This is a genomic window from Flavobacterium galactosi, assembly GCF_048158585.1.
Taxonomy (GTDB): domain Bacteria; phylum Bacteroidota; class Bacteroidia; order Flavobacteriales; family Flavobacteriaceae; genus Flavobacterium; species Flavobacterium galactosi.
On record NZ_JBLNKV010000005.1, the window covers coordinates 57,672 to 115,342 of the forward strand.

General features: G+C 33.1%; 43 protein-coding genes and 2 pseudogenes (1 of these 45 only partly in view). 27 read left to right on the forward strand and 18 right to left on the reverse strand.

From position 1 onward, the window contains the following. Window positions 1-1,479: 1,479 nt before the first annotated feature. Window positions 1,480-2,888 (reverse strand): annotated as a pseudogene (locus tag ACM55M_RS11730) (FMN-binding glutamate synthase family protein). 183 nt (window positions 2,889-3,071) lie between these two features. Here ACM55M_RS11730 and ACM55M_RS11735 point away from each other — a divergent pair. Continuing rightward, window positions 3,072-5,453 carry a hybrid sensor histidine kinase/response regulator gene (locus ACM55M_RS11735; protein WP_416857846.1) on the forward strand — a complete coding sequence of 794 codons (2,382 nt, stop codon included), beginning with the start codon at window positions 3,072-3,074 and terminating at the stop codon, window positions 5,451-5,453. Here the strand turns inward: ACM55M_RS11735 and ACM55M_RS11740 are convergent. Continuing rightward, a complete protein-coding gene (locus tag ACM55M_RS11740) occupies window positions 5,450-6,214 on the reverse strand; it encodes an NYN domain-containing protein (RefSeq protein WP_416857847.1) in 765 nt (254 codons plus the stop codon). The two genes, ACM55M_RS11735 and ACM55M_RS11740, sit on opposite strands and share 4 nt — an antisense overlap. A 253-nt stretch (window positions 6,215-6,467) precedes the next feature. Here ACM55M_RS11740 and ACM55M_RS11745 point away from each other — a divergent pair, with 253 nt between their 5' ends. Further along, entirely contained in the window at window positions 6,468-7,730 is a 1,263-nt protein-coding gene (locus ACM55M_RS11745) for an aminotransferase class I/II-fold pyridoxal phosphate-dependent enzyme (RefSeq protein WP_416857848.1), read from the forward strand. Window positions 7,731-7,838: 108 nt separating this feature from the next. Then, window positions 7,839-8,312: a hypothetical protein gene (locus ACM55M_RS11750; protein WP_416857849.1), complete on the forward strand. Its 474-nt coding sequence runs from the start codon at window positions 7,839-7,841 to the stop codon at window positions 8,310-8,312. 81 nt (window positions 8,313-8,393) lie between these two features. Here ACM55M_RS11750 and ACM55M_RS11755 read toward each other — a convergent pair whose 3' ends face one another. Both ACM55M_RS11755 and ACM55M_RS11760 read right to left on the reverse strand, forming a co-directional pair. Further along, on the reverse strand, window positions 8,394-9,512 hold the full coding sequence (locus tag ACM55M_RS11755; RefSeq protein ID WP_416857850.1) for a GTP cyclohydrolase: 1,119 nt from the start codon (window positions 9,510-9,512) through the stop codon (window positions 8,394-8,396). 21 nt (window positions 9,513-9,533) lie between these two features. After that, on the reverse strand, window positions 9,534-10,469 hold the full coding sequence (locus ACM55M_RS11760) for a transporter (RefSeq protein WP_416857851.1): 936 nt from the start codon (window positions 10,467-10,469) through the stop codon (window positions 9,534-9,536). A 124-nt stretch (window positions 10,470-10,593) separates the two neighbouring features. Here ACM55M_RS11760 and ACM55M_RS11765 point away from each other — a divergent pair, with 124 nt between their 5' ends. From ACM55M_RS11765 to ACM55M_RS11785, 5 genes are all read left to right on the forward strand, one after another. Further along, window positions 10,594-10,875: a DUF4834 family protein gene (locus ACM55M_RS11765; protein WP_416857852.1), complete on the forward strand. Its 282-nt coding sequence runs from the start codon at window positions 10,594-10,596 to the stop codon at window positions 10,873-10,875. Between the two features lie 50 nt (window positions 10,876-10,925). Beyond that, complete coding sequence (locus ACM55M_RS11770) at window positions 10,926-13,355, forward strand: YfhO family protein (protein ID WP_416857853.1); 2,430 nt, start codon at window positions 10,926-10,928, stop codon at window positions 13,353-13,355. Window positions 13,356-13,404: 49 nt separating this feature from the next. Next, complete coding sequence (locus ACM55M_RS11775) at window positions 13,405-14,706, forward strand: glycosyltransferase family 4 protein (protein ID WP_416857854.1); 1,302 nt, start codon at window positions 13,405-13,407, stop codon at window positions 14,704-14,706. A 15-nt stretch (window positions 14,707-14,721) separates the two neighbouring features. Further along, entirely contained in the window at window positions 14,722-16,185 is a 1,464-nt protein-coding gene (locus ACM55M_RS11780) for a lipopolysaccharide biosynthesis protein (protein ID WP_416857855.1), read from the forward strand. A gap of 516 nt (window positions 16,186-16,701) precedes the next feature. Further along, entirely contained in the window at window positions 16,702-17,001 is a 300-nt protein-coding gene (locus ACM55M_RS11785) for a hypothetical protein (RefSeq protein ID WP_416857856.1), read from the forward strand. A gap of 4 nt (window positions 17,002-17,005) precedes the next feature. Here the strand turns inward: ACM55M_RS11785 and uvrA are convergent, their stop codons facing one another. Further along, window positions 17,006-19,804 (reverse strand): excinuclease ABC subunit UvrA, encoded by a 2,799-nt coding sequence (uvrA, locus tag ACM55M_RS11790; RefSeq protein ID WP_416857857.1) that lies wholly within the window; start codon window positions 19,802-19,804, stop codon window positions 17,006-17,008. Window positions 19,805-20,234: 430 nt separating this feature from the next. On the opposite strand from uvrA, the gene ACM55M_RS11795 reads away from it, so the two are divergent. Continuing rightward, window positions 20,235-20,819 carry an RNA polymerase sigma factor gene (locus ACM55M_RS11795; protein ID WP_416843791.1) on the forward strand — a complete coding sequence of 195 codons (585 nt, stop codon included), beginning with the start codon at window positions 20,235-20,237 and terminating at the stop codon, window positions 20,817-20,819. Between the two features lie 51 nt (window positions 20,820-20,870). Then, entirely contained in the window at window positions 20,871-21,014 is a 144-nt protein-coding gene (locus ACM55M_RS11800; protein ID WP_416850357.1) for a hypothetical protein, read from the forward strand. Window positions 21,015-21,126: 112 nt separating this feature from the next. Here the strand turns inward: ACM55M_RS11800 and ACM55M_RS11805 are convergent, their stop codons facing one another. Continuing rightward, window positions 21,127-21,792, reverse strand: a complete 666-nt coding sequence (locus ACM55M_RS11805) for an endonuclease III domain-containing protein (protein WP_416857858.1) — start codon at window positions 21,790-21,792, stop codon at window positions 21,127-21,129. 93 nt (window positions 21,793-21,885) lie between these two features. Here ACM55M_RS11805 and bcp point away from each other — a divergent pair, with 93 nt between their 5' ends. Next, window positions 21,886-22,338 carry a thioredoxin-dependent thiol peroxidase gene (gene bcp, locus ACM55M_RS11810; RefSeq protein WP_416857859.1) on the forward strand — a complete coding sequence of 151 codons (453 nt, stop codon included), beginning with the start codon at window positions 21,886-21,888 and terminating at the stop codon, window positions 22,336-22,338. 87 nt (window positions 22,339-22,425) lie between these two features. Here the strand turns inward: bcp and ACM55M_RS11815 are convergent, their stop codons facing one another. Continuing rightward, window positions 22,426-23,886 carry a TonB-dependent receptor gene (locus tag ACM55M_RS11815; RefSeq protein WP_416857860.1) on the reverse strand — a complete coding sequence of 487 codons (1,461 nt, stop codon included), beginning with the start codon at window positions 23,884-23,886 and terminating at the stop codon, window positions 22,426-22,428. A 95-nt stretch (window positions 23,887-23,981) separates the two neighbouring features. Between ACM55M_RS11815 and ACM55M_RS11820 the strand changes: the two genes are divergently transcribed. Beyond that, on the forward strand, window positions 23,982-24,746 hold the full coding sequence (locus ACM55M_RS11820) for an MBL fold metallo-hydrolase (protein ID WP_416857861.1): 765 nt from the start codon (window positions 23,982-23,984) through the stop codon (window positions 24,744-24,746). A gap of 11 nt (window positions 24,747-24,757) precedes the next feature. After that, window positions 24,758-25,258 carry a hypothetical protein gene (locus ACM55M_RS11825; protein WP_416857862.1) on the forward strand — a complete coding sequence of 167 codons (501 nt, stop codon included), beginning with the start codon at window positions 24,758-24,760 and terminating at the stop codon, window positions 25,256-25,258. Window positions 25,259-25,314: 56 nt separating this feature from the next. Here the strand turns inward: ACM55M_RS11825 and ACM55M_RS11830 are convergent, their stop codons facing one another. The 4 genes from ACM55M_RS11830 to ACM55M_RS11845 form a co-directional block, all read right to left on the reverse strand. After that, window positions 25,315-25,962 carry an alpha/beta hydrolase gene (locus ACM55M_RS11830; RefSeq protein WP_416857863.1) on the reverse strand — a complete coding sequence of 216 codons (648 nt, stop codon included), beginning with the start codon at window positions 25,960-25,962 and terminating at the stop codon, window positions 25,315-25,317. 4 nt (window positions 25,963-25,966) lie between these two features. Next, window positions 25,967-26,293, reverse strand: coding sequence for a hypothetical protein (locus ACM55M_RS11835; RefSeq protein WP_416857865.1), 327 nt, complete (start codon window positions 26,291-26,293; stop codon window positions 25,967-25,969). Between the two features lie 44 nt (window positions 26,294-26,337). Further along, entirely contained in the window at window positions 26,338-27,591 is a 1,254-nt protein-coding gene (locus tag ACM55M_RS11840; RefSeq protein WP_416857866.1) for a dihydroorotase, read from the reverse strand. 120 nt (window positions 27,592-27,711) lie between these two features. Continuing rightward, window positions 27,712-29,640 carry a BatA domain-containing protein gene (locus ACM55M_RS11845; RefSeq protein ID WP_416857868.1) on the reverse strand — a complete coding sequence of 643 codons (1,929 nt, stop codon included), beginning with the start codon at window positions 29,638-29,640 and terminating at the stop codon, window positions 27,712-27,714. Between the two features lie 182 nt (window positions 29,641-29,822). Here ACM55M_RS11845 and ACM55M_RS11850 point away from each other — a divergent pair, with 182 nt between their 5' ends. Beyond that, complete coding sequence (locus ACM55M_RS11850; protein WP_416857869.1) at window positions 29,823-30,935, forward strand: lactonase family protein; 1,113 nt, start codon at window positions 29,823-29,825, stop codon at window positions 30,933-30,935. Window positions 30,936-30,992: 57 nt separating this feature from the next. Here ACM55M_RS11850 and ACM55M_RS11855 read toward each other — a convergent pair whose 3' ends face one another. The 6 genes and pseudogenes from ACM55M_RS11855 to ACM55M_RS11880 form a co-directional block, all read right to left on the reverse strand. Beyond that, window positions 30,993-32,345 carry a DEAD/DEAH box helicase gene (locus tag ACM55M_RS11855; RefSeq protein ID WP_416857870.1) on the reverse strand — a complete coding sequence of 451 codons (1,353 nt, stop codon included), beginning with the start codon at window positions 32,343-32,345 and terminating at the stop codon, window positions 30,993-30,995. A gap of 181 nt (window positions 32,346-32,526) precedes the next feature. Continuing rightward, on the reverse strand, window positions 32,527-32,943 hold the full coding sequence (locus ACM55M_RS11860) for a response regulator transcription factor (RefSeq protein ID WP_416857871.1): 417 nt from the start codon (window positions 32,941-32,943) through the stop codon (window positions 32,527-32,529). A 629-nt stretch (window positions 32,944-33,572) separates the two neighbouring features. Further along, the gene (locus ACM55M_RS11865) at window positions 33,573-34,844 is read right to left on the reverse strand and encodes a YaiO family outer membrane beta-barrel protein (protein ID WP_416857872.1); all 1,272 of its coding nucleotides are present in this window, start codon (window positions 34,842-34,844) and stop codon (window positions 33,573-33,575) included. An 8-nt stretch (window positions 34,845-34,852) separates the two neighbouring features. Further along, entirely contained in the window at window positions 34,853-36,277 is a 1,425-nt protein-coding gene (locus ACM55M_RS11870) for a glycosyltransferase family 2 protein (protein ID WP_416857873.1), read from the reverse strand. Continuing rightward, window positions 36,274-37,326, reverse strand: coding sequence for a HEAT repeat domain-containing protein (locus tag ACM55M_RS11875; protein WP_416857874.1), 1,053 nt, complete (start codon window positions 37,324-37,326; stop codon window positions 36,274-36,276). Before ACM55M_RS11875 ends, ACM55M_RS11870 begins: the two co-directional genes overlap by 4 nt. A gap of 336 nt (window positions 37,327-37,662) precedes the next feature. Beyond that, window positions 37,663-37,923: pseudogene (locus tag ACM55M_RS11880) on the reverse strand (DUF2400 family protein); the annotation flags it as partial. 79 nt (window positions 37,924-38,002) lie between these two features. Between ACM55M_RS11880 and ACM55M_RS11885 the strand changes: the two are divergent. After that, window positions 38,003-38,776 (forward strand): TIGR02757 family protein, encoded by a 774-nt coding sequence (locus ACM55M_RS11885; protein ID WP_416857875.1) that lies wholly within the window; start codon window positions 38,003-38,005, stop codon window positions 38,774-38,776. A 172-nt stretch (window positions 38,777-38,948) separates the two neighbouring features. Here ACM55M_RS11885 and ACM55M_RS11890 read toward each other — a convergent pair whose 3' ends face one another. Next, a complete protein-coding gene (locus ACM55M_RS11890) occupies window positions 38,949-39,968 on the reverse strand; it encodes a substrate-binding domain-containing protein (protein WP_416858129.1) in 1,020 nt (339 codons plus the stop codon). A gap of 434 nt (window positions 39,969-40,402) precedes the next feature. Here ACM55M_RS11890 and ACM55M_RS11895 point away from each other — a divergent pair, with 434 nt between their 5' ends. The 12 genes from ACM55M_RS11895 to ACM55M_RS11950 all read left to right on the forward strand — a co-directional run. Then, window positions 40,403-41,416: a PfkB family carbohydrate kinase gene (locus tag ACM55M_RS11895; RefSeq protein ID WP_416857876.1), complete on the forward strand. Its 1,014-nt coding sequence runs from the start codon at window positions 40,403-40,405 to the stop codon at window positions 41,414-41,416. Between the two features lie 11 nt (window positions 41,417-41,427). Then, window positions 41,428-41,880, forward strand: a complete 453-nt coding sequence (locus ACM55M_RS11900) for a NanQ anomerase/TabA/YiaL family protein (RefSeq protein WP_416857878.1) — start codon at window positions 41,428-41,430, stop codon at window positions 41,878-41,880. Between the two features lie 10 nt (window positions 41,881-41,890). Then, window positions 41,891-42,556, forward strand: a complete 666-nt coding sequence (locus tag ACM55M_RS11905) for a beta/alpha barrel domain-containing protein (protein ID WP_416857879.1) — start codon at window positions 41,891-41,893, stop codon at window positions 42,554-42,556. An 11-nt stretch (window positions 42,557-42,567) separates the two neighbouring features. Then, on the forward strand, window positions 42,568-43,380 hold the full coding sequence (locus ACM55M_RS11910) for an SDR family oxidoreductase (protein ID WP_416857880.1): 813 nt from the start codon (window positions 42,568-42,570) through the stop codon (window positions 43,378-43,380). Between the two features lie 36 nt (window positions 43,381-43,416). Continuing rightward, window positions 43,417-44,580 carry a mannonate dehydratase gene (gene uxuA / locus ACM55M_RS11915; RefSeq protein WP_416857881.1) on the forward strand — a complete coding sequence of 388 codons (1,164 nt, stop codon included), beginning with the start codon at window positions 43,417-43,419 and terminating at the stop codon, window positions 44,578-44,580. A gap of 7 nt (window positions 44,581-44,587) precedes the next feature. Beyond that, complete coding sequence (uxaC, locus tag ACM55M_RS11920) at window positions 44,588-46,009, forward strand: glucuronate isomerase (protein WP_416857883.1); 1,422 nt, start codon at window positions 44,588-44,590, stop codon at window positions 46,007-46,009. Then, window positions 45,999-47,360: an MFS transporter gene (locus tag ACM55M_RS11925; RefSeq protein ID WP_416857884.1), complete on the forward strand. Its 1,362-nt coding sequence runs from the start codon at window positions 45,999-46,001 to the stop codon at window positions 47,358-47,360. The genes uxaC and ACM55M_RS11925 overlap by 11 nt, the downstream gene beginning before the upstream one ends. 1,078 nt (window positions 47,361-48,438) lie before the next feature. Continuing rightward, window positions 48,439-51,384: a SusC/RagA family TonB-linked outer membrane protein gene (locus ACM55M_RS11930; RefSeq protein ID WP_416857885.1), complete on the forward strand. Its 2,946-nt coding sequence runs from the start codon at window positions 48,439-48,441 to the stop codon at window positions 51,382-51,384. Between the two features lie 26 nt (window positions 51,385-51,410). After that, window positions 51,411-53,063, forward strand: coding sequence for a RagB/SusD family nutrient uptake outer membrane protein (locus ACM55M_RS11935; protein ID WP_416857886.1), 1,653 nt, complete (start codon window positions 51,411-51,413; stop codon window positions 53,061-53,063). 61 nt (window positions 53,064-53,124) lie between these two features. Continuing rightward, entirely contained in the window at window positions 53,125-53,865 is a 741-nt protein-coding gene (locus ACM55M_RS11940; RefSeq protein ID WP_416857888.1) for an SDR family NAD(P)-dependent oxidoreductase, read from the forward strand. Between the two features lie 125 nt (window positions 53,866-53,990). Then, on the forward strand, window positions 53,991-55,871 hold the full coding sequence (gene uidA, locus ACM55M_RS11945) for a beta-glucuronidase (protein WP_416857890.1): 1,881 nt from the start codon (window positions 53,991-53,993) through the stop codon (window positions 55,869-55,871). 260 nt (window positions 55,872-56,131) lie between these two features. After that, window positions 56,132-57,671 carry the 5' portion of a glycoside hydrolase family 3 protein gene (locus ACM55M_RS11950; RefSeq protein ID WP_416857892.1) on the forward strand. The gene runs 488 nt beyond the window's last position, so only the first 1,540 of its 2,028 coding nucleotides appear in the window; the start codon lies at window positions 56,132-56,134; its stop codon lies off the right edge, out of view.

Sequence of the window (57,671 nt, forward strand, 5' to 3'; positions counted from 1 at the left end):
ATTGTGATTTAAATTTATAAAGGATCGATCGGGTTTATAGGGTTTTATTTTGTATAATGTGTTAAAATTTAAACAGTTAATGATTAGTTAAAATGAGTTATTAGAGTAGTTTGAACCGAAATTTGTCTTATCTTTGGGTATGGTTTTGATTTGTTCTTGAATATGGCCATCTGCAAAGAGTAGCGTATTTGATAGTTAGTTGTACCGAAAGATATAAGTTGATAATAACAAATCAAAGTCTGAATTAGAGGCCCTTTAAAAAGGCCTCTTTTTTTATGGTTACTTACCAAGATTGGTTTTTGACGGGTGGAAATTTTATTTTAAATAGTGTTTTTAAAATTCTAAAATCACGATGTTAATTAAGCGTTAAAGTGTTTTATTAGAGTAGTTTGAACTGAAATTTGTCTTATCTTTGGGTATGGTTTTGATTTGTTCTTGAATATGGCCATCTGCAAAGAGTAGCGTATTTGATAGTTAGTTGTACCGAAAGATATAAGTTGATAATAACAAATCAAAGTCTGAATTAGAGGCCCTTTAAAAAGGCCTCTTTTTTTATAATTATTTGTCAAGATGGGTTTTTGACGTGTAGAAATTTTATTTTAAATATTGGTTTTTAAAAATTCTAAAATCACAGCGTTAATTAAGAGTTAAAGTGTTTTATTAGAATGGTTTGAAACTAAATTTGCGTTATCTTTGATTATGGTTTTGATTTGTTCTTGAATATGGCCATCTGCAAAGAGTAGCGTATTTGATAGTTAGTTGTACCGAAAGATACAAGCTGATAATAACAAATCAAAGTCTGAATTAGAGGCCCTTTAAAAAGGCCTCTTTTTTTGTGGTTATTTACCAAGATCGGTTTTTGACGGGTGGAAATTCTATTTTTAAATAATGGTTTTTAAAATTCTAAAATGACGGCGTTAATTAAGCGTTAAAATGTTTTAGTAGAATGGTTTGAAACTAAATTTGCCTTATCTTTGAGTATGATTTTGCTTTGTTCTTGAATATGGCCATTTGCAAAGAGTAGCGTATTTGATAGTTAGTTGTACCGAAAGGTATGAACTGATAATAACAAACCAAGGTCTAAATTGGAGGCCTGTAAAAAGGCCTCTTTTTTATGGCTATATGCCAAAAATAGTAGTTTTTTAGTTTGTCTGTTTTTCTAATGTATTTTATTTGAAACAACTTTTATTAAAATTTCCTAAACTAATTTTAAGGAATAGTAATTTTTTAATAACTGGGTTTTAGCTTTATAAAATGACACGTTAACGATTAGTTAAAGTGCTGATTTTCATCTATTATGGTGAAAGTAAATTGTATCTTTGAGTGTGGTTTTGATTAATTACTTGAATGTATCAATCTTGCAATAAGATATGATAATTCAATAGTCAGCTATACAAGTTAAAGTATAAGTTAGATAATGGTAAATCAGAATCAATAACTGGAGGACTCTAAAGGTCCTCCTTTTTTTGTTGTAAACTTTTAGTGTTTCGAAACACTTTTTAAATTATCGGGGAAATACAAATCCGATAAATGAGCAAATTCATCTCCACGCATAAAAATGTTGATATCAACATCAGCAAAACTTTTTTTACCAGCTGCAGCCAGAAGTTCATTAGCGGCGTGTAAGGTGTTTTTATGAAAATAAAAAACCCGTTCCGATTTATCAGTCACAACCAATCCTTTGATTAACATTTTGTCTTGTGTAGCAACTCCGGTAGGACATGTGTTATTGTTGCATCGCAAGGCTTGAATGCACCCCAACGAAAACATGAATCCACGTGCACTATTGCAAATATCAGCACCAAGCGCTACAGCTTTAAGAATGGAATAGCCTGCTATGATTTTACCACTACAAATAACTCGTATCTTGTCTCGGATGCCAAAACGCACTAATGTTTTATTTACAAAAATAAGTGCGGGTTCAAATGGCATTCCTACGCCATCTGCAAATTCAAGTGGCGCAGCACCAGTCCCGCCTTCGGCACCATCAACGGTGATGAAATCAGGAAAACAATTTTGAGTAATCATTTCTTGGCAAATCATTTCGAATTCGCTGGTTTCGCCAATGCACAATTTAAAACCAATTGGTTTCCCATTGGACAGTAAACGTAATTTTGCAATAAATTCTATTAACCCTTTTGTATCTGAAAATGCAGCATGGCCGGGTGGAGAAAGTACCGTTGTATGTGGTTGTACACCTCTAATTTTAGCTATTTCTAAGTAAATTTGTCTCCGTTAAAACCACCTCTATCATTGCGAAAGCCAAAATATCCTGTTCCTATTTGCCAAGTTATGTCCCCACCTTGTTGATGAAATTCGGTTAAACCACCTTCTCCTGTATTGTGATAGAATTTCCCTTTTAGCGCTCCTTTGTTAAGAGCCATGATGGCATTTTCGCTCAGAGAACCAAAGCTCATTGCTGAAATGTTTAATAAAGAAGCGGAATAGGGCTGCGTACAATCCGATCCGCCAACTAAAACTCGAGGTAGTTTTTCATTTACTGTTGCGGGGAAAATAGAATGTTTAATACCTTCGTAACTAGATTGATTTAAATTTAATTGTGTCCCAAAAGGCGTCGTAGAGTCAATGTTTTTTGCTCTTTGATAAGCCAAAGTTCGCTGGTTTCTTGAAAATGGTTTCCCATCGGTGGAACGTTCGATAAAATATTGTTGAATTTCGGGCGCTATCATTTCAAATAAATATCTAAAATAGCCCAATACAGGAAAATTTCTTAAAATGGTGTGTTTATGTTGCATGCTATTGGCTAAGCCTACAGTTAACAGTGTTGTTATAAGAATTATGAAGGATAGGCCTGTATTAAAATAGTAATAGGTAATGGAAGTAATGATAAGTGCAGTAATTCCTAAAACGAAAATTTTTTGTCTCATAGTGAAAGTTATTTCAGCTATTAATTTACTAAGACTATTGAAAATTTTGTACTTTAAATGCTATTATTTGAAATGAATTGTTTTATTTCACAAAACAGAAAAACGCAATTAAAAAAGAGTAGTTAGAAAACTAAAGAGTTCTTTTTTACGTATGTTTTTTTGTCTAATTGTAATTTATTAAACATGGGTCAGAAAAAATACGTTCGACTTTCTATTACTTTGAAATTATTGTTTTTCATGTTATTTTTCGTAAATACTTACTCACAATATGTTTTTAGAAGCAATGCAATTCCTGAAGAGATTTCCCTATATAACTTTACTACAATTGCAGATGTTGGCCAAAGAAATTTAGATATCCAATTTGTAATTGCAAATTATAATTCATTAAGCCCTAAAAAGCTTAAGACGGAAAGTGATGACTTAGGCTTTACACAAAATAATTTTTGGGCAAAAACCGAACTGGAAAACCCTACAGATTTATCCTTAAAATATTACTTAGAGACTGCTAGACCAATTACAGATTTAGTAGAATTATATATTTTTGATGTTGCTTCAAAAAAAATTACCAAAGCCGTTAGTGGTGACAACATGCAATATTCTGTACGTAGTTTTGATAATCGTAAAACTATTTTTAAAATTGAAATAGCACCAAAATCCAGCTTGATATTATTTTTACATTTAAAAAGCGATGGTGAAGTAATAAAAATGCCAATAAAGCTGTATTCCTCAGAAAATTTTATAAAAACAGTTTCAGAAGAGCAATTGTTTTTTGGTATTTTTTATGGAATTTTGACAATTGTTTCCATTATTTACTTTTTTTTCTATTTTGCTTTACGCGAAAAAACATTTTTGTATTATAGCTTATATGTTATTTTTATTGGCTTAATGCAATTTTCGTTAGACGGTTATTTTTATGAATTGGTTACACCGCAGGGTGGGTGGTTTTCACTTCATGCCGTATTGTTTTTTGCGATGGTAGCCGGTTTCTTATTGGGTAAATACAGCGAAGTTTTCTTAAACATCAAAAAGTATAATAAAACGATTTACATTCTATTCAATATCGTTTATTTTTTAGCTTTCGTGTTAATTTTCTGTATCCTTTTTGTCCCAGCAGCTTTGGCAATAAGTTATCCTTTGGCAAACGTGCTTGGGTTACTGATCCTCATCTTGATCATTTCCTCTGTGATTTATCTGTATTACAAAAACAAGTATGTTGATGGTTTTTTTACTATTGGTATTTTCTTTTTAATTCTTGGATTTGGAATATTTATTCTCAATAATTTTGGTCAAGTTCCTAATTCATTTTTGACTCAAAACAGTTCTAAATTAGGAACCGGTTTGGAAGTAATTTTCCTTTCACTTTCAATGGCAAACCTGATTAGGAATCTTAAAAATGAAAAAAATGAACTGAATCGTCTTGCTTTAGTTCGTTCGGAAGAGATGAATGATTTAAAATCTTATTTTTTATCGAATATTAGCCACGAATTGCGAACGCCACTGAACGCCATTATGAATTTAATTGATTCTATTTCTAATGAAGTTCAGGATGAAAAAATTAGAAAAAATTGTCAAATTATAAAATATTCCTCCCATAGCTTATTGAGTTCCGTCAATGATATTTTGGATTTTTCTAAAATTGAAAAAGGGGAATTAAGACTTGAAAATAATCAATTTGATCCGGTGCAGGTTTTAGAACATTTGAAGAATAATGCAATTAATATCGCTAAAGATAAAGGGTTAGGGTTTCAGTTTTCAAAATCGGACACTATTCCTGATTTTTTAATTGGTGATGTGACCCGATTGGTGCAGGTTGTGAATAATGTCTTGAATAATGCCATTAAATTTACGGCCACCGGTTTTGTAAAATTTACTATCGACAGCGAGTTGAAAACCAACAATAAGGCCAGTTTGATTTTGACTATTTCGGATTCTGGTATCGGAATTTCAAAAGATAAAATGGACCGTATCTTTGATTCTTTTTCTCAAAATAATATCGATAATAAGCGAAAATTTGGCGGACTTGGATTAGGACTTTACATTGTTAAGACTTTGGTCGATATGCAAAACGGAACTATTGTAATGGATAGTAAAATCAATGAGGGAACGACTTGCGTTTTTACAATTGATTTTGATGTATCAACAGAACAGAAAAAGGTTGAAGCTCCTGTTAAAACTGTTATTGATGATTTGGATGGAAAATCGATTTTAGTAGTTGAAGACAATCCGATCAATCAAATGGTCATAAAAATGATTACCAAGAAATGGTTAAATACGACTGTTGTTTATGCTAATAATGGACAAGAAGCATTGGATGCATTTAAAACCAATCAATTTGATATTGTTTTAATGGATCTTCAAATGCCAGTTATGGATGGCTACGAAGCCACAATTGCAATTAGAAATGGAGATGCCGGGGCACATAATAGCGAAATTCCAATCATTGCAGTAACTGCTGATGTAATGGAAACCACAAAAGAGCGCGTTAAGGAAATAGGGATGAATGATTATTTGTCTAAACCCATTAAGAAAGAAACATTATATGAGGCGGTTAAAAAGTTAGTTTAACTAAAACGCAATCGAACATAAACATGTTTGATTCCTTTTTTATCGGAATCTCTTTCATCGATTTCTAAAATATCAGTTAATGATTTAAGCATGGGAGTTAATTTTGCGAAGCCATAATTTCTTGGGTCAAATTCGGGTTTTTTCTTGACGATGAGGTTTCCTACATCTCCAAGAAAAGCCCAGCCACTGTCATCCGCAATGTCTTCGATGGTTGATTCTATTAATTCGATAGTTTGTAGATCGACTTTGTTTAAGCTTTTTGGGGTAGCTTTTTTTGCATCTGAGGCCGTTCGTTTTGGTAATTTCTTTTTGATGGCACCATCCAGAACTTCAATATAAATAAATCGGTCGCAGGCCACAATAAATGAATTGGGCGTTTTTTGTTCCCCAATTCCAATGACTTTCATGCCGGATTCTCTCAATCGGATTGCTAAACGTGTAAAATCAGAATCACTGGAAACGATACAAAAACCATCCACTTTGTCCGAATACAACAGGTCCATGGCGTCAATAATCATCGCTGAATCCGAAGAATTTTTACCTACTGTGTAACTGTATTGTTGAATCGGCGTTATCGCATGTTCCAATAAAACACTTTTCCAGCCTCCGGCATTTGGTTTGGTCCAATCGGCATAAATACGTTTGGTGGTTGGTGTGCCAAACTTGGCTATTTCCTCCATCATTCCTTTTACATTACTATACGGAACGTTGTCAGCATCAATGAGAACGGCAAGTTTTAATTCTTTTGTATCTTCGGACATAAATTTCTAATGTTGAAATATTTATCCAAATATACAAAGTTTATCATCGGAATCGTTTTTTTTAGCCCTGATCGAAACGGCATCCTTTTATGCCGATTTTTCTTCAGCACAAAAGATATAGTGTAGAGCAGGAAATAGCTCCTGATAGTCATCAAGATAAACCCTGAAAAATAAATTTACTTTCAATACCATTATAAAATTTAAATAATTATTTTTGCAACTTCTTAAAATTAAAATTATTACTTAATATATTATGGTAAAAGATTTATTCGAAAGGATTCAAAACAATAAAGGGCCATTAGGGAAATGGGCTTCACAAGCAGAAGGATATTTTGTATTTCCAAAATTAGAAGGAGATTTAGGCCCAAGAATGAAATTTCAAGGAAAAGAGGTTTTGAACTGGAGTTTGAATGACTATTTAGGTCTTGCAAATCACCCTGAAGTGCGTAAAGCAGATGCGGATGCAGCGTTAGAATATGGTGCAGCTGCTCCAATGGGTGCTCGTATGATGTCAGGCCACACTAAATATCACGAACAATTAGAGAATGAATTGGCTGCTTTTGTAATGAAAGAATCTTCTTATTTGTTGAATTTTGGGTACCAAGGAATGGTTTCTATCATTGATGCTTTGGTGACTAGAAATGACGTTATTGTGTATGATGTAGATGGACACGCTTGTATTATTGATGGTGTTCGTTTGCATAGCGGAAAACGTTTTACTTACAAGCACAACGACATTGAAAGTATGGAGAAAAACCTGCAACGTGCCACAAAATTAGCTGCTGAACAAGGAGGAGGAATCCTTTTTATTACTGAAGGTGTTTTTGGGATGCGTGGGCAACAAGGAAAGTTGAAAGAGATTGTAGAAATGAAAAAGAAATATAATTTCCGTCTTTTAGTTGATGATGCTCACGGTTTTGGTACACTTGGTAAAACAGGTGCTGGAGCCGGCGAGGAGCAAGGTTGTCAGGATGGAATTGATGTTTATTTCTCAACTTTTGCCAAATCAATGGCAAATATTGGTGCTTTTGTAGCTGCCGATAAAGATATTATCGATTATTTAAAATACAATTTGCGTTCTCAAATGTTTGCGAAAGCATTGCCAATGATTCAAACTATTGGTTCTTTGAAACGTTTGCAATTGTTGCGTGACAACCCAGGATTGAAAGACAAATTATGGGAAAATGTAAATGCTTTGCAAGGTGGTTTGAGAAGTAAAGGATTTAATATTGGTGATACCAATACTTGTGTTACACCAGTTTACTTGGAAGGAAGTGTGCCAGAAGCGATGGTGATGGTGAATGACTTAAGAGAGAATTATGGTATTTTCTTGTCAATAGTAATTTATCCGGTAATTCCAAAAGGAATGATTTTATTACGCGTTATTCCTACTGCACCTCACACTTTGTCAGATATTGACGAAACACTAACTGCTTTTGAAGCAATCCGTGAAAAATTAGAAAACGGAACCTATAAAGAAATTGCATCACGTACTAAAGTTGATTTGGACGCTTAATTTCGTGTTTTAGTTTTATATAAAAAATCCATCAGTCTAACTGATGGATTTTTTTTGGAATGAATTTAGCTATGAATTTGTACATTTATAAAACTAAAATGGAAATTTATGAAAAAAGTAATTGTATTAGGAATCGTTTTTATGAGCCTTCTAGTTTCTTGTAAAAAAGAAAGAGAAAAGAAAGAAGCTCCGGCTGAATTAGAAAAAATAGTTATTGAAGAACCCGTAACCGAAGAATGTTACCGTACAATTTTAAAAAAGGATACGATTTCAATGACTTTGAATATAAAAGGAGATCAATTGACTTCAGGGAAATTGAGTTATAATTTCTACGAGAAGGACAAAAGCTTTGGAACATTAGTTGGAAAAATAAAAGGAGATACACTTTTTGCGGATTATGCATTCATGTCAGAAGGTGTTGCTACGGTTCGCCAAGTTGCTTTCTTGAAAAAAGGGAATACGTATGTTGAAGGTTTTGGGAATGTAGTGGATGATAATAAAGGAAAAGTAACTTTTAAGGATGCAAAACAATTAAAATTTGACGGGAATATAGTTTTGTCAAAAGTGGATTGTAAAATGTGATTTTTGTTATAAAAAGCAACCATCTATAATTAGAAAATCCATCAGCTACGGCTGATGGATTTTTTAGTTATAATTTAATTGCTACAAATTCTTTAAAAAAGTACATCTGCGTTTATGAACTATAGGATCAAAATGTTTCCACAAATTGTGAATAGCAATATTGTTTGCTAATTCAGGAGTTCTAAAACAATTAAGAACTCCTTTTTCTTTGAACGTTTCGTAATATTCTTTAAAAATGATTGCTGTTACTGCTTTGTTTTGGTATTCCGGCAGAACACCAATAAGATAGAAAAGTACATCTTTGCTTTGTTTTCTGGCTTTCAATAAATGAAGAAATCCAAATGGAAATAATTTTCCTTTTGATTTTTGCAATGCTTCCGAAAATGAAGGCATCACAATGCTAAAAGCAACAATATTATGGTCTTTGTCTTCCACAAATTTGATGAATTCAGGATTGATGAAACTGATGTATTTTTTCTTGAAATATTCTTTTTGTGTGTCTGAAATGGCTACAAAAGAGGATAAAGACGCGTACGATTTATTGAATAAATCAAACATTTTATCAACGTGGGGCATTACTTCTTTGGTAGTCTTGAAATTAAGCGGACTTAATTGGTATCGTCTTTTGACCAAATCATTCGCTTTTTCAAAAAATTCCGGTTTTACGTTTGCAAAAGGAAATTTACTTTCTATGTATTCTTTCTCTTTAACATAACCTAATTGCTCAAAATGGGTAGCGTAATACGAATGATTGTACCACGTAATCATGGTTCCCATTTCATCAAAACCTTCTGTTAGAATACCTACTTTATCTAAATTTGAAAATCCCATAGGACCTTCAACGTGTTCTAAATTATTTTTTCGACCTAATTCATTGACTTTTTCTAAAAGTGCTTTCGTCACTTCAATATCATCAATGACATCAAACCAACCAAATCGAACTTTCTTTTTTTGCTGATCATTCACTTCACTCCAATTGATTATAGCAGCGATTCGGCCTACAATTTCATTGTTTTTGTAAGCAACATAAAAATAGGCTTCGGCATTTTCGAAAGCAGGATTTTTCGTCTTATCAAATGATTCCAGTTCATCTGCGATGATTGGTGGAACCCAGTTTTTATTGTTTTTGTATAATGAAAAAGGAAATTTTATATAATCTGTTAATTCACTTTTTGTTTTAGCTTCTTTTATTGTAATCATTATTGTTTTGGCTTGTAATTTCTATCCTTTTTTTGTTTTTTTTGCTCTTTTCTTAGCTTTTTTATCGGAATCGTTATTGTCTAAATTAATTCGGACTTCATTATAATTAGCATCATAGCGCCAGGAAAAACCTACTCCTCCATAAAGAACAGAAGGAGTATCTTTGAAATTAGTGCTTATTGAAGCATCAATTTGCATGTCTTTGTTTAATAAATAAGCAGCACCTCCACGAACAATTGCGTCACTATAAAAATCACTTTTAAAGCCTTGGTTTTCTACAAAACCTGACCATTTATCATTGAATCCTTTTGTTAAGGTTAATACGTAACCGTAACTAGGATAGTCAGTTGTTATGTAATCGGCAATGATATTGGTAACAAAAACCCATGTTCCGTCTCCTAAATGGTTTTGTGTAATCAACATGATTTTTGGAGATATGCTGGATTCAGGAGAAAAAGAATATGGATTATCCGCCATGGTGAAATTAGCCCCTGCAAATACGGAAACAGCAGGAATTAATTGATGCCAATTGAAAGCGCGATTGGCTTTCCAACTGTAAACATTTACCTTTTTTTCGTAATTTTTAAATGGATCGTAAATTAGATATTTGGCTCCTAAAACGGTTTGCTTTAGCGCTGATCTATTAGAGTTATTGAATAATGTAGTGAATTTCTCGTTTTGGTATTGCAAATCGGCTATCAATTCTAATTTTTCCATGAACAATCCCCATCTTAATGTAGCATCAATCCCAAAACCATTGGCGTCATAATTTAATAAATTATGTTTTTGTTTAATTCCATAAATGCCTGTTTCTATTTGAATTACTGATTTTCCAACTGCAAAAGCGGACATGGTTTCACCTGGTCTATTAGAGTTGATTTGATCCGTATGCTGTCCATAATGAATACACGGAATCATAAAAATGGCTACTGCAAATAAGGTTTTGAATTTGAACATATTATTTTTTTTGGGTTAAAAAGTAATAACGCTTTTCAAATGTACTATATTTTATTATTTATTTAAGAATGATATTTTAATTTTGAACGTTGGATTTATTAATTTTGAAAAAAAATATACGTTTATGCAAACTGCTTCATTTTCCGGTTTTATAAAAGCACTTTTTTATATGGTTGCTTTCTATTACATTTTTAAATTTTTGGCGAAGTTATTCTTGCCTTTATTAGTTAAAAAAGTAGTGGAGAAAGCAGGGCAAAATTTTCAACAACAGCAACAAAATGCGCAGGATAATTCTTGGAATAAAACACAAAGCAAAGACGAAGTGATTTACAATGCTGCGAATGCCAAAAATCCTCGTGAAACCAAAAAAGTAGGAGAATATGTTGATTACGAAGAAATAGATTAAATTTGCCGTAAAAAACGCAGCTCTCATACTTTAAACCAAACTTTCAAAAATTGAAAATAATAAATAAGTTCTATCCGCACGCGCTAGCCATACTCGGTTTTGTACTAATATCTCTAATCTATTTTTATCCTGTATTACAAGGAAAACAAATTTTCCAATCGGATATTGCCCAATATACGGGAATGGCCAAAGAGCAAAACGATTTTAGAGCCTCAAATCACGTGGAACCTTATTGGACAAATTCAGCTTTTGGGGGAATGCCGACCTACCAATTAGGTGCAAAATATCCACACGATTATATTGGGATGATTGATGATGCTTTAAGGTTTTTACCGCGTCCCGCTGATTATTTATTTCTGTATTTCCTTGGTTTTTATGGGTTAATGTTAGTTTTAAAAATCGATCCTTTGAAAGCCTTTTTTGGTGCACTGGCTTTTGGTTTTTCCACTTATTTGATCATTATACTTGGAGTTGGACATAATGCAAAAGCGCATGCTATTGCTTATATGCCACTGGTTATTGCCGGTTTTATTTTAGTATTTCGAAAAAAATACATTTTAGGTGGTTTGCTGACAATGTTTGCCACAGCATTAGAAATTAATGCCAACCACTTCCAAATGACCTATTATTTGTTGATTTTCTTAATGATACTTTCTGGTTATTTTATTTATCAGGCTGTGAAAGAAAAGGAATATAAATCACTGTTATATTCGTTTGGAGTTCTGGCGGTGGCCGGGATATTTGCTTTGGGTGCTAATGCAACTAATTTATTGGCTACAGCCGAATATGCGGATTTTAGTACTCGGGGAAAAAGTGAATTAACCTTTAATCCTGACGGGTCAAAAATGACCAGTAATAGTGCCATGACTCGGGATTATATTACAGAATACAGTTACGGAATCGCCGAAAGCTTCAATCTTATTGCTCCTAGACTTTTTGGTGGTTCTAATAATGAAGCTTTGGGGACGGATAGTAAGATGTATGATTTTATGATTGGTAAAGGGGTACAAGAGGCTCAGGCTAAAGATTTTGTTTCTGGAATGCCAACATATTGGGGCGACCAGCCTATTGTAGCTGCGCCAGCTTATATTGGTGCCATCGTTTTCTTTTTAGGAATTTTGGCTTTGTTTGTTGATGAACGAAAAATTAAATATGTATTTCTCTCGGGAGCCATTGTGGCATTAATACTTTCTTGGGGTAAAAATTTACCTGCTTTGACTGATTTTTTTATTGATCATGTTCCAATGTACAATAAGTTTAGAGCAGTTTCTTCCATACAGGTGATTTTAGAATTATGTTTCCCAGTTTTAGCGATAATGGGATTACAGTCCTTTTTTAAATTAGAAAAAGAGAATGCAAAGCTGCAGCAGAAATCCTTATTAGAAGCAGGAACTTTTAGTTTGGGAGTCATTGTGATTTTGTTTTTGTGTAAAAGTTTGTTCAGCTTTTCTGGTGGGAATGATAGTTACTATTTAGAAAATTACGGACCAGATTTTGTAAGTGCGCTTAAGGAAGACCGAATGAGTTTGTACAGTGCGGATTTATTGCGTTCTGGTTTCTTTATTTTACTTTCAGCAGGTGTTTTATGGTTGTTTATAAAAAATAAATTGGCTCAAAATACAGCAATAATCTTGGTAGGACTTCTTATGATTTTCGACTTGTTTTTTGTCGATAAAAAATATGTTTCGAGTAAAGATTTTGTGAGTGGAAGAGAAGTAGAAGTGCCATTTCAGGAAACACCTGCGGATGCACAGATTCTAAAAGATACAACAAACTACAGAGTTTTTGAAGTAAGCGGTAATTTATCAAGCGCCCGAACTTCTTATTTCCATAAATCTATTGGGGGGTATAATGCGGTTAAACCTCGAAGAATGCAACAGTTATTTGATTACCAAATTGCCAAAAACAATATGGAAATCCTTAATATGTTGGACGTAAAATATGTAATTCAAACGGATAAAGAAGGAAAAGAATTTGCAACTTCGAATCCTAATGCCAACGGAAATGCTTGGTTTGTGAATAAAATAAAATTTGTTCAAACGGCTGATCAAGAAATGAAAGCATTGGATAGTTTGGATTCTAAAAATGTCGCCGTTGTAAATCAAAAAGAATTTGAAATTAAAAATAAGGTTTTCGCCAAAGACAGTTCGGCTGCAATAATTTTGGATTCCTACAAACCGAACCATTTAAAATACAGTTCGAGTAATGGGAATGAAGGTTTGGCCGTTTTCTCCGAAATCTATTACGGAAAAGGCTGGAATGCTTATATAGATGGCAAATTGACTCCTCACATAAGAGCCGATTATACACTACGAGCTCTTGTTATACCTGCGGGGAAACATACTATAGAATTCAAGTTTGAGCCACAAGTCATTAAAACAGGAAGTACAATTACACTCTTTAGTTCAATAGGGATGTTGTTGCTGTTAATTGGAGGGATTTATTTCGAAAGAAAAAAAGGATTTAAGGCTATTAATTAACTATTTAAGATTCTAGAATTTAAATTACCATTAACCTTAATCCTTGAACTTGGAATCAAAGAAACTATTAATAATTACCTACTATTGGCCACCGGCTGGCGGACCTGGCGTTCAACGCTGGCTCAAGTTTGTGAAATATCTACCGGATTTTGGAATTCAACCCATTGTGTATATTCCCGAGAATCCAACATATCCAATTGTTGATAAAAATCTAGTAAATGAAGTTTCGGGCAAAGCAATTATTCTGAAACATAAAATTTTTGAACCGTATCAATTAGCTTCGTTTTTTTCGAAAAACAAAACGAAAAAAATCAGTTCGGGAATTATTCCAAATAAAAAGAAACAAAGCTTTCTTGATAAAACCTTTCTTTGGATCAGGGGCAATCTTTTTATTCCGGATGCTCGTGTTTTTTGGGTAAAACCATCGGTTTCTTATTTAGAAAAATATATTCTAGAAAATAATATTGACACGATTGTAACTTCGGGACCGCCACACAGTTTGCATCTCATTGGATTAGAATTAAAACAAAAATTAGATCTAAAATGGTTTGCTGATTTCAGAGATCCTTGGACTACGATTGGGTATCATAAATCCTTGCGATTATCTGATTATGCAGCCAAGAAACACAAAACATTAGAACATCAGGTTTTGAATTCCGCTGATACAATTATTGTAACCAGTAAAACTACTAAAACTGAATTTCAAGCCATTACAAATAAGCCTATTGTGGTTATAACGAATGGATACGATACTGAAAATGTCGAAAAACAAACATTGGACACGAAATTTAGCTTGGCTCACATTGGTTCTTTTCTTTCGGAAAGAAATCCTTTGATGCTATGGGAATGCTTTGTTGAATTACTAGATGAAATTCCGGATTTCAAATCACATTTAGACATAAAATTAATTGGCGCAGTAAGTCAGGAAGTATTGGAAACCTTAACTCAATTTGGCTTAAATCCGTATTTGAATAATTTGGGCTATGTTTCCCATGCGGAAGCGATTGCCCATCAAAGAAAATCACAGGTTTTATTGCTTATCGAAATTGATTCCGAGGATACCAAAAGTATTATTCCGGGGAAATTATTCGAATATATGGTTTCTAACAGACCCATTATAGCGATTGGACCAAACGGTTCTGATTTTGCCGAAATCATAACAGAAACGAATACAGGAGTGTTTTTTGATTATTCCGAGAAAGTGAAGCTGAAAAGCGTAATTTTGGACTTTTATAATCAGTTTTTGATAGGAAAATTACAATCGAATGGAGTAGGTTTACAACATTATTCCAGAAAAAACCTTACCAAAGAATTAGCACAATTGATTAATTCAGACACACAGAACCTCTAACTTCTAACCTCAATAATGGGAATAGTATTAAATCAGTCTTTAAAAAATACGATAATAACCTATATTGGTTTTGGAATTGGTGGTATAAATACCATTTATTTGTATCCTGTTTTTCTTGGAGCAACTTTTTATGGTTTGACTAATTACGTGACTTCTTGTGCTAATGTGATTATGCCATTGTTTGCCATTGGAATGCAAAATACATTGGTAAAATTTTATTCTCAATATAAAACTGAAGAAGAAAAATCTCGGTTTTTATCCTTTACGGTTTTATTTCCTTTTCTGTTAATAGTTCCAATGTTATTAATTGGACTTTTCTTTTATGATGAGATTTTATTCTTTTTATCAAAAAAGAATGCAATTGTCAAAAATTATATTTGGTTGATACCATTTATTGGATTGTGTATGGCATATTTCGAAATTTTTTATGCTTGGTTGCGCGTACACATGCATTCTGTTTTTGGAAATTTTATTAAGGAAGTAGGTTTGCGGTTGTTTTCGTTATTTCTATTAATTGGAGTTTATTATAATTGGCTTAGCGTTGAAGGGTTTGTATATGCGACAGCAGGATTGTATTTTTTGGCTTTTTTGGTAACTATGTTTTATGCATTTAGTATCCAAAAACCCACTTTTCAGTTTACAATTCCAGAAAATACAAAAGAAATACTGACGTATACTTTTTATATTATTTTGTCCGGTAGTGTTGCTAATTTACTTTTGGATGGGGATAAAATGATTCTTAATCAATATATGCATATCGAGAATATTGCCTTTTATTCTGTTGCGACTTATATTGCGTTAGTGATATCTGTTCCAAGTCGTGCGATGCATCAAATCGTTTATCCTATTACTGCACGATTAATGCATGAAAACAAACATGATGAGCTAAATGATCTCTATAAAAAAACCTCGATTAATCTACAAGTTGTAGGCGGGTTGGTTATGTTGGGTATTTTTGTCAATATCAATCAGTTGTATGAAATGGTTCCGAAGGCTTATAGCGGAGGTATTTTGGTTGTTTTTATGATTGGAATCTCTAAATATTTCGATTTGATTTTAGGGAATAATAACGCAATTATTTTCAACACAAAATATTATAAAACGGTTTTGTTTTTAGGTGTCGCATTAGTAATTTTAACCATAGTCCTGAATATGATTTTTATTCCTATTTATGGTATTATGGGTTCTGCTTTTGCCACTTTATTATCGATAACATTATATAGCCTTGCCAAATTGATTTTTGTGGTTAAGCGTTTGGATTTATATCCTTTTACAAGTCAAACATTGTATTCTATAGCAATTACGTTTGTGTTGTTCTTGCTGTTTTATTTCTGGCAGTTTTCTTTTCATCCGATAATCAGTATTGGATTAAAATCTACTTTGGTGACCATTTTATATGTTTATATCAACTATAAATTTGTTATTTCTACCGAAATAAATCAAGTAATGAATAATGTGTTGAAAAAGTTTAGAAAGTAGCTTTAAAATAATTTTCATTGTTTCAAATAGTTGTAGCCAATTGCTAAAAACGTGTTATGACTTTTTTGTAATCTTTCCCACATTTAGATTTAATTTTATATAAAAAAAAGACAGTCTATAAGGACTTTGATTTAATTACAACAAACCACGTTGGTATTAAAAATCGCTTAAATTAAAGCTTTTTTATCCTAACAATATTTCTTTATAGTAATTGACTAAAAATAGTAACTGTAGGTTTTTATTTAATTTGTTGTTTTTTAGCTAATAAAGGATTTTGAATAGTGTGAATTATACAATATTTTTCAAGTATTATGTAATATTCAAAAGCCTTTTTAAAATATATTTGTACTCTGTTTTGGGTTTTAAACATAAAGATCAAATTGAAAAAAATATTAAAAAATCACTAAAAGTGGGTATTGTAGAGGCAAGGCATCGGCCTTATTTTTGCAAATGATATTTTTACAAAATATTTTTGAAAAAAACACTAAATAGCTAAAGTAATTTACCCCAATAATTATGCAAAGCAACCAATACATAAACGAAGAAAGCCTACAGAAATTTTCTACTATTATAGCTAATAAAATTAGTAATGGATTTGTTATTACTGAAAGAAATGATGCACTTCCATTTGCGGTCTTATCAAAAGATGCAAAAGCAGTAGATCACGGTTTTAATTTTTTACTTTGTTGTGTTACACTAGGTTTATGGTCCATAGCTTGGATTTATTTAACGTACGTGTCTTCCAGAGAAAAAAAAATATTAGTTGCCATCGATGAGGATGGAAATACATTTGAAGAAAAATGCTATTCTGAATAGATTTTTATAATTTATCCTTTAGGTATTTTCCAGTGATTGATTTTTTTATTTTTACTATTTCTTCAGGGGTTCCTACTGCTAATAATTTCCCTCCATTTTCCCCTCCTTCAGGGCCTAGATCAATAATCCAGTCAGCACATTTTATAAGATCCAGGTTGTGTTCGATTACAATTATCGAATGCCCTTTGTCTATCAAAGCATCAAATGAAGCCAATAGTTTCTTGATGTCATGAAAATGTAATCCTGTAGTAGGTTCATCAAAAACAAAAAGTGCTTTGTCTTTTGTGGCTCCTTTTACTAAGAACGAAGCAAGTTTTATACGTTGGGCTTCTCCACCCGAAAGTGTAGAAGATGATTGTCCTAATTGCACATATCCCAGTCCAACATCTTGCAGCGGTTGAAGTTTTTGAGTTATTTTAGCTTGCTTATGAGTAATAAAAAACGCAATTGCATCATCAATAGTCATCGTAAGAATATCGTTTATATTTTTGCCTTCAAAGGCAACTTCTAAAACTTCTTTTTTAAACCGTTTTCCGCTACAGGTTTCACAAGGCAATTGTACGTCAGCCATGAAAACCATTTCTACATTTATGGAACCTTCCCCTTTGCAGGTTTCGCATCTTCCGCCATCAACATTAAAAGAAAAATGTTTGGCCTGATATCCTCTTATTTTTGATAATTTTTCCTTGGAATACAATTCCCGAATATCGTCATATGCCTTAATATAAGTCACTGGATTAGAACGGGAACTTCTTCCAATTGGGTTTTGGTCTACGTATTCAATATGTTTGATTTGAGAAAATGAACCAGTCATTTCAGTAAATTGACCTGCTTTTTCACCTGTGTTTTCTAGCTTTTTTTGCATGGCAGGAAACAAAATTTTCTTTACCAATGTGCTTTTTCCACTTCCAGAAACACCTGTAATAACTGTCAATACATCCAAAGGAAAAGTGACATCAATATTTTGTAGGTTATTTTCTCTAGCTCCTTTTATTTCAATAAAATTCTTGAAAGATCTTCTTTTCTTTGGAACAGAAATTTCTAAATCGCCATTCAAATATTTTGCTGTAAGTGAAGTCGATTTCAGGATTTCATCATACGTACCTTGAGCAACTAAATTACCACCCAAAGTCCCTGCTTCAGGGCCAATGTCGATAATCATATCAGCCGCTTTCATGATGTCTTCGTCGTGTTCTACTACAATAACAGTATTACCTAAATCACGAAGCGACAGCAATACTTTTATCAATCGTTCTGTATCCTTTGGATGTAAACCAATGCTGGGTTCATCAAGAATATACATGGAACCCACTAAGCTGCTTCCCAATGAAGTTGCTAAATTGATACGTTGTGATTCACCGCCCGAAAGTGTTGCTGAATTTCTATTTAAAGTAAGATAATCTAAACCCACTTCAATTAAAAATGATAAGCGATTATTGATTTCTAACAATAGTCGTTTTGCAATTTGCTTTTCATAAACATCTAAATCAATGCTTTCAAAAAAGGTAACTAAATGCTTAATTGGTAAATCAACTAAATCAGAAACGGTTTTGTCATTAATTTTCACATAAGAAGCTTCTATTCGCAAGCGTTTTCCTTTACAGGAATAACATTTCGTTTTACCACGATAACGAGAAAGCATCACGCGGTTTTGAATCTTATAATTTTTTTCTTCTAATTCCTTAAAGAAATCATTTAAGCCTTGGAAGTAGTTGTTTCCATTCCAAATCAATTCTTTTTGATCTTCAGATAATTGGTAAAAAGGTTTATGGATTGGAAAGTCAAATTTATAGGCGTTGTTTACTAATTGGTCCCGAAACCAGCTCATACTTTCGCCTCTCCACGGGAAAATAGCGTTTTCAAATACTGATAAAGTTGTGTTAGGAACCACTAATTCGGCATCAATTCCTATTATATTTCCGTACCCTTCACATACAGGACAGGCTCCATAAGGATTGTTGAAACTGAATAAATGAACGTTTGGTTCCAAGAAAGTAATACCGTCCAGTTCGAAATTATTTGAATAAGAAAATGTTTTATCCGAATTTAATTCCTGTAAAAAACAAATTCCCTTGCCTTCAAAAAAAGCGGTTTGAACCGCATCCGCCAGTCTATTGTAGAATTCTTCTTCTCCCGAAGTTTCGGGATTGACAACAATTCGATCGATGATGAGTTTTATGTCTTTATTGTCTAAAGAATGTTGGTCGATTTCATCTAAACGGACCATTTCATCATTAACCAGAATCCTGGCAAAACCTTGTTGTAAAAGTACTTTTAGTTTGTCTTCCAGTTTTCGACCCTCTTCTAGATGAACAGGAGCAAGGAGTAACCATTTGCTGTCAATATCAAAACTTTTTACATCGGTAACTACATCGGTGACCGTGTTTTTTTTGACTTCTCGTCCTGAAATAGGAGAATAAGTTCTTCCAACTCGAGCAAATAATAATTTTATATAATCGTAAATTTCAGTTGAAGTTCCTACCGTAGAACGGGCATTTGTAGTATTTACTTTTTGTTCAATAGCAATTGCAGGAGCAATTCCTTTTATATATTCCACTTTTGGTTTGTCTAAACGGCCAAGAAATTGTCTTGCATATGAAGATAAGCTTTCTACATAGCGGCGTTGTCCTTCGGCATATAAAGTATCAAATGCAAGACTTGATTTTCCTGATCCGGAAAGTCCTGTGATAACAACTAATTTATTTCGAGGAATCGCAACATCTACATTTTTTAAGTTATGTACTTGTGCGCCTTTGATAATAATATTTTTCTTAGGATCTAATGTAGAAAGGTCAACTTGCATAAAAACAATTAATTTTTACAAAAGTAATCAATTTTCATTGGAGAAAAGAGGTTGAACAAATCACAAATTTTGGATTGTTAATGGAATGAAATCAGAAATACGGTTCTCCCAATTCTTTGTTGTTATTAAATTTCTTGTTAAATTGTTTTTTTAGTTGTGCTTTTTTAATTCTTAAAGCATAATAGTTTAAAAATAATATTTTTTTAAACTATTATTGCGTAAATTTATACCACCCGAATGTAAAATCTTAGCCTAAATCTTAACATTTTTATTCCTCAGATGTTAATTTTTATTAATTTTATTTGTTTGTTAAAATAATTATTTGCTAAATTTGACCATTACAATAACCCTAATTAATCACCAGCCTATAGTACAAAACTACTTTTTAGAGAAAACTCTCGATTTTAATTAAAAACTAAAAAGTATAACTATGGCTAGTACACAACTTCCAGACGCATTATTGGTTCAGGATTATGTTGCAGGTAATGAAGATGCCTTAGCATCATTAATCAAAAGACACGAATCAAAAATTTATGGGTTTATATATTCTAAAATCTCTGATAGAGATATTTCGAATGATATTTTTCAAGATACCTTTATTAAGGTAATAAGAACCTTAAAATCAAATTCTTATAATGAAGAAGGGAAGTTCTTACCATGGGTGATGAGAATCTCGCATAATCTTATTGTAGATCATTATCGAAAAACTAAAAAAATGCCCATGTTTAGAGAAACAGAGGAATTTTCTATTTTTTCAATAATGTCCGATGACTCTCTTACGATAGAAAACAAAATAATATCAGAACAAGTCGAAATGGATCTGAAAAAACTTATCGAAGAACTTCCAATAGATCAAAAAGAAGTTTTGGTGATGCGAATGTATCAGGATATGAGTTTTAAAGAAATTTCTGAAACAACTGGAGTCAGTATCAATACTGCTTTAGGTAGAATGCGTTATGCATTAATGAATTTAAGAAAAGTTATAGATAAGCATCAAATTGTTTTGACTAATTAACAATAAAACGAAACTTGCTCCGTTGTAATATAAAAACAAATTTATTACAATATGGCAAAAATTTACTCCAGAAAATCAAAAGTTACTAAGAGCATGAAGCCCGAGAAAGAAATCGTTTCTTTTTTATTGAATTATTCAAAAGCGTTAAGCATAATAAAAATAGAAGATAAAAGTTTCGAAATTATAGCTAATTAAAAAAAGTCAATTTAAGTATTGGATTTTATTGTATTGAAAAAATTCAAGGTTCTATTTTTAGGGTTTGAATAACCGGATTCTACTAGTTTTATTTTAAAATTAGTGGAATCTCCTATTTAGAGGATTTCTTTTTATTATAATATTCATCTAAAACTGATTTTTTTCCAATCGTTTTGGTGATAATATCTTTATCTAAATCCCAACCACGTGCGGGTGAATATTGCCGTCCATACCAAATGATTTGTAAGTGTAAATCATTCCATATTTCCTCCGGAAAAATGCGTTTAGCATCCTTCTCTGTTTGAACCACATTTTTTCCATTGGTCAAGTTCCAGCGGTACATTAATCGATGAATATGGGTGTCGACAGGAAAAGCTGGAACACCAAAAGCTTGAGACATCACTACGCTTGCGGTTTTATGTCCCACTGCCGGCAGTTCTTCTAAAAATTCAAAACTCTGTGGTACTTTCCCACCATGTTTATCAATTAAAATATGAGATAAACCGTGAATACCTTTCGATTTCATTGGCGATAAGCCACAAGGTCGTATGATTTCCTTAATTTCTTCTACTGACATTTTTATCATATCATACGGATTATCCGCTTTCGCAAAAAGCAAAGGGGTAATTTGATTCACGCGTACATCCGTACATTGTGCCGAAAGTAAAACTGCAATCAATAAAGTGTAAGGATCTTTATGGTCTAACGGAATAGGAATTGTAGGATATAATTCTTTTAACGTATTTATAACAAACGTTACACGTTCTTGTTTATTCATTATTCATTAAATTTGATTTGTAAAGAAAAACAATTTCAAACTCAATAGCAAAATTCAAATTCAATTCAAATAAATAAAATAAAAATATAAATAATGACAACATTAAAAAAAGGAGATAAAGCACCCAATTTTTCTGGTCTGGATCAAGACGGAAAAGTGCATCAATTAACTGATTATAAAGGAAAAAAGCTAGTCGTTTTCTTTTATCCAAAAGCTAATACACCTGGATGTACTGCCGAAGCTTGTGATTTAAGAGATAATTTTGAGCGTTTCAAAGCCAATGATTATGAGCTTCTGGGTGTAAGCGCTGATCCACAAAAAGCTCAGGCTAAATTTAAAGAAAAATATGATTTTCCTTTTCCATTATTGGCCGATGAAGATAAATCAGTAATCCAGGCCTTTGGAGTTTGGGGGCCGAAGAAGTTTATGGGAAAAGAATATGACGGGATTCACAGAACTACTTTCGTGATAGATGAAAACGGAATTATTGATGCCGTGATTTCTGATGTGAAAACTAAAGCGCATGCTGCTCAGATATTGAAATAATCTTAAAAATAAACATGAAGAAAGAGCCAAGAAATAAGACCATTTTAATCTCTTTTTCTTGGCTCTTTCTTCTTGACCTGTAAACTATTAATTGCTTTCTTTCAATAGTTTACTTGGGTCATACCCAAAAAGGTGATGTTCTTTTATAATTTCAGCAATACCGGAAGGTAGCATAGTTTCCCAACCTGGTTTTCCTTGACTGATCATGTTGAGTACTTCACGAGAGAATACCTCCAGAATATTAGGATCATAATCTACAATATCAACAACTTTGCCATTGAATTTGAAGAATTTGTACAATTCTTTCATTCTAGGATGTACTTTCAAATTGTCTGAAGTGATAATTTCACCATTTTCTCCCATCATTGGATACAAAAAGACTTTCATGTCTCGGTAAAATAATTTTCCAAAAGCTTCCAGAATTCCACCACTCAAATGACGGTAGTATTTTTCGTCAAAAATATCAACCAAATTATTTACACCCATTGCTAATCCCATTCGAGCTTTGGTATAATTGGCAAAATATTCCACCACTTTATAATATTCTTGAAAATTAGAAATCATTACCGTTTGTCCTAACGAACAAAGTAATTCGGCACGATCCATAAAATCTCTTTCGTCAATTTCACCATCTGAACGTAAATTCGAAAGGGTAATTTCAAAAATAACAAGTGTATTATCGACTTCTACTTTATTCTCATTCAGAAACATTTTTAATGATTTCTCATACATGTCCATGTTTACTTTTGTAACCGGACGAAAACTTCCTCTAAAGGCAAGAATGTTTTTTTTGTATAATATGGCTGCAGGAAGGATGTTCTTTCCATCGGGATTAAACATAACCGCATCAGTCATTCCATTTTTAACCAGCTGTAAACTCATCAAACGATTGTCTACCTCGGAAAAACGCGGTCCTGAGAAATTAATTGTGTCTATTTCTAGCTGATCTTTATCTAAATGATCGTATAAATATCGCAATAGACGTTTAGGATCGTTGTATTTATAATAAGCGCCGTAAATTAAATTTACACCGAGGATGCCAAGTGTTTCCTGTTGCAGTCGAACATCTGTTTCCTTAAAACGAATGTGAATGATGATTTCATTATAATCCTCATCGGGTTCAATTTGATAGCGAATACCTACCCAGCCATGTCCTTTAAATTGTTTGGCAAAATCGATGGTAGCTACTGTATTGGCATAGCTAAAAAACATTTTATTGGGATGTTTTTCCCTGCTCAATCGTTCTTCGATTAATTGCCCTTCAAAAGTGAGCATTTTTTTAAGTCGGCTTTCGGTAACGTAACGGCCGTCCTCTTCTATACCATACACGGCATCACTGAAATCTTTGTCATATGCTGACATCGCTTTTGCAATAGTACCGGAAGAACCACCTGATCTAAAAAAATGTCTTACAGTTTCTTGCCCAGCACCAATTTCTGCGAAAGTTCCGTAGATATTTTCATTCAAGTTGATACGAAGTGCTTTGTCTTTTACGGAAGGAATTTGCTCGATGACTTTGTCACCTTTTAATTTTATTTCAGTACCCATTTTATTTTAAATATGGCTAATATGTTACAAAGTTAATTAAATAGGTTTCTAATGAAAGATAATTAACCCTATTTTTGTAAAAAAATCTAATTGAATTGAAGGTATATTTTTTAGGCACTGGCACATCACAAGGTATTCCTATTATAGGAAGCAATCATCCCGTATGCAAAAGCACTGATTTTAAGGATAAAAGGCTTCGGGTTTCGGTTTGGGTCTCTTGGGAAAACCATTCATTCGTAATCGATTGCGGACCTGATTTTAGACAACAGATGCTTTCTTCCAATTGCCAAAAAGTGGATGGAATCCTATTTACTCATGAACATTCAGATCATACTGCCGGTTTAGATGATATTCGTCCGTTTAATTTTAAACAAGGCGAGATTCCAATTTATGCGCATCAAAGGGTTATTGATAATCTAAAAAAGCGTTTCGATTATGTTTTTGAAACCGTAAATAGATATCCCGGAGCACCATGTGTAGAAACAATTGAAGTGGTCAATAATCAACCCTTTTCTATTGGCGATAAAACGGCTATTCCTATAGATGTAATGCATGCGGGTCTTCAGGTTTTTGGGTATAGAATAGATGATTTTGCCTATTTGACCGATGTGAAAACAATTGAAGAAAGCGAAATAGAAAAGTTAACAGATCTAGAAGTATTGGTGATAAACGCTTTGCGTGAAGAATCTCATATTGCGCATTTTAATTTGCAGGAAGCGTTAGATTTTATAAATTTGGTCCAACCTAAAAAAGCCTATATTACTCACATCAGTCATATTCTTGGTTTTCATGAAGAAGTGCAAAAAAGACTTCCTGAGAACGTTTTTCTTGCATATGATAATTTAGAAATTACAATTTAATCAGTCTTAAAATGAAAAAATCATTATTACTTTATGCTTTTATTCTAGCTTTATTATTTAATGTTTACACCTATATGTTCTTGAGCAAAGAAGTAACTTTTGAACAAGATAGATACAAAAAGGTAACCACAAAGTTGAAAGATAGTTTGAATTCAGTTAAAAATAAATTAGTGGATGCCAACTATTTTTCTTTGGAAAAAAATGAAAATGCCCAAAATTATTTTGAATCTTCAAACTCAGGAAAGATAATTCAATATGAAAAATTAATTCCCTTTGTAACCGAGAAATTATTGGATTATAATTCAAATCCTAATGGAAATCCTTATGTAGGACAAGATAAAATTGGTACTAATAAGTTTATAATCAATAAAGTTAGAATCATAAATCATCGTTGGATTATTGCGGATTTTAGTGATGGCGAAATTTGGGGAGAAGTACTGTTGAAATACTTTGTCAATGATGACGACAGCATTACTTTTGAAGTGAATCAATCGTTATTGTATCAAAAATAAAGCTTTCTTTGTTTTAGTCGCAATATTAAGTGTTCATTGGGACTGAAAACTAAAAATTAATTTTCAAGAAGCCAATTCTTGAAATCATAAAAATTTTGTGGCGCTACACCATGCCCTACAGGATATTCCTTATAGGTTGATTTTATGCCCAATTTATCCAAAAAGGGTTTTGTTTTTCTGGCCCATTCGACAGGAATTACCTGATCTGCAGTTCCGTGAGAATGGAATATTTTAAGTTTTGTAAGATCGTTTCGTAAGTAATTTTCTTCCAAAATAGGTTCACTTACATAACCACTCAATGCAATGACTCTTTGCACTTTATCAGGATGCGATAACGCTATTGCATAACTTAAAATCGAGCCCTGGCTGAAGCCAACCAAAGTAACGCTTTTAGAATCAATCGGATAGGTTTCAATTAATTCATCAATAAATTGAGCGATTAAATCTCTTGAAACTTTTGCCTGTTCATGATCTGAAAATTTATTTTCATCAGCATCAAAATTGATAGCATACCAAGCATAAGCACCATATTGCATGTTATACGGAGCTCTTGCTGAAATGATGTAATATTCATCAGGAAGTTCAATTGCAAACGAAAATAAGTCTTCTTCGTTGCTGCCGTAACCGTGTAATAAAAGTAAAAGCGGATTTTTGTCTAATTTTATTTTGGGTTCTCTTATTTTATATTCTAAAGATAAATTCATTTGATTATGATATGTTTTTAAGCCATTTTTGGAAATAAGTACCTAATAAAGGAACTGGTTTTGTTTCGCCTTTTATAGCACTGGTAATACCATAGGACCATAAAACGAATACAAAAATCCACATGGGGGCAGAAATCATTAAGCTGTCAAAATTGCTGATAATTAGTCCCAAGGATATAAATGTTAAAGTAAGTCCTAATCCTTGACGGATGTGGAATGAAGCAAAAGTATTCTTGTCCTCGGAATTCATTGACATCGCTATAAATACGCCTATTCCTAAAATATAACTTGTAATTGCAGCAGTTTTTCCTGCTTCGGTAGTGTTATTCATATTTTTTACTTTTTCTCACTTTGGGTCTTTGTGAGATTTTTTATTTATGCTAAAATTAATTTTCCTTGATTCAGAATCCCGTAAACTTTTCCCTTTATTTCCGCTCCCAAGAAAGCGGAATTTTTTGATTTCGATAAAATGGATGATTTTGTAAAAATGCTTTTTGGTTCCGGGTTGAATAGGGTAATGTTAGCCTTTGAGCCTTCATTAATGGTTTGTATATCGATACCAAACCTAGATTTTCCGGATGTCAATTTCTCTATTACTGTTTCTAATGACAGTACTGTCATCAAAGCACCAAAAGCACTTTCTAGTCCAATTGTCCCATTTTTGGCCGTATCAAACTCCATTTTTTTATGTTCGATGTCAATCGGATTATGGTCGGATGTGATCATATCGATTGTTCCGTCTTTTATTCCTTTTAACAACGCTTTTCTATCGGTTTCTGTTCTCAGCGGTGGTGAAACTTTATATCTTGTATCGAATTCTTCCAGTTTTTCATCCGTTAAAACTAAATTATGGACTGCTACACTACACGTTACATTTAATCCATTAGCTTTCGCCTCTTTAATTAATTGAACTGATTTTTTAGTTGAAATAGCTGGAATGTGTAATTTTCCTCCAGTGTATTCTAACAGAAATAAATTTCGTGCGATTTGTAATTCTTCGGCAAGATTTGGAATTCCTTTCAAACCTAATCGGGTAGAAACAATCCCTTCATTAGCCACTCCATTTCCTTTTATGTTGCAATCTTGAGCAAATGCAATAACCAATCCGTCAAAATCCTGTATGTATTGTAAGGCTATTTTTAGCAAATTGGCATTGTCAATACTTTTATTATAATCTCCAAAAGCGATAGCGCCCGCTTTTTTCATATCGTATAATTCCGCCATGTCTTTTCCTTCACTTTGTTTAGTCAAAGCGCCTATCGGGAAAAGTTGTGTTGCAAATCCATGCGCTTTGTTTACCACAAAATTTACTTGAGATTGATTGTCAATAATAGGGAAGGAGTTGGGTTGTAATGCAATTGCGGTAAAACCACTTTTAGCAGCTACATCAAGTCCGTTTGAAATAGTTTCTCTGTCTTCAAAGCCAGGTTCTCCAAGCGAAACACTACTGTCAAACCAGCCTTGGGAAACATGTAAATTATCCAGTTTTAGTTCGTCTGTTTTTTCTAAATTAGGAATAGAAGTTCCTATTTTTTTTATAAAACCATCAACAATTAAAATATCTACTGTCTTGTTATGAAAAGGACTTTTCGAATCGATAATTTTTGCTTCTCTGATGATTAATTTCATAGGTAGATAATATTTGTTTTTTAATAGAATATGGAATTCGCATAGTTGCATTAACTTTTACGACCAAATTACGGTCATGCTCATTTCATATTGATTTTTTAATTATTTGACCTTCGTTTTTTACTTTACGAATCGTATAATTACCATTTCAGTTATTAGAAATAACAGCGCAAAGATAAGAAACCATTTCCAAATTTGATTATCGGTTCTGTCAGTTTGTAAAGTGTCAAAAAACGATGTTATGGATTCCGTTATTTTATAATTAGAAAGGAGATTTTCATTGGCTGCAGCCAAATTACTTTCGGTTCTATTATAATTAAAACTGATGTTTTCTACCCACTCTTTTTTATTGTAAATACTGTAATTCCCAGCTTGTTCCGGATAATCATTGAAAATCATTTTCACTTTATTATTCAAAATTTGTTGAGTAGGAATAAATTGTTCGTCTGAGCCTTTAACTGTTAAAATATCGTCTTTGTTTAAAGAAACGTCTGTCAGATGGGGACTACTATTTCCTATTATTAAAGCACTTATGGCATTGTTTTGGTTGTTCATCGCCATTTTATAAAAGGTTGGTACAATCAATGGCGATTGTTGGAAGTTTGAATTTTCCGTATTGATTGGTGCTGAGAAAATGAAAACTGCAGCAACCGAATTGGCTAATGAAGTCAAGAAAATACTTTGGTCCTCATAGAATAAAGCGGCAGGACTTGAGCTGGATAAACCAAACGAACTTTTTGTCTTTGGATATTGAAAATTAGTGACTTTATTTTCGAAAACGGTATTGAATATAGGATGATTAAAATTGATTTTAGTAATCAGTTTTTCTTTGTTTTCCAAAGCTGTGAATTTTAGGTTTCCAAAACTCGTCAAAAATGAATTCAAATTAGCAACCGAAGCCCCTGCTGATGGAATTACAATTAAATTGCCACCTTTTTCCACAAAAGATTTTAAAGTGGTTTGGAGCGCTTGTGGAATTTCATCCAATTCATTTAAAACAATCGTATTTTGCTCTTCCAGTTTGTTGTAATCCAGCGACCCTAAAGTATAATTGTTGAAATTGAATTCTTCATTCGTATAAATTCGGGAAAGAAAGTTGCTTTTTTCTGGTTCGCCAATACTGATTACGTTCGTTTTCTTCGTTTTTGAAATGCTAAAAAATAAAGTGTTATCATAACCCAAACCATTATCAACTAGCGATACATAACCATGAAAAGCCTGTTTTGGAATCGTAAAATTAAGCGTTTTTTTCTTTGGGTCTAATGCTACAATGGTCTTAGCAATAAGTTTGTTGTTATTATATAAAGAGATAGGAATGGGATTGAAATCTTCGCCATAACCGGATAATTGGACACTGATTTCATAAAAAGTATCGAGTGTTTTATTGATGAAAACGCTGTCAATGGAAACGTTGTTTTTTTGTTCCGCTTTCGGGATTATGAATTGCGGAGGATTAGTTACGTCACTATTTTTTAATTGCTTTTCATCAAGTCCTATGGCATCCGTAATGACAACAATTTCTTTTTTAAACGCCGATTTATGCGCTTTTATTTTTGCCATTATACTAGTAAGTTGAAATGGCGTAGCACTGTATTTAAGATTTTGTAAAGAACTTCGAACCGACTTTATATCCGTATTCCAATAATTTTCAGAATTGGTAAGCAAAGAAAAATTTACATTTTCCGGAGTGTCTTCCAATAATTCCTGAACGGCTCGTTTTAGCAATTCCCCTTTTTTGCCTTTGGCTTGCATACTGAAGGAATTATCCAAGATGATATACAATTCATTAGTGGCGTTTTTGATGTCTTTTGAATCGAAAAAAGGTTGCGTAAATGCTACAATAATACAAGTGAGTACTAATAAACGACAGATGAGAAGCAACCATTTTTTGATTTTGGAGCTTTTTCTGGTTTGTATCGACAATGCTTTTAAGAAACGAACATTAGTGAAATATTCTTTTTTGAAACGGCGTAATTGAAATAAATGAACCAAAATTGGTACAATCAATAAGAATAGAAAGTATAAAATTTCGGGATGTTTAAAGTGCATTTTGATTTCAAGTTTACTTCATTGGATTCTATTTTCAATGGAGTTCATTGAATTTGATTATTCAAAAATACAAATTAGTTGACAGTTTTGTTTGAAGTTGGTATGATTTTTCAAAGGAATAAACAATTGGCATTGATTATAAAATATTTATGTATTTTAGCTTTTCAATAAAATTTAAAAACATGAAAAATTCGTATGTTGTTCTTCTTTCAATTTTCATTTTAACAAGCGTGCAAGCACAAAAAAACAAATTCAATTTGCTAATTGGAACTTATACCAACAGCTGTGAAAGTAAAGGAATTTACACCTATGATTTTGATTCAAATACTGGAGGTTTTAATCTTAAAAATACTACTGATAATGTTATAAACCCAAGTTATTTGACCGTTTCCAAAAATAATAATTATGTTTATTCAGTAAATGAAAATGGAGCTGAAAGTACGGTAAGCTCTTTTGGTTATAATCCTTCAAGTGGAAAATTAAATTTAATCAACAAACAAAGTTCCAAAGGAGCTGATCCTTGTTATATTATTAATGATGATAAAAATGTAATTGTTGCCAATTATTCGGGTGGAAATATTTCAGTTTTCGGTAAAAATAGCGACGGAAGTATTACTGAAGCTAAGCAAGTAGTGCAACACTATGGAAAAGGAATTAATGTACAAAGACAGGAACGTCCGCACGTGCACATGGTTTATTTTTCTCCGGATAAAAAATTTATTTTGTCTAATGATTTGGGGAATGATAAAGTGTATTCGTACCAATACAATCCGAATGCTACAACTGAAATTTTGAAAATTAAAGATAGTATTTCAGTTAAATCAGGGAGTGGACCAAGACATTTAACGTTTAGTAATGACGGAAAATTTGTTTATTTACTGCAAGAATTAGACGGAGCGCTAACGGTTTTCAGTTATTCAAACGGAATATTAAAAAAAATAGACGAAACTACCATTTTAGCCAAAGATTTTAAAGGAACTTTCAGTTCTGCGGACATTCATATTTCGCATGACGGAAAATTTTTATATGCTACAAATAGGGGTGAAGCGAATACGATTTCAACTTTTAAAATTCTAAAAAACGGGAAATTACTATCGAAAGGACAAACGAGTACTTTGGGAAAAGGACCTAGAAATTTTGCTATTGATCCCACAGGTAAATTTCTTTTGGTAGCGCATCAATATTCGAATGATGTAGTTGTTTTTAAAAGAAACATAACTACGGGATCGCTTACTGATACTGGAAAAAGAATAGCTTTGTGTTCTCCGGTTTGTTTGGTTTTTACAAAGAATTAAACTTAAAAATGCAAAAAAAAGGCTAAAAACGAGTCTCATTTTTAGCCTTTTAAATTTTTATTTATTCTTGTCTTTTCTCTTTTTATCTCTGGTTTTTAGCATATTTCTATTCACAGAGCCGTGTGTTTTTTTCTTGGTTACACCTGGTCCACCTAAATTGACTTTCTTATTCTTTTTACTTTTCTCTTGAAAAGCTCCATCACCTTCAAGTTTTTGTTTTTTCATCATAAACTTAATCGGCTGTCTGTCTTTTTCAGGTTCGATTAGTTTCGATGAAACTTCTACTGTTTCGGGGAAAGGTTCCGTTGCTAATTCCATATTCATCAGTACTTCTATTTCCACTTTGGATTCTTCTTCACGAGGGGCAATAAGACTGATTGCTGTTCCTGTTGCATCGGCACGACCAGTTCTACCAATTCGGTGCATATACAATTCTGGCATTTCAGGCATTTCAAAGTTGATAACATGAGTGATATTAGAAATATCCAAACCTCTTGCCATAATATCGGTGGTAATCAAACCACGTAAATTTCCTTCTTGAAAGGAAGCCATTGTACTTAAACGATAATTTTGAGATTTATTCGAGTGAATTACACCAAACTGACCTTCAAAATCCTCTTCGATACGTTCGTGAACCATATCCGAAATCTTCTTATTATTGACAAACACCAGAACACGACTCATGTCTTCGTTGTTTTGCAATAAGTGTTTCAGCAAGTTTATTTTGGTATTGAAATTTGGAACTTTATAGCTAATTTGCTTGATGTTTTCCAGTGGAGTTCCTGATGCCGAAAGTGTAACTTCTTCTGGATAATCAAAATAATCATTCAAAATAGCATCTACTTCATCGGTCATCGTTGCCGAAAATAGGATGTTTTGACGTTTTTTAGGCATCATGGCCAAAATGGATGTCAATTGAGTACGGAAACCTAAATTAAGCATTTCATCAAACTCATCGATTACCAGTTTTTGCATTTCTTCAAAACGAATCACATTATCTAGCGTTAAATCCATGATTCTTCCTGGAGTTCCCACTAGGATGTCACAACCTTTATAAACGGTTGTTTTTTGAGTATTAATGTTGACACCTCCAAAAATACCAACGGTACGAACTGACATGTATTTTGTCAATTTTTCTACTTCTTCCACGACTTGCACCACAAGCTCACGCGTAGGAACTAGAATCACTATTTTAGGGGTATGTCCTGGAGTAAATTTATATAGTTTCAATAAAGGTAATAAGTAGGCAAATGTTTTACCGGTACCGGTTTGTGCAATTCCCATCATATCTCTTCCTGACATTATTACAGAAAAAGTTTTTTCTTGAATAGGAGTAGGTGTTGTAAATCCTAAATCGTCTATTGCTTTTTGTACAGATTTAGGGAGATTGAATTGTTCGAAAGTACTCATTTGCTTAAATTTTGTGCAAAGATAGTCTTTTTGAAAGTAACGATATAATTCGTAAGAGAAGTCACTTGTATTTCGGGATTTAATTTATAAATCCAACTTTTATCAGTTTTTTTAATTCTTTCAATGAGAAAATCTACTGTTTTTATTTATAATTTCAACCGGCCTTCTCAAACCAAATATACTATGCACTAATGGCAGTTTTCATGGTATGTTCAAACATTTGTTTTCTGTCAAATATTCGTTTTACTCTAATCTTTAACTCATTTGGATTGAATGGTTTAGATACAAAATCATCAGCGCCAAGGTTGAACGCTTCCAATACTGTTCCTTCTTCTTCGCCCATTGAGGATACCACAATTACAGGTATATGGTTAAAATTTTCTTTTACAAAACTAATTACTTCTAATCCAGATTTAAAAGGGAGTATAATATCTGTAATCACCAAATCAGGATTCACTGAATTTAATTTTTCGATACCTTCGATACCGTCTTTGGCAATTGTCAATTCATATCCTTCTTTTCTCAGAATGAATTCCAGAATTTTTACCATTAAAATATCGTCTTCAATTACTAATATTTTTTTTATGTTATTCATCATTGGTGTGGTATTTTTATATTAGAGATAACTATTATTTGTTTTGTATTTTTTTTTCAAGTTGGTACTGTTTTTAATTAGCTTCTTTATTTTTTATTTCGAAAGCTGTAAAAGCTATTTTAACATTCTGCAATTATTTTACTTAAAATTTAATTGTTTGAAATAGAATAAAAATATTTCTCTATCAAAAGTAAGTAAATAAAATGTATTTCATCGACTAAATACATATTTAATCGATGAAATACATTTTATTTTTAATAAAAGAATTATTTTTCTTATAAAAAAAATATTTATCTGTAAGGGGATAGAATGCTTGGAAATGTAAGAATAGTTTTTTGCGTACTAAATCAAATCAGTCGATAGGAGTAAATGGGAAGATTTGTTATTTTTTTTCAGACCGATTTGTGATTGGATTTGCTATTTACTGGAGTGTCTTTTTAAATTTAAAATAACAAAAAAAAAGTAAGCTCAGGTTCCAAAATGACGGAAGCTTGTTTTTATACTTTCGCAGACCTAATAATTTGGATTTCTAATACTGCTTTTTTAGATATCAGAATGTCAGATTCAGTAGCTTTTAAGTTGAATTGTATAGATATAAACTCTAATAAACTAAAGTACTTTTAAGATATATTCTAGAATTTATATTGGAACATTAAGGCGAGTTCCAATTCGGTTTGTTTTAAATCTGGAGCATATTCTTGATTATTTAGTGTTAATTGAATACCGGTTATATAATGATCGTTAAATAATTTAAAATACCCCCCGCCAATGCGATAAGAATTTAGAGAAATCCTTTCTTCATATTGGCCTAAAGTTGATCTTTCATCTGGAGAAGATCCATAACCGGCGCTAAAAGATGCATAATCAAACCGTGTGTTGAAATAATATCTGGTGTTTATCGCGAAGGCTGGATAAAGATTGTTTTTGTCACTTTGTATATAGGATTTAAGATTAATCCAATACGAACCAACATATTTTCCAATTCCTATAACTGCAGTCGTAAATTCAGTATCTTGAGTTTTTACATATCGAATTCCCATATCAGCTTCCCATCCTTTTTTAAAGTTTTGAAAAAAAGAATAGCCGAGTTTTAATTTTGGAAAAACCGGATTTTCACTGTAAGCCATTCCGAGATAGGAATAATTATTTTTTCCAGTAAAAATATAGGATTCCGCCTCATATTGAACGCCATCAATAAGACTTTCTCCTGAAGCATATCTATTTGAATAATTAACTCTACCAATCAAAGAACCCCAATTGCGCTGTCTAATATATTGCAAGCTAGCTAAATGCCATGGGCCATAGCTTTTCCTGTTAAATGTTGTATAGCTATAATTGATTCCAATTCTTTCCGAATTATTTTTAGTGTCTAAGTTAAAAATACGTTGTCTTAATTCGGAATCATCAGGATATTGTAATTGTAAAATTTTTAAATAATCAGATTTTTTTTTGTCGTCATTTTGTGATTGGTAAACCGTCATTTTATTGTAACGAAAAGTCTTGTTTTCAGGATGTGTTTCGATTGCTTTGTCAATCAAAATTTCGGCCTCCCTGTATTTTTTTTCTTCTAGATCCATATTGATTAGATAAGAAAAAGCCTCTTCGTATTTTGGGTTTCTTTCAATTACATAATTATAATAAAATCGGGCACTATCGCTTTTTTGGGTTAATTGATAAATCCTTCCTGATAGCAAATAGAAATCCAAATAATCTGGCGCCAGTTTAATTCCTAATTGTGATTTCTTTAGAGCTAATTTGTAGTTTCTAGTTTTATACGCATCATGAAGGGCTTCTGTCAATAGACTGTCAGTATCAATTTTTTGTGCAAAAAGAGTATAGTTTGAGAGTGTTACTGAATATAGGAACACAATTAGTAGTGTTCTAATGATATTTTTTTTGATCATACTTTTAATTATTTTTTTTCAATATTAAAACCTTGTCTTTGCATGTTTCCCCATGCTTGTTCTTTTTGTCTAAAAAAATGATAATATCCTTTTAATGAGGCATACACGTTTACTGGGTGATAGAATATAGGTTCTATAATTGCAGTTAAAATGAGGATAAATATTTCTTTCATACTAGTATAATGCTTGTATAAAAGATCATCCAATAAAATAGATATTATCGTGATATTCAGATAAAAAAAATAAACTGCCAAAGTTAGGTATAAGAATGCTTCATAATTAACATTAAGAAATATAAAGGATAGTATTAAAACGATAACTCCAATTAGCTCTAAAATGGGAACCAAAAATTCAAAAGTAAAAAAATATGGAAAAATAAGAAAAGCAGTTCTTCCGTATTTTGGATTGAAAAAAACATCCTTATGTAGATTAAGTGTCTGAATTAGGCCTCTTGCCCATCGTACACGTTGTCGTATCAATATTTCTCTGGTTGCGGGCACTTCCGTCCAACACAAGGATTCTGGGATGTATTTTACTGCAAAATCAAGTTTTTTCTCATACATATATTTTCTCATTCGCGTGATAAGCTCCATATCCTCACCTAAAGATTTATGCCAATAGCCACCAGCTTCAACGGCTATTTCCTTGTCAAACATCCCTAAACCGCCTGAAACCAACAATAAACTATTTAATTGACTCCATGCCATTCTTCCAAAAAGAAAGGCTCGCACATATTCAAGTTCTTGAAATCTGGGATACCAGCCTTTTGGGAAATGAATTTTAACAAGGAAACCCTCTTTTACTTCACATGAATTTGAAATTCGGATACCCGCTCCCGTTGCAATGACTCTTCTTTCACTTTCTATAAAAGGCTTTGCTAATTTTATTATAGTATCATTTTTTAATATACAATCAACATCTGTACATAGGAATAAAGGGTATTTAGTTGAATTTATTCCGGCATTTGATGCGTCTGCTTTACTTTTTCCGTTTTCTTTATCAACAACCAAAAGTTTTGAATATATAGGATTAATTGATTTATAATGTCCTCTTACAGTTTTGGTTGGGATTTTTTCCTGATAATAAAAATCTATTTTAATTAATTCAAATTCCTTAATAAGTTTTTCTAAAGTATCATCAGTACTACCATCGTTGACCAATACAACTTCATATTTAGGGTAGTTTAAAGACATTAAGGATTTTACGTTAAAAACCACATTTGCGCCTTCATTAAATGCGGGAGCTACTACCGAAACTCCAGGAATATAATTCGATTTTAGAAGAACATCATCGTGAATAAAGTATTTTGCGTTAATATGTTTTTTTATAGCAAAATAAGATAGTATGGCCAATAGGATATAAAAAATAATATATGTTATTGAAAAAACAGCGACAAATAGTTCATAATCTTTTAATAGCTCTTTTAATATCATATCGAAGGGATTTTAACATGTTTTATCATTTTTATTATCTCTGGATTTTCAATAAATTTATTTTCAAAGTAAACCGAATTCATTTTTGAAAGACTATAAACAGCTTTCAGTTTGATATCAGAATCAATTGACTTTGTTAAAAGACCGGCGATGAATTGTTCTGATTCCTCGCTGCCTATTGAAGCCAATGTATTTAAAATTTCGATTTTATTTTTTTTGTCTTCTTTGTCAAATTGTTCAATCAGAATTTTTTCGGTATCAAGTATAAATAAGTGTCTTACAGCAACTATAACTTCGTGTCTTATTTTTTCATCTACGGATTTCAGATGATTTACAATGGCTTGAGTTTCGTTTGTATAATTATAATATGCCATTAATTTTATTCCTAATTTTACAATTGAAGGATTTTTTGATTGAATCCAATCTTTTAATTTTATAGGAATTGGTAGCTTTTTTTGATGAACTATATTCATCACATTTATTTCTCCTGCTAAAAAAATTGATTTAGGGTAATCTAATAAAAGATTTAAATTCTCAGGTTCCAATGAAATCAATGTTAAATAAGCACTTGAATTTAGGGTTCTGTTTTTATGATTTAAAAAAGGGATTACATAATTTTTTCCTTTATTGTATTCTAACGCTTCTAAATGATACATGCCAAGGCAAATCAAATATTTTTTTTTACTTTTTAAAAGCGAACGAGTGAGGTTGAATAAATCAAATTGCTCATAAATAAAATGCGAAGTATTTGTGATGTCACCTTTTAAGTTACGTTTTAAAAAAATAATTCTATTCAATATGATTTTTTTACACCATTTTTTTTTAAAAGGAATTTCTTTTTTAAAATCGTTAATTTTTGATGCTAGTTCAGCTTCGTCATAAGAGGAAAATACCAGAGAAGTCAAGAAATCATCAGCTTTAGTTTTGACTATGTTTATTTTAGGAACAGCTAAATGATACAAGAATCTGTTTAGGATGAGTATCGAAATTAATGTCAGAAAAAAAAGTATCAAAACAGATAAAATGATACTAATAAAATAGTGTTCCATTTCGTAGAAAGAGTTAAAATTTAGGATTTTGTACAACTAATCAAATTGTGTTTTTTAAGAAGCACTAAAAATAAAAAATAGAGATAACGGAATAATCAAGTCTGGTTTTATGTGTTTTATATTCATTTTAGCGATTTAGTTTAAAAAACACCAAATTTAGTCTGACATGATTGGTACTAATCTAATCTGAATAAGTAAGGTATTTTTTATCAAATAATTGAATTGGTTTTTGATAAAGATATTCATTCATTGCTAAATAAAAAGCTATTTTTTATTTTTTTAAAAGGAATAAATATAAAATGACTTAAATGATTGATAATAAGGAGCTACAGCTAGTTAAAATCCCTCAAAAACCCCTAATCCAAATAATGCAAAATCATATTTTACGGGGTCACTTGGATCAAATTTACGGAGTTTTAAATCCAATTCGGCTAATGCTTTTCCATCATTTTGTTTTCTTGTCAGTATTCCTAATTTTCGTGCTACATTACCAGAGTGCACATCCAAGGGACAGGATAATGAAGCAGGTGAAATACTTTTCCATATTCCTAAATCAACTCCTTTATTGTCTTGACGAATCATCCATCGGAGAAACATGACTAAGCAGTAATGAAGGGTTGCGTTAAATTAATTAATTATTTAGTTTAAATTTGTAATATGATAGATACGCAAAGAAATGGTTGAATTAAGTAAAGAAGAGTTAAAAGATTTTTTGGATGCCAAAGTACTTCAGTATAATACGATTGATTTTATAGAGCCAGACCCTATTAGTGTGCCTCATCGATATTCTTTAAAAGAAGATATTGAGATAGCTGGTTTTCTTGCTTCAACTATTGCATGGGGAAATAGAACGATGATTACAAAAAACGGGCATCGAATGATGGACTTACTAGGTGATTCACCGTATGATTTTGTAATGAATCATAATGATTATCAACTGGAGCGATTGGAAGGATTTGTACATCGAACGTTTAATTCTGTTGACTTTATCCATTTTATTAAAGCACTAAAATACATCTACAATAATAAAGGTGGATTGGAAGCTATCTTTGATTCTTATCAAACAAAAGATTCTTTACAACCAGCTATTTTTGAACTTCATAAAGCTTTTTTTGAAATTCCACATTTAGACAGAACTAGGAAACATGTGGCAAATCCAGCCAAAGGTTCCGTTTCTAAAAGAATTAATATGTATCTAAGGTGGATGATTAGACAAGATAATAATGGGGTAGACTTTGGTATTTGGAAAAATATAGCGCCGTCTAAATTATCATGTCCATTGGATGTCCATTCTGGAGATGTCGCACGTAAGCTTGGTTTACTGACTCGAAATCAAAATGATTCTAAAGCACTAAACGAGTTAGATTTAAGTTTAAGATTACTTGACCCAATCGACCCGGTAAAGTATGATTTTGCCTTATTCGGATTGGGGATTTTTGAAAGATTTTAATTTTTATACAGTATAACCTCGGAGTAATGAAAATGAAGATTTATTACTTTTAAATTTTTATAGATCTACTTGTTTTTACAGTTATTACTGTTTTATAAATACTGCTATATGTCGTTTATGTAGTTCTCATTACTCCTGCTATAGTTCGCAAAAAAGAAAAAAATTGCGAGGTTTAACAATTTTCTTTTATGATTATTTCCAAAGGCATGTAATACGTATTTTCAACATTTTCTTTGAGTATAATTTTTTTATATAAATATTCAACACCCAAATAACCTTGTTGTTCTGGTTTTTGATTGATTAAAAAATCAATAACTCCATCTTTTAGATATTTTACGTTTTCCTGTAGTAAATCGTAACCAACTAAAACAATGTGGTTTAGATTGTTTTTTTTTAAAAATTCAGCAACAATATAAGATCTTGAATTTGGAATAAAAATGGTGTTAATTCCTTCAAACATTTTTAGGTTGAGTTGTTTTTGACCGGAGTCTTTCAATGTGATTTCTGAAAATTTAAAGTTTGCGGATCCTTCACCTTCATGATCTTTAAAAAAAGAATAGAATCCCTTAATTCGTTGTAGGTATACGGAGGTGCTTTCTATTTCGCGAGTGATTTTTATTATCAGGACGTTATTTTCCATGGTGGAATTATAACATACGAGTCTTCCTGCGAGATATCCACTTTGGAATGCATCCTGACCTATATAGGCAAAACTGTCAACTTCTTTTATGTTAGAGTCAATCATGACGACGGGAAGATTTATCTTTTTACATTGATTCAAAAATAAAATCGATTCATCATGAAATATAGGTGCAAATAAGAGGCCATCATATTTTTTATCTACAATTTTGGAAGCTATTTTTTTGAAAGAAATCGAGTCGTATTTGTAGAAATAGTAATCTAAAGTAACTCCAAATTTTTCAAATTCTTCTTCTGCTCTTTCAATACCATTAACTGGGATTTTCCAATATTCAAGTCCCTCATTTTTAGGTAAGAAAATTGCAAATTTGAACTTTTTGTTAAAGGCGAGATTGCTGGCAAAAATATTTTTTTTATATCCATATTCCTTTATGATAGCATTAACTTTATCAATGTTTTCTTGTGAAACCTGACCTCGATTATGTATAATCCTGTCTACAGTCCCTTGAGAAACTGCAGCAAGCTGGGCAATTTTTTTAATTGTAATGATAATTGTTTAGTTTAAGGGTTATACTGAAATTTCACTTTGTAAAAGTGAACTCAAAAATAATGTTTTTTTTATGATTTGCAAAAGGCTCAATTGTAGAATAGGTAATCAAAAAAAATGATTCTTCTAATTATGACTAGTTTTTGATAGTGTGATTTATTTAACATAATTTGATAATTTATTTGCGTGATTGAAATTTTATTATATATTTGCCTAGTTCCGTGTACGTGCACGAATCGATTTTTACCTTCTTGATATCTATTTAAGAAAGAATATTTTTAAAAATATATTTACCGTCTTTTTTTCTGAAAAGTAAACAAATATATTAAAAAAAAACGTGTGCGAACACGTTTTAATTCTTTCTGTAGTTTTTTTATCATTATAGTTTTAAATACAGTTTAAATAATCGTTTTGCAGATCCAATAAAAAATTAAATATTAATGAGTAAGAAAGTTGTAACTCTAGGTGAAATTATGTTGAGATTGTCAACGCCAGATCATAAACGTTTTGTTCAATCTGAAACTTTTGACGCTACTTATGGCGGGGCAGAAGCTAATGTTGCAGCTGCTATGTGTAATTATGGATTAGAAGGCACTTTTATTACAAAAGTACCTGATAATGCAATTGGCCAATCGGCAATTAATCATCTGCGACGTTTTGGTGTAGATACCCAATTTATAGTTAAAGGAGGGAATCGTTTAGGAATTTATTTTTTGGAGCCGGGCGCTTCTTTACGAGCCTCTCAAGTTATTTATGACAGAGCAGGATCTTCCATCACTGATTTTAGTATAGCCGAGTTTGATATTGATGCCGTTTTAGAAGGTGCCCAATGGTTTCATACTAGTGGGATTACTCCAGCCTTGAGTGACCGGGCCGCCGCATTAACTGAAGCTGTTCTGAAAGCTGCAAAAGCAAAGGGAATTACTACCAGCATCGATATTAATTACAGAAAAAAAATATGGAGTAAGGATAAAGCGGCAAAGGTATTAGGGAGAATTTGCCAATATGTGGATGTTTGTATTGGAGCAGATACCACTTTGGGTATGGAACCGAAAGCAAACGATGTTATCGATGGTAGAATAACGATTGCCGGTTTTAAGGATATTTTCAAACAAATGAAAGAAACGTTTGGATTCAAATTTATAGCCACTTCATTACGAGAAAGCCACAGCGCGAGTGATAATACTTTTAGTGCTTTGGTTTATGATGGTACTGAATTTTATGAGACCAAAAAATATGATGTCAGAATTGTTGATCGTGTCGGTACAGGAGACTCTTTTGCCAGCGGTTTAATTTATGGCCTGGTAACGGGTATGTCAACACAGGATACTGCTGAGTTTGCGGTTGCTGCCAGCGTAATTAAACATACCATACCAGGGGATCTTAATCATGCTTCTTTAAATGAAGTGCTGGATTTAATGAAAGGTCAGGGAAGTGTTAGGGTTCAACGATAAAAAATGCCTGTATGATTATAGATACTTTAGAAAATGCTTCCAATTATTTTAATATAAATCCTTGTTTTAAGGGAGCCTTCGAATTTATCAAGGGCCATAGTGATCTTGAAAAAGCAGCAGCTGGTCCTGTTGGTACTTTTGAAAATTTAACGGCTTTCGTAGCAACATTCCAGAGCGTATCTAAAGAAACTGGTTTGTCGAAATTTGAATGTCATGATAAGAATATTGATATTCAGTACTGTATTAAAGGGAAAGAAAATTTTGGCTGGAAGCCCAGACAGAAATGTGTAATACCTAATGGCGATTATAATCCGGAAAAAGATGTACGATTTTTTAGTGACACACCTGATCTTTTTTTCGAATTAGCAAAAGGTCAATTTGTCATTTTTTTTCCAGAGGATGTTCACGCTCCCATGATTGGAGCCGGAGAAATTAAAAAATTAGTAATAAAAATTAAGATATAAACATAAGTAAATGAAAAATATCCAACAAGTAACAGATACCATTATTCAACAGGGAATATTGCCTTTGTATTTTAATACAGATGAAACAATAAGTGTTGAAGTGCTTAAAGCTATCTATAAAGCAGGAATAAAAGCGGTCGAATATACGCACAGAGGAGATTCAGCCTTAAATAATTTTAAAACACTTGTTAAATTAAGAAATTTAGAAATGCCTGGTTTGTTAATTGGTATTGGTACAATCAAAAATTTAAACCAAGCTAAAGAATATCTTCAAGCAGGAGCTGATTTTATAATAAGCCCAGGTTTTGTTCTCGAAATTGCAAGATATACACTAAGTAAAGATATTTTTTATGGGCCAGGTTGTATGACACCTTCGGATATAATTGCAGCTGAAAATGCTGGAATACGATTTATTAAATTATTTCCCGGGAACATACTTGGAATAGAATTTTTGAATAGTATCAAAGATATTTTTCCAAATCTTTTATTTATGCCTACAGGCGGAGTTGATGCTACTAAAAAGAGTATTGGAGCTTGGTATGAGGCAGGAGTTTGTGCTGTGGGTATGGGGAGTAAACTTATCAGTAAAACATTGATGGATCAAAAGGACTATCAATCTATCGAAAATAATACCACTGCAGTTTTGAGTTTAATTCAATCTATAAAAAATCAATAAATAATATAAACATGAATGATTTATTTAATTTAAAAGGAAAAGTCGCTTTAATAACCGGAGGCGCAGGGGTTTTAGGAGGTCACATGGGTGAAGTTTTGGCACAATCGGGTGTAATTACAGGGATAATGGGATTGTCCATGGCAGAAGCAGATCTTGTAGTGAATAAAATTAACGCTAATGGAGGACAAGCTTTTTCTGTAGTAGCCAATGTATTAGACAAGGATTCCCTTGAAGCTGTAAGAGATTTTATTATAGAAAAATACGGACGCCTTGATATTTTAATTAACGCTGCAGGAGGAAATATGCCAGGTGCTACTATTGCTCCAGACAAGGCGATTTATGATATGCTAACGGCAGATTTACAAAAGGTATTGAACCTAAATATTATTGGTACAATGTTACCAACACAAGTTTATTCAGAAGTTTTTGCTAAACAAAAACAAGGAGTAATTATCAATATATCTTCCGCTTCGGCACAACGTCCTTTGACTCGTGTAGTAGGCTATTCTGCATCAAAAGCTGCTGTCGATAATTTTACCAAATGGATGGCTGTTGAAATGGCTACTAAATTTGGAGAAGGAATACGTGTTAATGCCATTGCTCCGGGATTTTTTATTGGAGCACAAAATAGAGCGCTGTTATTAGAATCGGATGGTAGTTTGACAGCCAGAGGAGAGAAAATTATTGATCAGACTCCAATGCGACGATTCGGTATACCAGATGATTTGAGCGGAACTTTAATTTGGTTGTGTAGTGATGCTTCAAAATTTGTTACCGGTATCAGTGTCAATGTAGATGGTGGGTTTGGAGTATCAAGTATATAAATAAAGTAACTAATAATATATAAAAAATTTAAGCAAATGGAACAAACATGGAGATGGTACGGACCAAATGATACTGTGAAATTATCTGACGCTAGACAAGCCGGTGCAACCGGAATTGTTACTGCCTTACACCATATTAAAAATGGACAAGTGTGGGAAGTGGATGAAATCATGAAGAGAAAAAATGAAGTGGAAGCTGCAGGATTAACTTTTTCAGTTGTAGAAAGCATTCCAGTTCACGAGGATATCAAAAAACAATCGGGTGATTATTTGAAATATATAGAAAACTACAAGCAAAGTATTAAAAACTTAGCGGTATGTGGAATTAATATAGTTTGTTATAATTTTATGCCTGTTTTAGATTGGTCTAGAACCGATTTGTCTTATGAAATGCCAGACGGCTCTAAAGCCTTGCGTTTTGATATCAATGAATTTGCTGCTTTTGAATTGTTTATTTTAAAAAGACCTGGAGCAGAAACTACTTATTCTGAAGCGCAGCAAGTAAAAGCGAAAGCTACTTTTGAAAAGTTAACCGATGCGGATAAAGTAAAATTGCAACAAAACATTATTGCTGGTTTGCCAGGTGCAGAAGAATCTTATACTGTTGAAGATTTCTTAAAAGTACTACAAGGGTATGATGGTATTGATGCCAATAAATTGAAAGAAAATTTATATTATTTCTTGCGTGAAATCATTCCAGTAGCCGATAGTGTAGGCGTTTTAATGGCTATTCATCCTGATGATCCTCCATATCCAATTTTAGGTTTACCTCGTGTAGTAAGTACCGAAGCAGATTTAATACAATTACTAAATGCAATTGATTCACCGTCAAATGGATTTTGTATGTGTACGGGTTCTTACGGGGTTATTGCTAAAAATGATTTGCCAGGTATTATAGATCGTCATGGGAATAAAATGAATTTTATTCATCTTAGGAGTACCCAACGTGACGCAGAAGGGAATTTCTATGAAGCCAATCATTTAGAAGGTGATGTAGATATGTATGAAGTGGTAAAATCTATTCTAAAAAAACAAAAAGAAACGAAAAGAATCATTCCAATGCGACCAGATCATGGCCATCAGATGTTGGATGATTTAAATAAAAAAACAAATCCAGGTTATTCAGCAATTGGTCGTTTGAGAGGTCTTGCCGAGTTGCGAGGTCTAGAAATGGGAATTGAAAAAAGTCTATTTAATTAAAATAGTTATGTCTAAAAAACCATTTATTTCAGACGATTTTTTGTTAAATAGTCCGACAGCAATTACGCTTTATAAAGAGTATGCTAAAACGCAACCTATTTTAGACTTTCACAATCATTTGTCTCCAAAAGACATAGCCGAAGATCGCCAGTTTGAAAATATCACCCAGATGTGGATTGAAGGGGATCATTACAAATGGAGAGCTATGCGAGCAAACGGAATTGATGAAAAATACATTACAGGTGATGCTACTGATTTGAAGAAATTCAAAAAGTGGGCAGAAACAGTTCCATATACTTTAAGAAATCCTTTGTATCATTGGACACACATGGAGTTAAAAAATTATTTTGGAATTGAGGAACTTTTAAATGCCGAAAATGCGGAAACTATTTTTAATGCCTGTTCAGCTTTATTGCAGACTCCAAATTTTAGTGTCAAAAATTTATTGCGTAAAATGAATGTAAAAGTAGTAGGAACAACTGATGATCCCACAGATGATTTACGCTATCATAAAAAAATTCAGGACGATAAATTTGAGATAACGGTTGTGCCGACTTTTAGACCTGATAAAGCTGTTAATATTGAAAATAGAGCAGAATTTATTGGTTGGATTGATAAACTTGAAAAAAGTGTTGGCTATGTTATCAATAATTTTGAATCTTTTGTGAATGCTATTCAGTTTCGTCATGATTTCTTTCACGAAATGGGTTGTCGTGTTTCAGATCATGGGCATGGAACTTATTATGCCGAAGATTTTACAGCAGATGAGGTTGCTGCAATTTTTGATAAAGCAAGAGAAGGGAAAAAACTTAGTGATTTAGAAATAGACAAATACAAATCAGCAATGCTTATAAAATTAGCATTAATGAATAATGAAAAATCGTGGACACAACAGTTCCATGTGGGAGCTATTCGAAATAATAATAGTAGGATGAATCAGGAGCTGGGACCTGATAACGGTTTTGATTCTGTTGGATCTCCAAATACTGCCGAAAAAATGTCTCGATTTTTCGATACACTTAATCGGGCTAACGGATTGACAAAAACGATTGTTTACAATCTCAATTCGAGTGAAAGCGAGATGGTGGCAGCGATGGTGGCTAACTTCAATGAGGGGCCAATTCCTGGTAAAATGCAATATGGAGCTGCTTGGTGGTTTTTAGATCAAAAGCAAGGAATGGAAAATCAGTTGAATGTATTATCTAATTTTGGATTGCTGAGCAGATTTGTCGGAATGGTTACCGATTCAAGAAGTTTTATGTCTTTTTCTCGTCATGATTACTTCCGTCGAATAGTATGCAATGTACTTGGGGATGAAATGGAAAAAGGTTTACTTCCTGATAATATGGCTTTCATTGGTAAAATGGTTGAGAATATTTGTTTTAATAATGCTTTACACTATTTAAAAATAACCATAGATGAACACTAAAATTAAAAATTATCGCTGGACCATTTGTGGGCTCTTATTTTTTGCTACTACCGTCAATTATTTAGACAGACAAGTGCTCAGTTTATTGGCGCCTAGCTTATCAAAGGAATTCAATTGGTCCAATAGTGATTATGCTAATATTACCGCAGTATTTCAATTTATTTATGCAATATCCATGCTTTTTGCGGGTAGGATTATCGATAAATTAGGGACAAAATGGGGGTATATTTTAGCGATATCTATCTGGTCAATCGGAGCGATAATGCACGCGTATTCAATAGCTATCGGAAGTGTTTTTACGAATGTTTTGGCTTGGGTAGGAATTAGTGCAGTTCCAATATCAATTGCTGGTTTTATGGTGTCCAGAGCGGTTTTAGGTTTTGGTGAATCAGGAAATTTCCCGGCCGCAATTAAAGTCACTGCTGAATATTTTCCAAAAAAAGAACGTGCTTTGGCAACCGGTATATTCAATTCAGGTTCAAATGTTGGTGCTATATTAGCACCACTAACGGTTCCATGGATTGCTGTTCATTGGGGTTGGCAAAGTGCTTTTATCGCAGTTGGTGCAATAGGTTTTATATGGATTTTATTTTGGAATGCTTTATATGAAAAACCTGAAAATCAAAAGAAGTTGTCCAAAGAAGAATTTGATTATATAGCTAGCGAAAATGATCCTACTATTATTCAGATAATCGAAACAGAAGAGAAGGTTGCCTGGATTAAATTATTAGGGTACCGTCAGACCTGGGCCTTTGTAGTTGGGAAATTTTTGACAGATGGTGTTTGGTGGTTCTTTTTATTTTGGTTGCCAAAATATCTACAGGCAGAGTTTAACATGGTGGATACCGCTATCGTTTTACCTTTAGCGGTTTTATACAGTATGACAATGATTGGCAGTATTGGAGGAGGTTGGTTTCCTGTTTATTTTATTAATAAAGGTTTTACGCCTTATGACGGAAGAATGAAAGCGATGTTACTAATTGCAATAGTTCCGCTGGTGGTTTTATTGGCACAACCGTTCGGACATATTAGTTTTTGGATTCCGGTACTATTGATTGGTTTAGGAGCTTCAGCACATCAGGCATGGTCTGCTAACATTTTTACTACAGTATCTGATATGTTCCCTAAAAAAACTATAGGTTCTGTAGTGGGAATTGGAGGAATGGCAGGTGGGATAGGCGGGGTTCTTGTTACGAAGACAGCTGGTGCTTTAATTGATCATTTTGAGGCTTTAGGACAAATTAAGACGGGTTATACCATTGTATTTGTTTTTTGTGCAACGGCCTATTTATTAGCCTGGTCGATAATGAAGCTATTAGTTCCTAAATATGCTCCTATACAGGATTTGTAATGCTATATTCTGCTATGATTTCTTGACTGTGTCCAAAAGTTTAGAAAAATATATACTTAATTTTGACACTAATGAGCCCGATATTGCATCGGGCTCATTTCGTTTAAATTCAATGTTGTTTTTTCATTAGTACACTATTTGAGAGATGATTTATTTTCTGGTTTTGACGTTTTTATAGCGGTAAATTTCATGATATTCAATGATTCTGATTTTTACATTCCGCAGCAGTTTTCCATAACTACATCATCTAAACTATTTCCTTTTCGTGCTTTGTACTCATCCCTTTTTTTCAATAGCATTAGATAGTGTTTCATTTGATAGTGTGCCGTCCTTGTTCTGAGTGCAATAGTGGTATTATTTAAATAGTACTTTAAAAGATTTTTTTAGCCCTGTTGATTATTTGTTTAAAATTTAGTTTTCAGCTTCTTCATGACTTCTTATTTCACCCTTTTTATTTCCCTATTCTTATTTCCCCATTAAAGAAATCATTATAGGGAATAAATACAATTTATTACAGATACGTTAATAACCCATATAAGGTTTTTTAAAGCGGTCGCTTTGTATGGATTTTCGATTTTCAGTTTTGCCTTCTAATAGCTTTGTTTGTAATTCAAATATGCGCTGCCGGAATTTTTTTCCCCAGTGTTACTTTAAATGATTAAGGAACTTTTATACCGTATAGGAGGTGTGTCTTTTGTATTAGTTCTAGTATTATTAAATGTTTTTAATAAATAAAATCAGGTATAGCCTTGTTTTGACTTTTTTAAGATCATTCTTATCATTTTGATTTATTTAACGAAATAAAAGTGTCATTTTAAGAAATAGTTAAATTAATAGGTAATAGTGTATGTAATTATATTTAAAAAAACACATAATTAAATTTTATGTGTTTTTTTTGAGAATAATTATAAATTTTATTTTTTAATTAAAAAATAAGACTTATGTTTGCGCACACGGTATTGCTAAAATGCTTTTTTTTAAAAAAATTACGTGTGCCTACACGCAAAAGATTTAATAATTAGCATTAGTTAATAAAAATAATCAAAAAAATAAATTAATTTCTAACCAAAAAAAAATTATGAAAAAAACTATTTTGATGTGTCTCTTAGTTTTCTCTGCTGTTATTTATGGCCAATCTGAAAAAGTAAAAATTTCAGGTAAAATAGTAGATGAAAATAATCAACCACTACCCGGGGCCTCTATTCTTATTAAAGGTACCAATAATGGAGCGGCTACTGACTTTGAAGGGACGTATGCAATACAGGCTAATACAGGTGCTACATTAATATTTACTTTTATTGGTTACGATCAGAAAGAGATTGCAGTAGGTAATCAAACTACTATTGATGTAAAACTAACTCCCACTAATAACACTTTAAATGAAGTAGTTGTTGTAGGGTACGGTACACAGAAAAAGTCCGATGTGACGGGGTCTGTGACTTCTTTATCTAAAGAACGACTTTCTCAACTTCCTGTTACCAATGTGCTGCAATCAGTGCAAGGTGCCGTTGCCGGAGTGAATGTTATTCAGAGCTCTTCTGCTCCTGGAAGCGGAACTTCCGCTCAAATTCGAGGGGCGAGTTCTATCAGTGCTGCTACAGGTCCTTTTATTGTTTTGGATGGTATGCCATTTAGTACTACAGGTGGATCTTTGAACGATATTAATCCGAATGATATTGAATCATTGGAAATATTGAAAGATGCTTCGGCAGTTGCGATTTATGGAACCAGAGGGGCAAATGGTGTTATTTTGATTACTACTAAAAAAGGAAAAACAGGAAAACCTGTTATAAAATTCAACACGTATACCGGTATTGAAACGTTCTCTAATAGAATAAATCCTATGGGACCAGCTGAATATGTGCAAAAATATGCAGACTGGAAAACGCAGTCCGGATCAGCGGATAAGAATGTTTTACCAAATCTTTTTGAGCAACAAAACTATGCCAATGGGGTAGTTACCGATTGGATGGATCAGGTGGATCAGCTTGGGAAAATTCAAAATTATAATGTGAGTATTTCTGGAGGTAGTGAAAGTGTTAAGTACTATATTTCAGGGGATCTATTGGAGCAAAAAGGAGTTCTGAAAGGATATGACTTTCAACGTGGGAGTATTAGATCAAATATTAATGCCAAAATAGCACCTTATTTAGATGGTGGAGTAAATATATTTTTGACAAACAACAATTATGATGGGGGTCATACAAATTTAACTTTAGCGGGTAGAATGAGTCCTTATGGTTCTCTTTATGATGCAAATGGGAATTATGAAGTCTATCCAATGTTTGGAGAACTGGTATTCAGAAGCCCAATGGTCAGATTGAGTAGCCCGCGTAACGACAGAAATCAAAATATTACAGCGAATGCTTTTTTTGATTTAACCCCAGATTTTTTACCGGGATTTAAATACAAATTAAATGTAGGCTATACTTTGGTTCCGAGTCAGTTTCAAAGTTATTTAGGCAGAAGTACGGGGGATTTATTAGGTACCGCTTTGGTGTCAAATAGCGAGACCAGAAGTATGACCGTTGAGAATATATTTAATTATAACAAAAGCTGGAAAAATCACACTGTAGGGGTTACCGGACTTTACAGTGCACAACAAACGGATTTCTTTTCGTCGAGTACAACCGCTTCAGGATTTATTAATGATCAGTTGACTTTCAATAACCTTTCGACTGCATCATCTACGTCTGCAAGTTCTCAGGGATATAAGTCCAATCTTTTATCGCAAATGTTACGATTAAATTACTCTTATGCCAGTAAGTATCTATTTACCGCTACAGCAAGAAGAGATGGGTACTCCGCTTTTGGATCTAACTCTTCAAAATATGGTTTGTTTCCTTCGGTAGCGTTGGGTTGGAATATTTCGAAAGAAAAGTTTTTAGAAAATTCAGATGTTGTCACTAATTTGAAATTAAGAGCTTCTTATGGACTTTCAGGAAATCAGGCGATAAATCCAAACGTGACCTCATCCACTGCAAGTACTGTCAGATTGCCTTTCAATGGTGTCAGTACCGTAGGTGTTGTAGCTAATGTATTAGGTAATAAAGATCTTACATGGGAAAGTACCCTTGGAACCAATGTGGGGTTAGATTTTGAATTGTTCGACAAAAAAATTTCAGGAACTATTGATGGGTATAGCAATCATACTAAAGATTTATTGTTGTTGCGTGCAATACCGATTATAACGGGTTATAGCCAGGTATTACAAAATTTAGGAGAAGTGTCTAATAAAGGGTTGGAGATTTCGCTAAAAGCTACGGTTCTTAACCTAGGAAATTTTAGATGGGAGACCAGTGCGAATTTTGCGACTAATAAAAACAAAATTGTTGATTTATACGGAGATAAAAAAGATGACGTCGGTAATAGATGGTTCATAGGTAAGCCAATAGGTGTGGTGTATGATTACAAACAAGTAGGCGTATGGCAGGTAGGAGAAAATCCTGCAGGAGTAGATCCTACAGCTAAACCGGGAGATCTAAAATTTGCCGATACGGATGGAAGCGGAACTATTACTCCGAATGACCGAGTTGTTTTAGGTCAGACTGCTCCAAAATGGACAGGAGGGATTACCAATACGTTCCATTATAAAGATTTCCATTTAAATGTTTTCATTCAAACCGCACAAGGAATTAGTAAAAGCAATAACTTGTTGGATTACAGAGATTATGGAGGTAGACAAAATTTACCTGGAGGAATAGGATATTGGACAGCAGCAAATCAGAATAATTCAAGACCTGCACTTTCTTATACCAATACAAGAGATTATAATTATCCAAAAGATGCCAGCTATACAAGGTTAAAAGATGTAACTCTAAGTTATGTAGCCAATACCAAAGTACTTGATAAATTACATTTAGGAGGATTAACAATCTATATGAGCGGTAGAAACCTTGTCACCTGGACCAAATGGTTTGGATGGGATCCAGAGGCTGATTTTGATAAAGGATTAGCGAATGACACGAATAGTTATCCTTTGACTTCTGTCTTTACAATAGGTACCAATATCACTTTAAAATAAGTAATAACTTTTAATACTTTCAAAAAATGAAAAATAAAATATATATGGTTAGCCTTCTGATTGTAATGGGGGTTAGTTCTTGTCAGAATGATTATTTAGATGAAAAATTATATTCAAGTTATGATCCTACACAACTCAATGATGCGTTGGGATTAGATGCGGCCCTGGTTGGTTTGCAAAACCAATATTCAACCTGGCACACCTTTTTTAATTTAGCTAATGCGACAGGTCAGGGCTGGTTGGCCTGTTGGCAAATTGGTACTGATGTGGCCTATAATAAGTCTCCGGCTGACATGGACCCATGGGCTGTTCCTTTTACTGATTATGCGAATCTTACTTCTACGGATCCGGCAGTATTGTATGCATGGAAATGGGCCTATAAAATTATTAACAATGCAAATGCAATTATTGTAGCTACTGAGAATCCTGAAACGGTTTTGACTCAAGCTGCTAAAGATAAGATTGCGGCGGAGGCTAAGTTTTACAGAGGATTAGCTTATAATACGCTGGTAACTCTTTTTGGTAAAGTGCCGTTGATTACCGTTCCTGTTAGTGGAGCAAAGACTGATTTTGTAAGAGCAGATCTAGCAGAATTGAATAAGCTTATTGTAGATGATTTACTATTTGCTAAAACAAATTTACCTACTGTCAATAATGTTAGCGGTAATGTAAAAGGAAAAACGTATTCAAGAGCCCATTCAGCAATGGCTTCTCAGGTACTTGCCGAAGCCTATTTGAGAATGGGACAAAACAGTCTTGCAGAGGCAGCCTGCGATGCGATTATAAATAGCGGTGATTTCAGTTTGGTAAAACAAAGATACGGTGTAAAAGCAGGTCAGCCTGGTGATGCATTTGCCGATATGTTTATCTATGGTAACCAAAGGAGATCTCAAGGAAATAAAGAAGCAATCTGGGTTTTAGAGATTGAAAACCCATCGTCAGTAATAGGAGGTACTGGATCAAGTTTGCCTGTAGGCGCAGTGGATGAAATAGGATCTCCACAATACCGAAGAGTTTGGGGATCTCGCTATCATCAACAAAAAGGAATGTTGCTTTGTGATTCTTTGGGAGGAAGAGGAATCAGCAGGATTGCCTTGACGGATTGGGTATTGAACAGTCTTTATGCTCCAGGTGATATGAGAAATTCAAAGTACAACCTAAGAAGAAATTATTACTATAACGACCCTGCTTTTGCAAAGTTTGGACAAAAAGTAGATATCAATGATCCATCGGTTAATACCCAGCGATTTATTGTGCCTCAAACGAATAAGTGGAATGAATATAATCCAAGTGATCCTTTTGGACAGGCTATGATAAAAGATATCATTATCATGCGATTGGGAGAGACCTACCTGCTAAAAGCAGAAGCACAGTTTAAACAAGGAAAACTTATAGAATCAGCCTCAACTATCAATATTTTGAGAAGTCGTGCGAATGCCCTTCCCGTTATCGCTGCTGATATTACAATAGATTTTATTCTTGATGAAAGAGCAAGAGAACTTCTGGCTGAAGAAAATCGCAGGATGACTTTGATGCGTACGGGTCAACTTGTAAATAGAGTAGTGGGCAGAGGTCAAAAAATTACTGGAATTAAAGCCACTAATTTATTATTGCCTATTCCTAAAACGGAAATTGATTTGAATAAAGATGCCGTTTTAGACCAAAATACGGGATACTAAAAGTTATTTAATTAAAACGAAACAATTTGTTGTTTCGTTTTAATTATTAAAATCTAATACAATGATCAAAAAGAATATTTTTTCACTTGACAATAAAGTGATCGTGGTTACCGGAGGAACAGGTGTTTTGGGAAGTCATTTTGTAAATGCAATTGTTCAGGCTGGCGGTACTGTAATTATATTTGGATTGAATGAAGAAAGAGGAAATACTCAGGCGGAAGCAATACGTAAGAATGGAGGCGAAGCCTTATTTTTGGCAGTAAATGTTCTTGAAGAATCGCAATTAGAGGAAGCTAAAGAAAAAATCATTCGCAAATATGGTAAAATAGATGGTCTTGTCAATGGTGCAGGCGGTAATGTTCCGGAAGGAGTGTTAAGTCCGGAAGGGGATGTTTTCGATTTGAACATTGAAGGAATGAAAAAGGCTATGGAACTTAATTTATGGGGTACTATTTTACCGAATCAGGTTTTTGGTCCCAGTCTGGCTAAGACGGGAAATGGCGCTATTGTCAATATTTCGTCAGTAGCTTCTAAACGGGCACTAACCAGGGTTTTGGGATACAGCATGGGTAAAGCAGCTATCGATTACTATACGAAATGGTTTGCCGTTGAGATGGCCAACAGGTATCATGATTCCATAAGAATAAACGCTATTGCACCCGGTTTTTTTCTATCGGAGCAAAATCGTACCTTACTGACTAATCCGGACGGGTCTTATACCGATAGAGCGGATTCAATTTTAAGGCAAACACCCTTTAAGCGTTTTGGGAAACCCGAAGAATTATGCGGCGCTTTGGTATAGTTGTTAAGTGATGCCTCTAAATTTGTAACCGGAATGGATATTGGGGTTGATGGTGGATTTACTATAAACAGCGGTGTTTAAATAAAGAAGGAACAAGGATTAAATTAATACAAATTAAATTATTTATGAAAACTAAAATTTTATTAGTAGCGATTCTGTTTGCCTCGTTTACTAAGGCGATCGGTCAGGATTTTAAAACAGCTGAAACCAAAGATATTGCTTTATTTCCGCAACAAAATGAGTTCAGAAATAAAGAGAATATTTCAGGGATTTGGAAATTTCAGAAAGATTCACTCGATGTTGGAGAAGCACAAAATTGGAAGAATGGTTTGCCTAATACCCGTTCTATAGCTGTTCCGGGAAGCTGGAACGATCAGTTTACCGATAGTAGGGATTATTTAGGAACTGCCTGGTATGAGAAGGATGTATTTATACCAAGTTCTTGGAAAGGACAAAAAATTTATATTAGAATTGGTTCGGCTAACTATGCTTCTAAAGTGTATCTTAATGGAAAACCGGTAGGCGCACATGAAGGAGGGAATTTGCCTTTTGCTTTTGACATATCGGCACTTATAAATTGGAATGTAGCAAACAGAATAACGATTCAATTGGAGAACATATTAAAACCAACACGTGTTCCCACTGGAGGAGGTGTAGCCGGAGGAATGTTCAATAGTAATCCAAAAGCTAATTTTGACTTTTTCCCTTATGCGGGTTTACAGCGTGATGTATTATTATATAGCGTTCAGTCCGATGCTAATATTAAGGATATTACCGTACAAACAGGATTTGAAAACACTACTGGTTCTGTTAATGTAAAAGTAGATACAGAAGGAAAAGCGACTAAGGGTAAAGTTACTATTTCTGGAAATAACAAAGTATACGAATCAGAATTTGTTCTAAATGGTACTACTGCAAATGTACTTGTTAAAATTCCTGAAGTACGACTTTGGTCAACAGAAGATCCATTCCTTTATAAAGTTGCCGTTAGTATCAGTGATGCCAGTCGCGTTATCGACACTTATGAATTGGAGACCGGGGTACGAACCATTTCGACTAATGATAAACAAATACTTTTAAACGGAAAACCTGTATTTTTAAAAGGATTTGGCAAACATGAAGATTTTCCTGTTTTTGGAAGAGCTACGGCAAACCCGGTAATTATAAAAGATTATTCTTTATTGAAATGGGTAGGTGCTAACTCTTACAGAACCTCACATTATCCATACGATGAAGAATATATGAATATGGCCGATAGAGAAGGGATATTAATCATCAATGAAATTCCAGCTGTTGGTTTGTATTTCCACGGAGACAAAGAAGAATTAAGATTGAGACAAATTGCCTGTAAAAAGTACATCGAGGAACTGATTGCAAGAGATAAAAACCACCCATCAGTTGTGATGTGGAGTGTGGCTAATGAACCTACTCCAGAAGTGATGAATATGTCCCCTAAAGATGTGAAAAAAGCAGATCCACAATCAGTGATTTTGTTTAAAGAATTGCTTGACCTTGTAAAAAAATTAGATCCTACCAGACTAAAAGTACTTGTTGGAGTAATGGGGGGACCGGTAGAATGGCTGGCATTATCTGATGTAGTATGTATTAACCGTTATTGGGGTTGGTATACGAATCAGGGTGATATTAAAACCGGAGCTAAAATGCTTAGCGATGAATTAGATGATTTATATAGTAAATTAAAGAAACCAATAGTTATTACTGAGTTTGGAGCGGATACCTTTCCCGGAATGCATGCAGATCAGGCAGAGATGTTTACTGAAGAATATCAGGTACAGTTTATTAAGGCATATCTTGATGTAGCAGATACAAAAGATTTTGTGGCAGGGATGCATGTATGGGCTTTTGCTGATTTTAAAACAGGACAGTCGGTTATACGATTTGGAGGGATGAATTATAAAGGAGTGTTCACAAGGGACAGAAAACCAAAAATGGCAGCTCATTATTTAAGAGAAAGATGGACAAAAAAGCCGGAAGATAAAAAATAGCAAGGGTTACAAGTTTAAAAAACATCTTTTAAAATATGCGTTATAACTCTTAATATTATATTGGTTCTTCTGGTTTTTTTGTGAAAATAAAATCATTTTTATGCTTTTATAATGCATGCCCTTAAATTCCTAACATGCTTAAAAAAAGATACTACACTTAAAAATGTTTTACATCTTCTCCGGTAGAACCACTATATTAAAAATTGAATTTAAAACACTATTTTAGTTTTTTTAAGACTTTAATTTCATAAAACACGATTATGACTAATTATCACACAAACATTACAAGAATTTTATCATTTACTTTGGTTTCATTTGTCACTTTTGCTCAAAGTCCTGTGCAGCCAAAATTAGGAAACCAAGGGGTTCAAATCATCAAATCACAAGGGTTCGAATTTAAAGATTTGAATAAAAATGGTAAACTGGATCAATATGAAGATTGGCGATTACCAAATGAAACTAGGGTTAAAGATTTGATTTCTCAAATGACTTTGGAAGAAAAAATAGGTTTTATGCTAATCAGTACCACAAGAATGGAAGGTGATTACGCATTTCAGCAGGATGCTCCAAAAGTAGAAATAAAAAGTGGATTTAATGAAGAGGACTTGGTTCAAAACATTAATATGTTTTCCAAAAAACCATTACCAGTGCCAGTAATGTCAGCTGTTGGGACTACAAAGGCTGTAACGCAATATAATCTTAGGCATTTTATTCTTAGAGCTAATACTAACGCAAAAAACATGGCGGAATGGAGTAATAATCTGCAGAGACTATGTGAATCTTCAAGATTGGGAATTCCGGCTATAGTTGCTTCAAATCCAAGAAACCACATCACAGTGGATGCCTCTGTAGGGTTAAGCGTAGGAACCACAATTTTTTCAAAATGGCCGGGAGAATTGGGACTTGCCGCAATGCGAGATTTAGAATTGACAAGAGAATTTGCAGATATTGCGAGACAAGAATGGGCTGCAGTTGGTCTTCGTAAAGGATATATGTATATGGCTGATCTTGCTACAGAGCCACGCTGGCAAAGAGTGGAAGGAACCTTTGGTGAAAATGCTGATTTGGCAGCTTCAATGATACGAGAAATAACGTTAGGTTTTCAAAAGAATAAATTAGGAATTGGTTCTATAGCTTTGACGATAAAGCATTTTCCAGGAGGAGGTCCACAAGTAGATGGTCAAGATCCGCATTTTGTTTGGGGTCAGGATCAACATTATCCAGGGAATATGTTTGAATATCATTTAAAACCTTTTCAGGCTGCTATTGATGCGGGTACTTCTGCGATTATGCCCTATTATGCAAAACCTATCAATACAAAATATGAAGCGGTTGCTTTTGCCTATAATAAAGCTATTATTAATGATCTTTTAAGAGTTAAAATGGGCTTCAAGGGTATTATCAATTCTGATACAGGACCAATAGAAATGATGCCTTGGGGTGTTGAGAATTTAAGTGTTTTAGAACGGTATCAAAAAGCAATTGATTGTGGTGTAGATTTATTTTCAGGAACGGGAGATCCAACCTTATTGTTGGAGACTATTAAAAAGGGTATGGTCGCTGAATCGAGAATCAATCAATCAATAGAAAGGCTTTTGACCGAAAAATTTGAATTAGGTTTATTTGAAAATCCGTATGTTGATGTTTCTTATGCCGAAAAAATCGTTGGAAACAGTGAATTTCAGAAAAGAGGAGATTTAGCCTTTAGAAAATCTATAGTATTATTAAGAAATGATGCGAAATTACTGCCAATTAAAAAAGGTACTAAAGTATATCTAGAATCTTTATATAATAATAGTA

Coding starts and splice junctions, on each gene's coding strand:
- ACM55M_RS11740 (WP_416857847.1), bottom strand. CDS start 6,214: ATGTCCGAAGATACAAAAGAATTAAAACTTGCCGTTCTCATTGATGCT.
- ACM55M_RS11840 (WP_416857866.1), bottom strand. CDS start 27,591: ATGAAATTAATCATCAGAGAAGCAAAAATTATCGATTCGAAAAGTCCT.
- ACM55M_RS11800 (WP_416850357.1), top strand. CDS start 20,871: ATGGCAAAAATTTACTCCAGAAAATCAAAAGTTACTAAGAGCATGAAG.
- ACM55M_RS11755 (WP_416857850.1), bottom strand. CDS start 9,512: ATGATTACAATAAAAGAAGCTAAAACAAAAAGTGAATTAACAGATTAT.
- ACM55M_RS11870 (WP_416857873.1), bottom strand. CDS start 36,277: ATGATATTAAAAGAGCTATTAAAAGATTATGAACTATTTGTCGCTGTT.
- ACM55M_RS11845 (WP_416857868.1), bottom strand. CDS start 29,640: ATGCACTTTAAACATCCCGAAATTTTATACTTTCTATTCTTATTGATT.
- ACM55M_RS11760 (WP_416857851.1), bottom strand. CDS start 10,469: ATGTTCAAATTCAAAACCTTATTTGCAGTAGCCATTTTTATGATTCCG.
- uidA (WP_416857890.1), top strand. CDS start 53,991: ATGAAAACTAAAATTTTATTAGTAGCGATTCTGTTTGCCTCGTTTACT.
- ACM55M_RS11885 (WP_416857875.1), top strand. CDS start 38,003: ATGGTTGAATTAAGTAAAGAAGAGTTAAAAGATTTTTTGGATGCCAAA.
- bcp (WP_416857859.1), top strand. CDS start 21,886: ATGACAACATTAAAAAAAGGAGATAAAGCACCCAATTTTTCTGGTCTG.
- ACM55M_RS11860 (WP_416857871.1), bottom strand. CDS start 32,943: ATGATGAATAACATAAAAAAAATATTAGTAATTGAAGACGATATTTTA.
- ACM55M_RS11925 (WP_416857884.1), top strand. CDS start 45,999: ATGAACACTAAAATTAAAAATTATCGCTGGACCATTTGTGGGCTCTTA.
- ACM55M_RS11835 (WP_416857865.1), bottom strand. CDS start 26,293: ATGAATAACACTACCGAAGCAGGAAAAACTGCTGCAATTACAAGTTAT.
- ACM55M_RS11900 (WP_416857878.1), top strand. CDS start 41,428: ATGATTATAGATACTTTAGAAAATGCTTCCAATTATTTTAATATAAAT.
- ACM55M_RS11735 (WP_416857846.1), top strand. CDS start 3,072: ATGGGTCAGAAAAAATACGTTCGACTTTCTATTACTTTGAAATTATTG.
- uvrA (WP_416857857.1), bottom strand. CDS start 19,804: ATGCAAGTTGACCTTTCTACATTAGATCCTAAGAAAAATATTATTATC.
- ACM55M_RS11865 (WP_416857872.1), bottom strand. CDS start 34,844: ATGATCAAAAAAAATATCATTAGAACACTACTAATTGTGTTCCTATAT.
- ACM55M_RS11895 (WP_416857876.1), top strand. CDS start 40,403: ATGAGTAAGAAAGTTGTAACTCTAGGTGAAATTATGTTGAGATTGTCA.
- ACM55M_RS11780 (WP_416857855.1), top strand. CDS start 14,722: ATGGGAATAGTATTAAATCAGTCTTTAAAAAATACGATAATAACCTAT.
- ACM55M_RS11750 (WP_416857849.1), top strand. CDS start 7,839: ATGAAAAAAGTAATTGTATTAGGAATCGTTTTTATGAGCCTTCTAGTT.
- ACM55M_RS11855 (WP_416857870.1), bottom strand. CDS start 32,345: ATGAGTACTTTCGAACAATTCAATCTCCCTAAATCTGTACAAAAAGCA.
- ACM55M_RS11935 (WP_416857886.1), top strand. CDS start 51,411: ATGAAAAATAAAATATATATGGTTAGCCTTCTGATTGTAATGGGGGTT.
- ACM55M_RS11825 (WP_416857862.1), top strand. CDS start 24,758: ATGAAAAAATCATTATTACTTTATGCTTTTATTCTAGCTTTATTATTT.
- ACM55M_RS11940 (WP_416857888.1), top strand. CDS start 53,125: ATGATCAAAAAGAATATTTTTTCACTTGACAATAAAGTGATCGTGGTT.
- ACM55M_RS11930 (WP_416857885.1), top strand. CDS start 48,439: ATGAAAAAAACTATTTTGATGTGTCTCTTAGTTTTCTCTGCTGTTATT.
- uxuA (WP_416857881.1), top strand. CDS start 43,417: ATGGAACAAACATGGAGATGGTACGGACCAAATGATACTGTGAAATTA.
- ACM55M_RS11805 (WP_416857858.1), bottom strand. CDS start 21,792: ATGAATAAACAAGAACGTGTAACGTTTGTTATAAATACGTTAAAAGAA.
- ACM55M_RS11795 (WP_416843791.1), top strand. CDS start 20,235: ATGGCTAGTACACAACTTCCAGACGCATTATTGGTTCAGGATTATGTT.
- ACM55M_RS11815 (WP_416857860.1), bottom strand. CDS start 23,886: ATGGGTACTGAAATAAAATTAAAAGGTGACAAAGTCATCGAGCAAATT.
- ACM55M_RS11745 (WP_416857848.1), top strand. CDS start 6,468: ATGGTAAAAGATTTATTCGAAAGGATTCAAAACAATAAAGGGCCATTA.
- ACM55M_RS11785 (WP_416857856.1), top strand. CDS start 16,702: ATGCAAAGCAACCAATACATAAACGAAGAAAGCCTACAGAAATTTTCT.
- ACM55M_RS11910 (WP_416857880.1), top strand. CDS start 42,568: ATGAATGATTTATTTAATTTAAAAGGAAAAGTCGCTTTAATAACCGGA.
- uxaC (WP_416857883.1), top strand. CDS start 44,588: ATGTCTAAAAAACCATTTATTTCAGACGATTTTTTGTTAAATAGTCCG.
- ACM55M_RS11850 (WP_416857869.1), top strand. CDS start 29,823: ATGAAAAATTCGTATGTTGTTCTTCTTTCAATTTTCATTTTAACAAGC.
- ACM55M_RS11875 (WP_416857874.1), bottom strand. CDS start 37,326: ATGGAACACTATTTTATTAGTATCATTTTATCTGTTTTGATACTTTTT.
- ACM55M_RS11765 (WP_416857852.1), top strand. CDS start 10,594: ATGCAAACTGCTTCATTTTCCGGTTTTATAAAAGCACTTTTTTATATG.
- ACM55M_RS11905 (WP_416857879.1), top strand. CDS start 41,891: ATGAAAAATATCCAACAAGTAACAGATACCATTATTCAACAGGGAATA.
- ACM55M_RS11830 (WP_416857863.1), bottom strand. CDS start 25,962: ATGAATTTATCTTTAGAATATAAAATAAGAGAACCCAAAATAAAATTA.